Here is a 56,091-nt window from a genome sequence, read left to right as displayed (position 1 = left end):
GATGCATCGGTGGGCGAGTGGGGCCGCACTACCAGTCCTCCTTCACCGCCAGCACCGCATCGCGCGTCGCCGCCGCGCGGCCCGCGAGCCACGCCGTGACCGTGCCGGCCGCGACCACCGCTACGCATAGTCCCAGCAGGCGAGCCCACGGCACCAGCAGGTCCATCGTCCAGTGGAAGCTCTGCGGGTTCACCACGTGCACCAGCACCACCGACACCGCGAGCCCCAGCGCGAGACCGGCGATGGACCCGATGGTCGTCCATACCGCGCCTTCCGCCGCGACCAGCCCGAGCACCTGCCCGCGCGTGAGGCCGAGGTGCGCGAGCAGCCCGAACTCCTTGCGCCGCGCCAGCACCTGCGCGCTGAAGCTCGCCGCGATGCCGAAGAGGCCGATGACGATCGCCACGGCCTGCAGCCAGTACGTGATGGCGAAGCTGCGGTCGAAGATGCGCAGCGACACGGCTCGCAGCTCCTGCGCCGACGAGAACTCGAGCGCGCCGGCTGCGCTGCCTGCGCTTCCCGCCAGCTCGCGCACGCGCGCTTGTACCTCCCCCGCGTCCGCGCCGGGCGCGAGCCACAGCTGCAGGTCGTTGGCGCGTGCATCGCCCGTGAGCCGCCGGTAGTCGGCACCCTCCATCGCGATCGCGCCGGATTGGCGCACGTAGTCGCGCCACACGCCCGCGACGAAGAAGCTCGCGCGTCCGTCGAAGGCTTTCGCCAGGGGCTCGAACGCTGCGCCGGGCCTGGCGCCATACAAGTCCACCATCGCTTCGCTGACGTAGATGGGCACCTGCCCGGCAGGCGCAGGATGCAGCGTGCCGACCAGCGGCAGTGCTTCGGCGGCGGGGCCGATGGTGCGCGCCAGCAGCGACACCGCGGGCCGGCCCGGGTCGAGCAGCAGCGGCCGGATGCGTTGCGACGTCACGCGGCGCACGCCTTCCACGCGCGACACCTGCTGCACGAGTTCGGGGGTGAACCACGCGCTGTCCGCCGATGCGGAGCCCGTCGCCGTGCGAACGTACAGGTCCGCCGGCAGCACGACGTCGAGCCAGTGCGTCACCGAGTCGCGAAAGCTCGCCACCATCACCGTCAGTGCCACCGCGAGGCTGAGCGACGCCACGACGCCGCTCACCGCGACCGCGGCGCTTTCGCGCACGCGGCGTGCGCGCTCGATGGCGAGCATGGGCAGCACGCGATGCGCCAGCGCCGGCGCGAGCCGGTCATAGAGCAGCGACACCGCCCAGGGCAGGGCGGTGATCCCGCCCACGAGCAGGAGCCCGATGGACAGGTAGGCACCCAGCGGGATGCCGGCGACGGGCGGCAGGAATGCCATGGCGGCGCCGGCCGCGACGGTGACGAGACTCGCGAGGTGGTGGTCCGCTCCGCCCGCGCCGCTGCCGAGCCCCTTGAGCGTCTGCGCGAGCGGCAGTCCGCGCGCGGCGCGTGCCGGCAGCCAGCCGCCCACGCCCGCCGCCGCGATGCCGAGCACGCCGTAGACGATCGCCGCCCCGGGGCTCCAGTGCAGCTGCGGCGCCACGCCCGGAAAATAGCCGCCGCCCAGGTCGCCGCCCAGCCGCGCCAGACCGAAGTCGGCCAGCGCGGTGCCCAACGCGATGCCTGCGAGGCTGCCGATGAGCCCGAGCACCAGCGACTCCACCATCACCACGCCCAGCCGTTCCCGCGAGGTGAGCCCGAGCACGCCCAGCAGTGCGAACTGCTGCGCGCGCCGCGCGACGCTGAGCGACAGCACGGAGTACACGAGGAACGCGCCGGTGAAGAGCGCCACGAGCGCGAGCACGGTGAGGTTGACGCGATAGGCGCGCGAGAGATTGTCCACGCGCTGCGCGGCGTCGCCGGGCTCGGTGGCCGTCACGCTGCCCGGCAACGCGAGCGAACGGAGGAAGCGGCCGTGGTCGGTGCCCGGGCGCAGGCGCAAGTCGATGCGCGTGAGCTGGCCCTGGCGCGCAAACAGGTCCTGCACCGCCGCGATGTCCATCACGGCCAGTGCGCCGCCTCCCGCGCCGACGGTCCCGGCAACCTGCGCGTCCACGAGTTGCACGCCGCTTTGCAGGCGCAGCACGGCAGCGGCATCGCCGAACGCCTGTCGAGCCGCCGGGTTCAGGAAGAGCTGCCGCGGCGCGAACAGCGCCATGCGATCGGCCCCCAGGCTTGGGACAGGCATGAGCGAGGGTGCGATGGTCGCCACGACGAGCGCGTCGACACCGACGACGCGCAGCGGCTTGCGCTCGCCGCCGGGAACGGAGGCGAAGGTCGAGAGTTCGAGAATGGGGCTGGCGGCGGCGACATCCGCGTGCGCGGCCGCCTTGGCGTACAGCGCTTCGTCCAGGCTGGCCTGGACGGGCCGAAGTTCGAGATCCGGCTCGCCGCCCGCCGAGCGGACGGCACTGGAAAATTCACTGAGCGCGGATGCGTTGATGAGGTGCACCGCGAAAGCCAGTGCGACCCCCAGCATGACCGCCAGGACGGCTGCGGCGTTGCGCCACGGGTGGTGGCGCAACTCCTGCCAGGAAAACGTGCGAAGCAGCGCGAGCATGGGCGCGATTGTGCGCGCCCCGCTGCGCCGGGGCTCCAGGCCTCAGGCCGTGGCTTCCATCTCGCCCTTCAGCTCCTCCTTGCGTGCTTCCAGCTCCTCGCGCATCGCGACCAAGTCCAGCTTGCGTGCGGCGCGGGCCTTGGGGAACATCTCGTTCTTCTCTTCCTTCACGTGGTGGTCGATGTATTCGCCGAGCACCTTCACCTTGGCGTCGAACATGTCGTCGGCTTCGCCGGCGGCTTCGATCTGCGCGATCAGGTCCTTGGCGCTGGCGTGCTCGACGTCGGCCTCGTCGATGAGGTCGGTTTCCTTGATCGCGCCGCGCAGGGCGGGGTAGAAGATTTCCTCTTCGATCTGGGCGTGCACCTTCAGCTCGTTGCAGATCTGCTGCGCGAGTTCCATCTTCTTCTGGCCGGCGCTGCGGGCGCGGGAGTTGGTGAGCTCTTCGTAGTCCTTGAACATCTTCTTGACGGCGCGGTGGTCGGCGTCGAGCAGGTCGCAGGCGTCTTTTGCGGAACGGGTTGCCATGTATTTTTCTCCTGGGTGGTTTGGGGGGTGTCACCCATCTTGGCGGCAATTGCGCACCGGTCTTGTAGGAATGCGTCAGGCGCCGCGCGGGAATTTATCCTGCGCCGGGCAGCGCATGCGCTACAGTATTTCCATGCTGTCCCTCCCCACCTACGACGATGTTTCCGCCGCGGCCGCGCGGCTCTCGGGCCACGCGCACCGCACGCCCGTCCTGCGCTCCACCACGGCCGACCAATTGCTGGGCTGCGAGCTGTTCTTCAAGTGCGAGAACTTCCAGCGCATGGGCGCCTTCAAGTTCCGCGGCGGTTTCAATGCGCTCTCGAAATTCGACGCGGCGCAGCGCAAGGCGGGCGTGCTGGCGTTCTCCTCCGGCAACCACGCGCAGGCGATCGCGCTCTCGGCGCGCCTGCTGGGAATCCCCGCGACCATCCTCATGCCGCTCGATGCGCCGCGCGCCAAGATGGACGCGACGCGCGGCTACGGCGCCGAGGTGATCACCTTCGACCGCTACAAGGAAGACCGCGAGGCGCTGAGCCGCAAGCTCGCCACGGAGCGCGGCATGACGCTGATCCCGCCCTTCGACCATCCCGATGTGATGGCAGGCCAGGGCACGGCCGCCAAGGAACTGTTCGAGGACGTGGGCGAGCTCGACGTGCTGCTCGTCCCGCTCGGCGGCGGGGGGCTGCTCAGCGGCTCCGCGCTGTCCACGCGCGCGCTGTCGCCGCGCTGCAAGCTGTACGGCGTGGAGCCCGAGGCGGGCGACGATGGCCGCCAGTCCCTGCGCAAGGGCGAGATCGTGAACATCCCCACGCCGCAGACGCTCGCCGATGGCGCGCAGACGCAGCATCTCGGCCAATACACCTTCGAGGTGATCCGCAAGAACGTCGACGACATCCTGGTCGCCTCCGATACGCAGCTGGTGGAGGCGATGCGCTTTTTCGCCGAGCGCATGAAGATGATCGTGGAGCCGACCGGCTGCCTGGGCTTCGCGGCCGCGCGCCACGCCGGGCTGGACCTGGCGGGCAAGCGCGTCGGCGTGATCCTGAGCGGGGGCAATGTGGACGTGGCGCGCTTCGGCGAGTTGGTGCGCTAGCGCTCCCTACAATCGGGGCATGCCTCCGCACGCCATCCAGCTCCCCCGAAACGCCACGGGCGCCCGCTTTCCCGCCATCTGCGCGCCGCTGGTGGGCCGCACCGCGCAGCGCCTGCTCGACGAAGTCGCCGTCGTCGCCGCCAAGAAGCCGGACATCCTCGAGTGGCGCGTCGATTTCTTCGAGGGCATCGCCGATACCGCCTCGATGGCGGACCTGTGCGGGCGCATCAAGGCGGCCAGCGGCGGTATCCCGCTGCTGGTCACGCGCCGCTCGGCGCGCGAGGGCGGCGAGCGGATCGAGCTGACCGAAGCGCAGGTCATCGCGTTGTACGCCGCGGTCTGCCGCACGGGTCACGTGGACCTGCTCGATTACGAAGCGGGCAATGCGCCGGCCGAAGTCGCCGAAGTGCGCGAGATGACGCGCGCGCATCGCGTCCAGCTGCTGCTCTCGTTCCACGACTTCCAGTCCACGCCGGCCGTGGAGGCAATCGCGGACCGCTTCGCGCGCGCCGCGCAGCTCGGCGCGGACATCGCCAAGGTGGCCGTGATGCCGCGGTCCATGGAGGACGTGCTTCGCTTGCTGGAGGCCACGCAGCGCGCGAGCCGCGAACTGGCGATTCCGGTGGTGAGCATGTCGATGGGCCGCCTGGGCGCGATCACGCGCCTGTGCGGCTGGGCGTTCGGCTCCGCGATGACGTTCGCCATCGGCGAGAGCCCTTCGGCGCCGGGACAGATGGCGATCGAGGACGTCGGCGCGGGCCTGGCCCTGCTGCAGAAGGCGTTGCGGCCCGACGACCTCTAGCGCTTCGCCCGCTAGGCGATGCCGCCGCTCGTCAGGCGCAGCGCGCGGTCCGCGCGTGCGGCGGCGGATTCCGAGTGCGTCACCAGCACCAGCGCCGCCCCGTGTTCGCGCGTCTGCGCGGCCAGCACGTCCATCACCTTCGCTGCGGTGCCCGGATCCAGGTTGCCCGTGGGTTCGTCGGCGAGGAGCAGCGCGGGCCGGTGGATCAACGCACGCGCGATGGCGACGCGCTGCAACTGCCCGCCCGACAGCTCCTGGGGCAAACGCCCGCCCAACCCGTCGAGGCCGACCGCGTGCAGCATCTCCTCGACATGCCGGCCCGCGGGTTGCTGCAGCAGCATCAGCGGCAGGCCGACGTTCTGCGCCACGTCGAGGTGCGGCAGCACGTGGAAAGCCTGGAAGACGAAGCCCACGTGCCGGCGGCGCATGAGCGCGCGTTCGTCGCCTGTGAGGGCCTGCAGGTCCCGGCCGTGGAGGATCACCTGGCCTTCGTTCCAGGTGTCCAGGCCCGCCATGCAATTGAGCAGCGTGGATTTGCCGACCCCCGATTCGCCGACGATGGCGACAAATTCGCCGGGGTCGATGTCGAGCGTCACGTTCGAGAAAACGGTTGCCTCGCCATAGCGCTTGGCGAGGCCGCGCAGGGACACGACCGGGCTGGTGCTCGTCACAGCATCTCCCTCGCGGCCTGCAGGAGCTGCGCGGCGGCATCGGGCGCATCGCACGCGATCACGTGCCGCCGCGGCATGCCGCGCAGCCAGGTGAGCTGCCGTTTGGCAAGCTGGCGCGTCGCGGCGATGCCGCGGTCGCGCAAGGTGCCGGGTGCATGGACGCCGTCCAGCATGTCCCACGCCTGCCGATAGCCCACGCAGCGCATGCTCGGCAAATCGGGCGTGAGGTCGCCGCGCGCGCGCAGGCGTTTCACTTCGTCGATGAAGCCCGCGGCCAGCATCAGGTCGAAGCGCTGCGCGATGCGTTCGTGCAACCACGCGCGATCCCGCGGCTCCAGCGACACCAGCGGCGTCTCCCTGAAGGGCGACGTACCCGTCGCCTCGCCCCGTGTGTGGAAACTCGACAGCGGCCGGCCGGAGAGGCGATACACCTCCAGTGCACGCTGCACCCGCTGCGTGTCCCCGGGCGCCAGGCGCGCGGCCGTCGGCGGGTCCACGCGGGAGAGCTCCGCATGGAGCGAAGCCTGGCCATCGCGTGCGGCCTGCGCGTCCAGGCCTGCGCGAACTTGCGCATCGGCGGGGGGCATGTCGTCGATGCCGTCGAACAGCGCCTTGAAGTACAGCATCGTCCCGCCTACCAGCAGCGCGGGCTTGCCGCGTGCGTTGATCTCGCCGACCAGCCGCGCCGCGTCGGCGGCGAATTCCGCCGCGCTGTAGGCCTGCAGCGGATCGCGGATGTCGATGAGGTGGTGCGGCACCGCCGCGAGTTCGGCCGCCGTCGGCTTGGCGGTGCCGATGTCCATGCCGCGGTAGACCAGCGCGGAATCCACGCTGATGATCTCCGCGCCGTGCTCGCGCGCGATCGCGAGCGCCGCGGCGCTTTTGCCCGATGCGGTGGGGCCGGCGAGGGCGATGACGCGCGGATCAGGCATGGCGCGGATCCCCATGACGTTGCACCAGCGTCCAGGAAACCGCGGCGATGACGGCGCTCCAGAACCAAACGCCCGACGTCAGTGCGAACACGGTGCCGTCCAGCCGCCTGCCCACCCAGCCGCCGACCGCGAAGGCGGCCACCATCATCAGGAAACCGTTGAGCGCCGACGCCGCGCCCGCCGCCTGTGGAAAAGGCGCGATCGCGCCGCTCTGACCGCAGGGCTGGTGCACGCCGTGCGCGAACATGAAGATGCAAAAGGGAAGCGCGATCGCCCAGGTGGTGTGCAACCCCGCAAGTGCCATCGCGCCCATGGCCGTGCCCGCGAGCACGCTCACGCCGCCCGCGATGGCGACGGAGCGCCGCACGCCGAACCGCGGCAGCAGGCGCCGGCACCAGAACGTGCCGGCGATGTACACGGCCGCCATGGAGAACATCACGAGGCCGTATTGCGTGCGCGTGAGGCCCAGCACCTGGATGAACACGAAGGACGAGGAGGCGAGGAAGGTGAAGAGGCCGGCATACGACGCGGTCGACAGGGCGGAATAGGTGAGGAAGGTCGGATGCCGCACGATGGCAAGCCAGGTCGACACGAGCGTCGCGGGCTGCAGCGCGTTCGGGTTGGTGCGCGGCGCCGTTTCCTCGAAGCGCAGGGCCACCACGAGGAACGCCAGGGTGCCGAACAGGGCCGGCGCCGCCAGCGCGAAGCGCCAGCCGATCCAGTCCGACAGCAGCCCGCCCACCGGCGCGCAGGCGCACGCGATGAAGCCCAGTCCGGTGAGGCCCCGCGACATCATGCGGGCGCCGGTCTCCGGCGTGTACAGGTCCCGCACGATGGCGCGGGCGCCCATCACCGCCGCGCCCATCGCAGCGCCCTGGATCGTGCGGCAGGCGATCAGCAGCGACATTGACGGCGCGAGCGCGCAGGCGATGGAGGCGAGGGTGTACGCACCCAGCCCGCACAGGAGCACCGGCCGGCGGCCGAAGCGGTCCGACAGCGGCCCCCAGACGAGCTGCGAGGTGCCGAAGGCGAGCAGCAGCATCGTGAGCGTGAGCTGCGCCTGGGAGACCGGGGCGGCGAGGCTTTGCGTGAGCGCCGGCAGGGCGGGCAGGTACAGGTCGGTCGTGACGGGCTGGATGCCCAGCAGCAACGCAAGCACGACGACGACCAGGCGGGGGGACATCGGGCGAGCGTAGCAGAGGCGAAAGCGGTATAAACCGGCCATGTCCCCCGCCATGATCGCCGCGCTGTGCTTCACGGTCGCCCTGCTGGTGACGACTGCGTACTTCATCCTCGGCTCGATCCCGCTGCTCGTCCTGAAGCACGACACGCCGCTGGACGCCCGCTTCGTGCGCGGCTTCTTCAATGTGTACTACGCCGCGGGGCTGGCCACGGCGAGCGCGACGGCGCTCAGCTACCTCTTCGCCGGGCGCTTCGCCCTGGCCTTCGGCGCGGCCGGGCTGGCGGTGCTGGCCGTGGTGCTGCGCAAGAGCATCATCCCGAAGATGGATGCGCTCGGCGAGCAGATCCAGACCAGCGGCGCGGAAGCCATCGCCGGGTTCCGCAGGACGCATTTCACCGCGATCGCGATCAACATCGCGCAGCTCGTGGTGATCGTGTGGAGCCTCACCGCGGCGCGCCTGTAGCGGCCCGCGTCAGAAGGGCTTCTTCACGACCTTCTCGTGCAGCTGGTTCACCATCATCAGCGCGGCCGAGCCGTAGTAGGGGTGGTACTGAGCGACCATCTCGCCCTTGATGATCACGGGGTCCGTCGCGGTGAGTTTCTTCGCCTCCTCGACGTCCGCCACGGCGAAGATGAAGAGCCCGCGCCAGCCGTCGGCGCCATCGAAGGGCCCCGCGAGCGCGAGCTTGCCTTCCTTCGCGAGCCGGCCCATGTTCGCGAAGTGGCCCTTGAACATCTCGTCGCGCTCCGGCCCGGCCGGTACCCTGTTCGGGCCGGTCTGCAGGATGACGAGCACGTAGCTGCGCATCCCGCGCTCGTCCGCGCCCAGGGACCGGGCGAGCTCCGGGTCGAAGGCGGCCGGGGGCGGGGGCGCGGTTTGGGCCTGGGAAGCGGCGCAGGCGAGCAGCAGGGCGGTTGTGGCGAGGAGTGAGGAAAGGGAAGTCACTTGGGGCACCTCGAGTCGGCGGAAGTCCATGATGCCAGCGGGCGGAAGCGATGACAATGCGGGCTGTTGTGTGTCAATGGAAGGTTCAGATGAAGGAAATGGATGCGTCCAAACCCGTGGCGCAGGACTCGCCCGGCTATACCGTCTCCAGCGACCCCGCGCGCATCGACGCGAAAGCGGCGCACGCCTTTCTCTCCCGCTCGTACTGGGCGCAAAGCATCCCCTACGAGACGGTGGAGCGCGCGCTGTCCAACTCCCTGTGCATCGGCGCCTTCCATGAGGGCACGCAGGTCGGCCTTGCACGCCTCGTCACCGACCGCGCGACCTTCGCCTACCTGGCGGACGTCTACGTCCTGGAGGAGCACCGCGGCCGCGGCGTGAGCAAGATGATGATGCAGGCGATGCGCGACCACCCCGAGCTGCAGGGCCTGCGCCGCATGCTGCTCGCCACCCGCGATGCGCACGGCTTGTACGCGCAGTTCGGCTTCAAGCCGCTGATGGCGCCGGACCGCATGATGGAGATCAACCAGCCGGACATCTACACCCGCGGCGGCAGGGCTAGCGCAGGCTGAACAGCTCCGCGAGCGCCTGCCGGTAATTGGCCTGGCCGACCGACATCGTGCTGAAGTGCGAGCCGCCTTCGACCAGCACGAACTTCTTCCTGCCCTGCGCCGCGTCGAAGAGCTTGCGGCCGAGCGCGTTGTCGATGAGGGTGTCGCTGGCGCCGTGCACCACGAGCAGCGGCGAGCCGATCTTCGCGACCTTCTTCACCGATTCGAAACGCTGCGTGATCAGCGGCCCCACCGGGAGCCAGCCCCACTTCATGCTGCTCGCCACATCCGGGATGGAGGTGAAGGTGCCTTCGACAATGGTGCCCTGCTCATCGTCGACTTTCGAGGCGAGGTCGATCGCGACGGCCCCACCCAGCGAGTGGCCGAAGATGAAGCGCGGACGCTGCGGGTACTTCGCGGCGAGCCAGGCCCAGGCCGCACGGGCATCTTCGTAGGCCATGTCTTCGGACGGCAGTCCGGGTGTGCTTTTGCCGAAGCCGCGATAGTCGATCGCGAGCACGGAGAACCCCAGCTCCTGCATGCGTCGGATGCGCGGCGCGGAGCCTTCCACGTTCCAGCGCGCGCCGTGCAGGTAGAGCATCACGGGCGTGCGGGCGGATTCCTTGTCGGCGGGCAGCCACAGGCCGTGCAGGCGCGCCGGCGCCTTCGTCACTTCGGAGCCGAAGTCGATCCAGACGGGGTCCATGTCGCGCGCGAGTTCGGCGGTCGAGCCCCAGCTGCGGTCGCTGGGCTGGAAGATCCAGGCGCGCTGCTTCTCGTCCAGCGTGGCGCAGCCCATGGTGAGCGCAACGGCGGCCGTCGCGGCCAGGCCGGCGAGGAGGGTTCTGCGTTTCATGACCGGTGACTGAGCCATTGCGCGCCGAAAAGTTCAGCGCCCGCGCATGAACAGGGCATCGAGCTCGCGCACCGTCAATTGCCGCCAGGTCGGCCGGCCGTGGTTGCACTGGTCGGAGCGCTCGGTTTCCTCCATCTGGCGCAGCAGGGCGTTCATCTCCTCGATCGTCAGCTTGCGGTTCGCGCGGACCGCCCCGTGGCAGGCCATGGTGCCGAGCAGCTCGTTCTGCGCGCGCTGGATGACGGTGCTGGCGTCGTGCTGGGAGAGTTCGGCGAGCACGCTGCGCGCGAGTTCCACCGCGTCGCCATCGGCCAGCGAGGTCGGCACCGCGCGCACGGCCAGGGTCTTGGGCGAGAAGGGCGTGATCTCGATGCCGAGCGCGAGCAGGGGCTCGGCGCTCGCCTCCGCCGTCGCAACCTCCTGCGGCGTGGCGGCGAAGGTCGCGGGGATCAGCAGCGGCTGGCTCGCGATGCGGTCCGTGTCCATCTGGCGCTTCAGGCGCTCGTACACGATGCGTTCGTGCGCCGCGTGCATGTCGACGATCACGAGGCCCTGCGTGTTCTCCGCGAGGATGTAGATGCCTTGCAGCTGCGCGATGGCGCGGCCCAAGGGCCAGTCGCCGGGAGGCAGGGGATTTGCCGGCGCGGGCGATGCGGTGGACGGCGAGGGCGCTGCACCGGCGGGCCATGGCGCGGCGGACGCCGTCGAAGGCGCGGAGGGTTGCCACAGAAGCGACAGGTCGCTGACGCGATTGCCGACCGGCGAATCGAAATTCATCCCCGGCTGCGCCCAGCCCATGCCGCTGGGCCGCGATTCCTGCGCGGTGAGCGGTACCGCGGCTTGCGTAGCGAACGGCGATGCCAAGGGCGACCCGGCCGCCTGCTGCGCACGCGGCGCAGCGAGGGCGTTCTCCACCGCGTGCCGCACGGCCTGGTGCACTTCGCGGCTGTCGCGAAAGCGCACTTCGATCTTGGTCGGGTGCACGTTCACGTCCACGCGCGCCGGGTCGATTTCCACGTAGAGCGCGTAGACCGGCTGGCGGTTGCCGTGCAGCACGTCCTCGTAGGCGCTGCGCGCCGCGTGCGTGAGCACCTTGTCGCGTACGTAGCGCCCGTTGACGTACGAGAACTGGTGGTCCGAGCGCGAGCGCGAGGCATCCGGAATGCCCGCGCGGCCGGTGACGCGGATGGGGCCGGCGTGATAGTCGACCGCGACGCTTTCGTCGACCATCTCGGGGCCCAGCACATCGGCCAGGCGCTGCTCGCGCGTCGCGGCACGCCATTGGTCGACCAGCTTGCCTTCGTGCCAGATCGCAAAGCCCACGTCGGGCCGCGCCAGCGCGTGCCGGCGCACCGCCTCGATGCAGTGCGCGAGCTCTGTCGCGTCGGTCTTGAGGAACTTGCGGCGCGCGGGGGTCGCGAAGAACAGCTCCTTCACCTCCACGGTGGTGCCGGTCGCGCGGGCCGCGGGGCGCAATTCGCCGGTACGTCCGTCCAGCATGAAGGCGCTGGCCTGGCCGGCCGTGCGGGACAGCAGGTTCAGTTCCGCGATGGATGAAATCGCGGCCAGCGCCTCGCCGCGAAAGCCCATGGTGCCCACCGATTCGAGGTCGCTCAGCGACGCGATCTTGCTGGTGGCGTGCCGCTTCAGGGCGACGCCGAGTTCGTCGTGCGGGATGCCGACGCCGTCGTCTTCGACCGAGATCAGGCGCACGCCGCCGGCCAGCAGGCGCACCGTGACCTGCGTCGCGCCGGCGTCGAGGGCGTTGTCCACGAGCTCGCGCACCACGGACGCGGGCCGCTCGACGACCTCGCCCGCGGCGATCTGGCTCACCAGCTCATCGGGAAGCTCGCGGATCGGGCGGCGCGGGGCGGGGGACAGCACGGCATTCATGAGTTGCGGCCATTCTAGAGCGGGGCAGGCGGGACGGATAATCGGTCGCCATGGACCTGCTCGCATTCTTCATCGACCTCATCCTCCACATCGATACCCACCTGGAAAACCTCGTCACGACCTATGGCGCGGGGGTGTACGTGATCCTCTTCCTCATCATCTTCGTGGAGACGGGCGTGGTGGTGATGCCCTTCCTTCCCGGGGACTCGCTGCTGTTCGTCGTCGGGGCGATGTGCGGCGTCGGGCTGCTGAGCTACCCGGTCGCCGTCGGCGTGATGTTCGCCGCGGCGGTCCTGGGCAACCAGAGCAACTACACCATCGGCAAGTATTTCGGGCCGCGCGTGTTCCAGTGGGAGGACTCCCGGTTCTTCAACAAGAAGGCCTTCGACCAGGCGCATGCGTTCTACGAGAAGCACGGCGGCTTCACGATCGTCGCGGCGCGCTTCATGCCCTTCCTGCGCACCTTCGCGCCCTTCGTCGCGGGCGTCGCGGACATGACGCGCAGCAAGTTCACGCTGTACGACATCACCGGCGGCGCGCTGTGGGTCGGAGGCATCGTCACCGCGGGCTACCTCTTCGGCGGCATTCCGTGGGTGAAGGAGCACCTGGACAAGATCATCTGGGCGATGATCCTCATCCCCGGGGTGCTGATCCTCTTCGGGGCCTGGAAGGCGCGCCGGAAGGCGGCCGCCGCCTGACCATGCGGCGGAATTGATAAGTAAGCGTATTATTTCGGCAGGAGACGCTGCCATGAACGCACCGCAGACACTTTCGCGCTGGAGCACTCCCGGTTCCAGCCGTGTGCCTTTTTGGGCCTACACCGACGCGCAGCTGTACCAGCGGGAGCTCGAGAAGATTTTCTACGGCGCGCACTGGTGCTATGTGGGACTGGAAGTGGAGATCCCCAACCTTGGCGACTTCAAGCTCGCATGGGTGGGCGAGCGGCAAGTGATCATGGTGCGCGACCGCAAGAAGCCCGCCGGGAAATTGGAATCTGACCCCGATTCCGGAATCCGCGTCGTGGAGAACCGGTGTGCGCACCGGGGCGTGCGCTTCTGCCAGAAGCCGCAGGGCAATGCGCGCAGCTTCGTGTGCCCCTACCACCAGTGGACGTACAAGCTCAATGGCGAACTCGCGGGCTTGCCGTTCAAGGACGGGGTGAAGGACGGCGAGTGCGTGAACGGCGGCATGCCGGCCGACTTCGACATCAAGCAGCACGGGCTCACGCAACTGCGTGTCGCGGTGCTGCACGGACTCGTCTTTGCGACTTTCAGCGACGACACGGAGAGCCTCGCCGAGTATCTCGGCCCGCAGGTCATGCCTTGGCTGGACCGCATCTTCAAGGGCCGGCAGCTCACGCTCCTGGGCTACAACCGCCAGCGCATCCCGGGCAACTGGAAGCTGATGATGGAGAACATCAAGGACCCGTACCACCCGGGGCTGCTCCATACCTGGTTCGTCACCTTCGGCCTGTGGCGCGCCGACCAGAAAAGCCGCATGGTGATGGACGCGCAGGGCCGGCACGCGGTGATGATCTCGCGCCGCAACGAGGGCGGACAGAACGCCGCGGTGACCGAAGGCGTGACCTCGTTCAAGGCGAACATGACGCTGCACGATGCACGACTGCTGGACGTGGTGCCGGAGCCCTGGTGGACGATCGACGACCCGTCGAACCCCGGCAGCGACATCACGCCCACGGTGACGATGATCACGCTGTTCCCGAGCCTCATCATCCAGCAACAGGTGAACTCGTTGTCCACGCGCCATATCGTGCCGCGCGGCGAGGGCGAATTCGACTTCATCTGGACGCATTTCGGCTTTGCCGATGACACGCCCGAAATGACGCGACGCCGCTTGCGCCAGGCGAACCTGTTCGGGCCCGCGGGATTCGTCAGCGCCGACGACGGCGAAGTCATCGAGCTCAGCCAGGACGGCTTCCGTCAATGGGGCGAAGAAGGCGCCACGCTGTGCGAGCTGGGCGGCACGGGCACCGGCCCCACGGAGCACATGGTCACGGAAACGCTGATCCGCAGCATGTACGCTTACTGGAAGAGGGTGATGTCCGTATGAGCAGCGAGCGCCTGCTGCTGCAGCTGGAGATCGACCAGCTCAATGCCGACTACGCGGCGGCGCTGGACGAAAAGCGCTTCGACGACTGGCCGCTCTTCTTCACCGCGGACGGCAAGTACACGGTGCAGGGCAGGGAAAACTTCGATCGCGGCCTGCCGCTCGCGCTCATCGCGCTGGAAAGCCAGGGGATGATGAAGGACCGCGTCTACGGCGTGACGCAGACGATCTACCACGCGCCCTACTACACGCGGCACGTGATCAGCCCGGCACGTGTGCTGGCGCAGGAGGGGAGCCTGGTCACGGCTCAATCCAATTACGCCGTGTTCCGCACGCGGCCGGGCGATTCGAGCGAGGTCTATAACGTCGGGCGCTACATCGACGAGATCGTACGCACGGAAGCCGGCCTGCGTTTCGCAAGCCGGCTCTGTGTCTACGACAGCGAGATGATCCTCAACTCGCTGATCTACCCGATATAGACCTTACCTTTTTGCGGCCTGGTTGCCGACGTAGGCGCCGCCAGCGGCACCCAGGACAGCACCGGTCGTGCCGCCGACGGCACCACCCACCACACCACCCACGACGGCGCCGCCAACGGTGCCGGTGGTCTCACGGTCCATGGTGGCGCAGCCACCCAGGGTCAGCAGGGAAGCGGCGACGGCCGCGGCAAGGATCGATTTCATTTGTACACCTCAAGTATTGAACTGCAGGCGCCTCGTGCGTCCTGCACGCTGCTTGTTGGCCTGTGAGGTCAATGTAGGCAGCGCCTCCAGGCACAGGTGTAGGAGAAAGCTGGAGTGCATCGTCGTCTGCGCGCGCGAGCGAAAGGCGGCTGCCGCCCCGCCGGGCCCGGATGGCTCAGCGGTGTCGCGTCACAGCACGCGGTTGCGCGCGAGCGGCGGGTTCTTCGCGAAGTAACGCTGGATGCCCCGCATGATCGCGTCGGCGAGCTGCTCCTGGTATTCGTCGCTGCGCAGCCGCGCTTCCTCTTCGGGGTTGCTGATGAAGGCGGTTTCCACCAGCACGCTCGGGATGTCGGGGGCCTTCAACACCGCGAAGCTCGCCTGCTCCACGCTGCCCTTGTGCAGCTTGCCGACGCGGCCGATTTCGCCGATGAGGTCGCCACCCAACTTGAGGCTGTCGTTGATCTGCGCGGTGGTGCTCATGTCCAGCATCGCGCGCGCGACGTGCACGTCCTGCGACTTCACGTTGACACCGCCGATCAGGTCCGCCTTGTTCTCCTTGTCCGCCATCCAGCGCGCCGCGCTGCTGGACGCGCCGTTCTGGCTGAGCGCAAACACGCTGGCGCCGCGCGCCGCAGGCGTGAGGAAGGCATCGGCATGGATGCTCACGAACAAGTCCGCCTGCACGCGCCTTGCCTTCTGCACGCGCTGGCCGAGCGGCACGAAGAAGTCCGCGTCGCGCGTCATGTACGCGCGCATCGGGTTGCCGTTCACGATGGATGCATTGATGCGCTCGCGCAGGCGGTGCGCGATCTGCAGCACGATGTCCTTCTCGCGCGTGCCGCTCGGCCCGACCGCGCCCGGGTCTTCGCCGCCGTGCCCCGGGTCCAGCGCGATGATGATCAGGCGGTCGGTCTTCTGCGGCGCGGGGAGCCTGGGTGCCGGTTCCTGCTGCGGCGCCTGCGGTGCGGGCCTGGCCTTCTGCGTCTGCTGCTGCGCGATGAGCTCGCCCAGCGGATCGCTCGCCGGCGTCGGCGGCGCCATGGGCTTGTCCTTCATCCGCTCGTTGATCAGCGCCTCCAGCGGGTCCTGCGCCTTCACCGGGTAGAAGTCGATCACCAGGCGGTGCGCATACGCCGCGATGGGCGGGAGCGTGAACACCTGCGGGATCGCGGTCTGCTTCAGGTCGATGACGAGGCGCACCACGCCCGGCGACTGCTGCCCGGCGCGGATGCCCGCGATGTAGGGGTCGTCCGGCTTCACCTTCGCGACCAGCTCGCGCAGCTCGGGGCTCAGGTCCAGCCCCTCGATGTCCACGGCCAGGCGCGGCGGGTTCACCACCACGACCTGCTTGCTGCTGAGCTGTGCGTCGGATTCGATGGTGACGCGCGTGTAGTCGGGCGCGGGCCACACGCGCACGGCCACGATGCTCGCGCCCCGCGCGATCTGCGCGCCCCCGAGCAGCAGCACCAGCGATCCCTGGCGCAGGATGTCTCGTCGCGTGACCGTCATGCGAGGAGCTCCTTGCCCCGGGGCGTCTGGGCGATGAGCGTCACCTGCCGCGATTCGTCGGCCTGCGTCTCGATGCGCATCACGAGGTCCGCGCGAGGCAGCAGGCCCGCGGCCTTCTCGGGCCATTCCGCGAGCTTGAGGCCCGGGCCCGCGAAGATGTCGCGAAATCCCGCGTCTTCCCACTCCTGCGGGTCGTTGAAGCGAAAGAAGTCGAAGTGCCAGGCCGCGAGGCCCGGCGCCTCGTGCGGCTCGGCCACGGTGTAGGTCGGGCTCTTGATGCGGCCCTGCACGCCGAGCGACTGCAGCAGGTGGCGCACGAAGGTCGTCTTGCCCGCGCCGAGGTCGCCGTGCAGTTCGATGAAGGCGTCGGCGATGGCGGGGTGCGCGGCGAGGCGGGCCGCGTAAAGGCGCGTGTCCTCCTCGGTGCGCCAGAGCAGGGCCTGGACGGCGGTTTCTACAATCGGCGGGTGACGTTCGATGGCGGTCAGATCAAGGGTCCTGGTTTCGTGGCGCAACTGCGCGAATGGGCGGCCGCGCTCGGATTTTCCCAAATCGGCATCGCGGGGGTGGATCTTTCTTCGGCGGAGCCCGGTTTGCTCGCATGGCTCTCCAACGGTTGTCACGGCGACATGGCCTACATGCAAAACCATGGCCTGAAGCGCGCGCGCCCCGCGGACCTGGTGCCGGGCACCGCCAGCGTGATCACCGTGCGCATGGATTACCTGCCGCGCGCCACGTTGGAGGGCTGGCAGGCCCTGGAGTTCCAGCGGCTGGAGCGGCCGCAGGAGGGCGTCGTGTCGCTCTATGCGCGCGGACGGGACTATCACAAGGTGCTGCGCTCGCGCCTGCAGAAACTGAGCGAGCGCATCGCGCAGGAGCTCGGCCCCTTCGGCCACCGCGTCTTCACGGATTCCGCGCCTGTGCTGGAGGCCGAGCTCGCGTCGCGCAGCGGCATCGGCTGGCGCGGCAAGCACACGCTCGTCCTGAGCCGCGAGGCAGGCTCGATGTTCTTCCTCGGCGAGATCTACGTGGACCTCGCCTTGCCGCCCACCGAGGCCGCGAGCGACCATTGCGGCACGTGCCAGGCCTGCATCGACGTGTGCCCGACGCGCGCCATCGTCGCGCCGCGCCGGCTCGATGCGCGGCGCTGCATCTCCTACCTCACCATCGAGCACTTCGGCGCCATCCCGCTGGAGCTGCGTCCGCTGATCGGCAACCGCATCTACGGCTGCGACGACTGCCAGCTGGTGTGCCCCTGGAACAAGTTCGCGCAGCGCAACGCCCTGCCGGACTTCGACGAGCGCGAAGGGCTGACGGGCCAGCAGCTCTCCCGTCTCTTCGCGTGGACGGAAGCGGAATTCCTCGCGCACACCGAAGGCAGCCCGATCCGCCGCATCGGGCATGAGCGCTGGCTGCGCAACGTCGCGGTGGCCCTGGGCAATGCCTTGCGAGACTCCGGGGACGCGGGCACGCGCGCGGCGCTGCAGGCGCGGGCGAACGATGCGAGGGCACTCGTTCGGGAACATGTGGCCTGGGCGCTGCAGGCGTGAGCCGGGGGCGCCAGGTATTCTTCCTGAGAGTTTTCTGACGGCAGGATGCGTACCAAAGGCTTCCGGGTATTTCTCAAGGGAAAACCCCTGAGTACCAAAGTGGGCTCGTTCCTAGAATTGCGGGCGGATTTACCCATTCACTGGCCCACAAAGAGGAGCGCATCCATGGATCGTCGATCAGTCATCAAAAATGCCGGCATCGCCGGCATCCTTGCGGCGGGTGTCGCCCCTGCGGTACACGCGCAGGCCGCGGTGCGCTGGCGCATCGCGTCGAGCTTCCCCAAGTCGCTGGACACGATCTACGGCGCGGCCGAAGTGTTCGCGAAGCAGGTGCGTGCCATGTCGGGCGGCAAGTTCGAAGTCTCCGTGCACGCGGCCGGCGAGCTCATGCCCGCTTTCGGCGTGGTGGACGGCGTGCAGCAGGGCTCCATCGAAGGCGCGCACACCGCGCCCTACTACTTCTTCGGCAAGGACGAATGCTTCGCCCTCGGCTGCGCGATTCCCTTCGGCCTGAACAGCCGCCAGATGACCGCGTGGATGGTGGAGGGCAACGGCCTGAAGCTGATGCGCGAGTTCTACGCCAAGTACAACATCGTCAACTTCCCGGGCGGCAACACGGGTGCGCAGATGGGCGGCTGGTTCCGCAAGGAGATCAAGTCGGTCAAGGACATCAAGGGCCTGAAGATGCGCATCGGCGGCTTCGGCGGCAAGGTGCTCGAGCGCATCGGCGGCGTGCCGCAGAACATTCCCGGCGGCGACATCTATCCCGCGCTGGAAAAGGGCACGATCGACGCGGCCGAGTGGGTCGGCCCATACGACGACCAGAAGCTGGGCTTCAACAAGGTCGCCCCGTTCTACTACTACCCCGGCTGGTGGGAGGGCGGCCCGGAGCTGGACTTCTTCTTCAACACCACGGCCTACAACGCGCTGTCGGCCGAGAACAAGGCGATCGTCGACTCCGCATGCGCGTCCGCGCACGTTTACATGCAGGCGCGCTACGACGCCGTGAACCCCGGCGCGCTGCGCCAGCTCGTGGCCAACGGCACGAAGCTGCGCCCCTTCCCGCAGGACATGATGTCGGCCGCGTTCAAGGAGGCCATGGGCCTGTACGAAGAGCTCAACGCCAAGAACGAGAGCTGGAAGAAGATCTACGCGGACTACTCCAAGTTCCGCGGTGAGCAGAACCTCTGGTTCCGCTTCACCGAAATGGGCTTCGACCGCTTCATGCAAGGCCAGAAGCTGTAAGAACCAAAGGCCGCATGCGCGGCCCCGCTGGAGAAGAAAGGCCCCGCAAGGGGCCTTTTTGCTGCGCGGTCGAAAGCCCGCTGCAAGCAAAGGTCTCGCGCGCGCGGCATCATGCGCCGCACCCATACAAGGAGACTCTTCCATGGATCGTCGTTCCATCCTCAAGAATGCGGGCATCGCCGGCGTGCTGGCCGCGGGCATCGCCCCGGCCGTGCATGCGCAGGCCGCCGTGCGCTGGCGTCTGGCTTCCAGCTTTCCCAAGTCGCTGGACACGCTGTTCGGCGGCGCCGAAACCTTCGCGAAGGCCGTGCGCGCGATGTCCGGCGGCAAGTTCGAGATTTCCACGCACGCCGCCGGTGAGTTGATGCCGGCGTTCGGCGTGGTCGATGCCGTGCAGCAGGGCTCGGTGGAGATGGCGCACACCGCGCCGTACTACTTCTTCGGCAAGGACGAGGCCTTCGCGCTCGGCACCGCCATTCCCTTCGGCCTCAACAGCCGCCAGATGACGGCGTGGATGGTGGAAGGCAACGGCCTGAAGCTGATGCGCGAGTTCTACGCCAGGTACAACATCATCAACTTCGCGGCGGGCAACACCGGCGCGCAGATGGGCGGCTGGTTCAGGAAGCCGATCAAGAGCGTGCAGGATCTGAAGGGCCTGAAGTTCCGCATCGCCGGCCTCGCGGGCAAGATCATGGAGCGCATGGGCGCCGTGCCGCAGAACATCCCCGGCGGCGACATCTACCCGTCGCTGGAGAAGGGCACCATCGATGCGGCCGAGTGGGTCGGGCCGTACGACGACCAGAAGCTCGGCTTCGTGAAGGTCGCGCCGTACTATTACTACCCGGGCTTCTGGGAAGGCTCCGCGCAGCTGGACTTCTTCATCAACCAGAAGGCCTTCGACGCGCTGTCGGCGGAGAACAAGGCGATCGTCGAATCCGCCGCCGCGCTGGCCCACGTGGAAGTGCAGGCGAAGTACGACGCACGCAACCCCGGCGCGCTGCGCCAGCTCGTGGCCTCCGGCGCGAAGCTGACGGCTTTCCCGCAGGACATGATGAACCAGGCCTTCAAGGTCGCGGGCACGATCTACGAAGAAACATCGGCGAAGAACGAGAGCTTCCGCAAGATCTACGCGGACATGTCGAAATTCCGCGCCGAGCAGAACCTCTGGTTCCGCTTCACCGAGATGAGCTTCGACCGCTTCATGCAGTCGCAAAAACTTTAACTTCAAAAATGCTGCGCATTTTTGAAGTTGTCTGATCAGATTGAAAAAGCCGGGCAAGCCCGGCTTTTTCAATGGTGTCCGCGCTGCATGTTATTTCGCGCGGACGGTCCCCTGCGGGGTATCACTCTTTCACCGACCCCGTCATCCCCGACACGTAGTACTCGACGAAAAACGAGTAGATGAACGCCACCGGCAGCGAGCCGAAGAGGGCGCCCGCCATAAGCGAGCCCCAGTGGTACACGTCGCCTTCCACGAGCTCCGTCACCACGCCCACGGGCAGTGTCTTGATCTCGCTGGACGACACGAAGGTCAGCGCGTAGATGAACTCGTTCCACGACAGGGTGAAGGCGAAGATGCCGGCGGAGATCAGGCCCGGCACCGCGAGCGGCAGGATGATCTTCACGAGGATCTGCCAGCGCGTCGCGCCGTCGATCAATGCGCACTCCTCCAGCTCGAAGGGGATCGAGCGGAAGTAGCCCATCAGCAGCCAGGTACAGAACGGGATGAGGAAGGTCGGGTAGGTGAGGATCAGCGCGAGCCGCGTGTCGAAGAGGCCGAGCTGGAACACCACCGACGCGAGCGGGATGAAGAGGATCGAGGGCGGCACCAGGTATGCGAGGAAGATCGCGAGGCCCACCTGCTTGGCGCCCGAGAAGCGCAGGCGCTCGATCGCATACGCCGCGAACACGGACGCCGCGAGCGAGAAGAAGGTGGCCACGACCGAGACCAGCACCGTGTTCCACATCCACTGCGGGTACGACGTGTCGAAGAGGAGCTTCCGCACGTGGTCCAGCGTGGGCGCCATCACCCAGAACGGGTTGCCGTCCCGCGAGAGCAATTCGTTGTTCGGCTTGAAGGCGGTGATCGCCATCCAGTAGAACGGGAACAGCAGCACGAACACGAAGATCGCGAGCGGCAGGTACACCACGACCGCCTTGCGCATCGGCGAGTCGAGGTAGTTCATTCCCGCCGTGTCGACGGTGTCTTCCTTGGCGCTCATTGAATCTCCCGTAGGGCCGCCCCAAGGGAGATTCGCACCCCCTCGGGGGGCAGCGCAGACACGAAGTGGCAAGCGTGGGGGCTGATCATTTGTCGGCTCCTCCTTGTTGCCAGGCGCGTCGCTGGAGCCCGAAGTAGCTGAACATGATGGCGGCCAGCAGGAAGGGCACCATCGCGATCGAGATCGCCGCGCCTTCGCCGAGCGCGCCGCCGGAGATCGCGCGCTGGAAGGAGAGCGTCGCCATCAGGTGCGTCGCGTTCAGCGGGCCGCCGCGCGTGATCACGTAGATCAGCTGGAAGTCGGTGAAGGTGAAGAGCACGGAGAAGGTCATCACCACCGCGATGATGGGCGTGAGCAGGGGCAGCGTCACGTGGCGGAACTGCTGCCACGGCGTCGCCCCGTCGATGGCGGAGGCTTCGTAATAGGACGGCGAGATCGTCTGCAGGCCCGCGAGCAGCGTGATCGCCACGAAGGGCACGCCGCGCCAGATGTTGGCGACGATCACCGAGATGCGCGCATTCCAGGGCACGCCCAGGAAGTCGATGTACTGGTGGATCAGCCCCATCTTCATCAGCACCCAGCTGATGATGGAGAACTGGGCGTCGTAGATCCACCAGAAGGCGATGGCCGACAGGGCCGTCGGCACGATGTACGGCAGCAGGATCACCGCGCGGAAGAAGGTCTTGAAGCGGATGTTCTTGTTCAGCAGCACCGCGAGCCAGAGCCCCAGCAGGAACTTGAAGATGCTGGCGACGACCGTGTAGAAGAGCGTGTTGAAGAGGGCAAGCTGCGTCACCGCGTCCTGCGCGATGAAGGAGTAGTTCTCCAGCCCGATCCACTCGCCGGGGCGGCCGATCTTGGCGTCGGTGAAACCGAGCCAGATGCCCAGGCCGAGCGGATAGGTGAGGAAAAGCAGCAGCAACACGGCTGCGGGCAGCAGGAACAGCAGCCCGAGCGCGTTGCGGCTGTTTTGCAGCCGTTCAAGCATGGAAGCCTTAGACCTTGTAGTAGCGCTCGGCGCGCTTCTGTGCGCGCTCCATCGCTTCCTTCGGCGTCTTGGAGCCGCTGATCGCCTCGGCCACCATGTTCACCACGATGAAGTCGGCGCCCGCGCCCGCCGAGGCGTAGCCCAGCTTGCCGGCATAGCCCGCGGGACGCAGGTTCTTCACGGCGTCGCGGTAAGGCAGGTTCTTCGGGTCGGACGTCCAGATCGAGCTCTTTTCGTAGGCCGCCAGCGGCGCGGCCACGTAACCGCCCGCGCCGGTGAGCCACGGGTCGAACTGCTCCCACTCCATCATGAAGCGCAGGAACTCCTTGGCGGCCTGCGGGTACTTCGTGTACTTCATGACCATCTGGTTGAAGAACAGGTGCGACTCGGTCGGCTGGCCGACCGGACCGACCGGGAAGGACGCGTGCTGGATGTCGGCGGCCATCTCCTTGACCTTCGGGTCGGTGGAGTTCTTCGCGGCGTAGTAGATCGAGATGCCGTTGTTGGTGGCGCTGATCTGGCCATCGAGGAACGCCTTGTTGTTGTTCGGGTCCAGCCACGACAGCGTGCCGGGGATGAACGTCGCGTAGAGCTGCTTGCCGTATTCCAGCGCCTTCAGCGTCTCGGGGCTGTCGATCACGACCTTGTTGTTCGCATCGACCAGCTTGCCGCCGAAGGCCCAGATCAGCCAGTTGCACCACAGGCCGTCGCCGGTCGCGTTGCCCAGCGCCAGGCCGATCGGCGTGCCCTTGGCGTGGAGGGCCTGCGCCATCTTCAGGAAGTCGTCGGTGGTCTTTGGGAAGGCGTCGAAGCCCGCGGCCTTCAGCTGGCTCTGGCGATACACCATCATCGAGCCGGCCGAGCCGAGGCCCAGGCCGATCCACTTCTTGCCGTCGGGCTTCAGGTACGCGTGCACCGCCGGGTACCAGCCGCCGTACTTCTTGCCGAGGTATTCGGCGAGGTCCGTGACGTCGAGCAGCTTGTCCGGATAGAGGTTGGCGTCGTCGTTGGTGGACAGGATGATGTCGGGGCCTGCGCCGGTGTTGGCGGCGACGGCCGCCTTCGGGCGCACGTCTTCCCAGCCTTCGTTGTCCACGCGCACTTCGATGCCGGTCTTGGCGGTGAAGGCGGCCACGTTCTTCATGTACTGGTCGATGTCGCCCTGCACGAAGCGGCTCCAGCGCAGCACGCGCAGCTTGGCGCCCTTCTCCGGCTTGAAGGCGATGGTCTGGGCCTGCGCGGCCGGTGCGAACACCGAGGCGCCCGTGCCCAGCGTGGTCGCGGCGGCGACGCTCGCGGATCCTTCGAGGAATTTGCGGCGGTTGAACTGGCTCATGGCTTGTCTCCTTTGATGTGGTCAGCCGGGAAGGCGAGGGACGGGAACTCGGGGGGCGGCGCGGCTCATGCGGCAAGCCGCCGGCCGCTCTGCGCATCGAACAGGTGCGAGCGCTGTGCATCGGGCAGCAGGTGGATCGTGCTGCCGGGCGCGAAGTCGTAGCGCTCGCGGAAGACGGCGGACAGGTCGGTGCCGTGGTGGCGGCAGGCGACGAAAGTGTCCATGCCGGTGGGCTCCATCACGACGACGTCGGCCGGGATGCCGCCGCTGTCGGCGAGCACCAGGTGCTCGGGGCGCGTGCCGAAGACGATGGGCTGGCCGTCGCTGCCGCCCGCGGCGTTCGCCGGGGCGTCCAGGCGCGTGCCGTCCGCGAGTTCGACAAAGGACGCGCCGCTCGCGCGACGCAGCGTGCCGGGCAGGAAATTCATGGCCGGCGAGCCGATGAAGCCCGCGACGAACTGGTTGGCCGGGTGGTCGTAGAGCTCGAGCGGGCTACCCGTCTGCTCGATGCGGCCGTCGCGCATCACCACGATCTGGTCGCCCATGGTCATGGCCTCGATCTGGTCGTGCGTCACGTAGATGGACGTCGTCTTCAGGCGTTGGTGCAATTCCTTGATCTCGCTGCGCATCGCGACGCGCAGCTTGGCGTCGAGGTTGGACAGCGGCTCGTCGAAGAGGAACACCTGCGGGTCGCGCACGATCGCGCGGCCCATCGCCACGCGCTGGCGCTGGCCGCCGGAGAGCTGGCGCGGGTAGCGGTCGAGCAGGGCGCCGAGCGCGAGGATCTCGGCGGCGCGCGCCACCTTCGCGTCGATCGTCGCCTGGTCCTGCTTGGCCATGCGCAGGGCGAACGACATGTTGTCCCGCACCGTCATGTGCGGATAGAGCGCGTAGTTCTGGAACACCATCGCGATGTCGCGCGCCTTGGGCAGGAGGTCGTTGACGACCTTGTCCCCGATGCGGATCTCGCCCGCGGTCACCTGTTCCAGCCCGGCGATCATGCGCAGCAGGGTGGACTTCCCGCAGCCCGAGGGGCCCACGAGGACGGTGAAGGAGCCGTCGGGAATGGCGATGTCGACGCCGTGGAGGATGGGGACTTCGCCGAAGTTCTTCTTGACCGAGTGGATCGTGACGCTGGCCATGTGGCTCGTAATTCCCGGGGTAGGCACGGCTGGCGAGGTGCCGTCCGGTGCGGGTGCAGTGTCGCGATTGGTCAGGCCACTTTCCATCGGGTCAAACCACTACAACTTCTTCTTGCGGAATACGTCAGCGAATGTTTACACATGTTTCAAGTTGCTCTAGACTGCCCGGACACGCGTTTGGTTCTTCAACATCCGCCTCAGGGGGTCATGTGAGTCTCACCATTTCCTACAATCACTTCGTCGGCGACGAATTCGACAACGAGCTCCATGGCACCGGGGGCAACGACAGCATCGAGGGCCTGGGGGGTAACGACACCCTGCTGGGTGATTGGGGCAACGACACCCTCGATGGAGGCGACGGCATCGACACCGCCGTCTACGTGGCGGCGACCGCCGGCGTCACGGTCAACCTCGTGACGGGCGTCTCGCGCGGTGGCGACGGCAACGATTCGCTCATCGCCATCGAAAACCTGTGGGGCTCCTATTACAACGACACCCTGATCGGCGACGCGGGCGCCAACCTCCTGAAGGGTTTGTCCGGCAGCGACTCGATCCTCGGCGGCGACGGCAACGACACGCTGTGGGGCGGCTCCGGAAACGAAAGCGACACCCTCAACGGCGGCGCCGGCTTCGATGCGGTGTCGTATTCAGGTTACTACCAGCTCAATGTCAATCTCGCCACGGGCCAGGTGACCGGCGGCGCCGGCAACGACACGCTCATCAGCATCGAGGTTGTCACCGCCGGCGCATCCGACGACACCCTGACGGGCAACAACAACGCCAACATCCTGGACGGCGGATGGGGCAACGACTCCCTGGACGGCGCGGGCGGCAACGACACCCTCTACGGAGGCAAGGGCCAGGACACGGCGCACGGCGGAAACGGGAACGACGCGATCTATACCGGCAAGGGCAACGACGTCCTGGACGGCGGCGCCGGCAGCGACACCATGAGCGGGGGCACCGGCAGCGATCTCTACTACGTGAACATGACGAGCGATGTGGTGATGGAGTCGTCCAGCAGCAGCGGCGGATTCGACGTCGTCGTCTCCACCGTCTCCTACATCCTGCCCGACTATGTCGAGGAACTCGACCTGTCCGGAACGGCGCTCAGCGCGACTGGCAATGGCTGGGGCAACGTGCTGGTGGGGACCGAATCGGCCAACCGGCTCTACGGCCTCGGCGGCGACGACAGCCTGGTCGGCGCAGGCGGCAACGACACGCTCGCCGGCGGCGAAGGCAACGACACGCTGGACGGAGGCGCGGACTCGGACGCAATGACCGGCGGCACGGGCGATGACACCTACCGCGTCGACAGCCTGGGCGACACCGTCACCGAAGCGGCAGGTGGCGGAACCGACACCGTCGAGGCCTGGATTTCCATCGACCTGCTCGGGCGCAACCTGGAGAACATCGTGTTGCGCGGCTACGGCTCATTGAACGCCACCGGCAATGCCACGGGCAATTACATCACCGGCAACGAGGGCAACAACGCCATCGACGGAGGCGCGGGCGCCGACACCATGGTTGGGGGGACCGGCGACGATTCCTACTTCGTCGATTCGAAGAGCGACGTCGTGCTGGAGTACTCGGGTGGAGGCGGGGACGCGGTGTGGTCTTCGATCTCCTACACGCTCCCGGATTACGTGGAGAACCTGGTGCTGCAAGGCGCGGCGACGGTGGGAACGGGCAATGCCTGGAACAACACGCTCATGGGCAACGCGCTGGACAACCGGCTGTACGGCAACGATGGCGACGACCAGCTCGAGGGAAGCGACGGCAACGACCTGCTCGTCGCCGGCGCGGGCAACGACATCCTGTGGGGCGACGGCGGGGCGGACACCCTGAACGGCGGCACCGGCGACGACTACTACCACATCGACGAATCCGACACGCTCATCGAAGGTACCGGCGGCGGCACGGACACGGTGGAGGCTTATTTCAGTTTCACGCTGGCCAACAACTTCGAAACCCTGATCCTGACCGGCTCGGCCAACATCGATGGGACAGGCAACACCATGGCAAATAGCCTGGTGGGCAATGACGGCAACAACGTCCTGAGCGCAGGCGCCGGCACCGACTTCCTGAACGGCGGCGGCGGCGACGACACGCTGACCGGCGGAACCGGCGTGGATCGCTTCTGGTTCGGCCCCGGATCGGGCGACGACACCATCACCGACTTCCAGACCATCGATCGCATCAGCCTGTACACCAACTTTTTCGACAATGGGGCAGGGGTGCTGGCGGCCACCACCGACGTCGGCGGCAATGCGGTGATCGACCTGGGCGACGGCAATTCGGTCACCCTTGTCGGGGTTCTGAAGGCTTCGCTGACCGCCGGGTCGTTCGAGGTCCAGGCGATTCCGCTCGGCTCAATCACCTGAACTGTCACGAACTGCGCGTCGCGCGCAGCCCCGTTAGGGCTGCCGGAACGCGCGCAGTTCCGCCACCATCCGAGCGAGCTCGTCGATCATCCGCGGGTCCGCCGCGTGGAACACGCCCAGCTTGCCCGAGAGCGTGCGGGTCAGCAGCCGCGGCGCCACCAGCCATTCGAGCCCCCGCACGCGAATGAGCTGGGCGGACGCCAGTTCGCGCAGCTCCACCTTCTTCTCCCACACCCATGTCTGGCGCAGCTGCTGCGCATCGAGCGTGGTCACGCTGCGGACGACGTGCCACGCGGTGTAGAGCACCATCGCGAGCGCGGCGAGGAACCAGGTGAAGATGGAGACGGTGCCGCCGGGGGTCCTTCCGCCCAGCCAGAGCCGCACGAACCAGGCTGCGAGGCCCAGCACCAGCACCGCCGCCAGCAGCTTGAAGTACGGCGAAAAAGCAGGCCCCTGCATCGAGGGGCCCTGCGACGGGACGAAGCGAAAGGGCGGCGGCCCCAGCGCCTCGGTGGGCGACTCGTTCACGTCACTTCTTGAACAGCTCGTCGATCTTCTTCTGCTCGTCGGCGGCGGCCTTGTCGGAGGCCGTGTCGGCCGCGGCCGACTCGCTCGCGGTGGGCATCGCGCCGCTCGCGGCGGGCAGGCCCGGCGCCGGCGTGTTGCCCGGCATCGTCGCCTCACCGGACACGGGCTCATCCACCGGCATTTCGATCTTCACCTTGTCGATGTCGACCTTCTCGGCCTTCTCCAGGAACATGGTGACGGTCTGCGGAACGAAGATCACGATCGCGACCAGCAGCACCTGCATCAGCACCCACGGGATGGCGCCGAGGTAGATGTCGTTGGACAGCACGGGTTTCTCGATGCGCCGCTCCTTGTAGAGCGTGTCGGCGATGCCGCGCAGGTAGAAGAGCGCGAAGCCGAAGGGCGGGTGCATGAAGGAGGTCTGCATGTTCACGCACAGCAGCACGCCGAACCACACGAGGTCGATGCCCATCTTGTCGGCGACGGGGCCGAGCATGGGCAGGATGATGAAGGCGATCTCGAAGAAGTCCAGGAAGAACGCCAGGAAGAAGATGAAGACGTTCACGACGATCAGGAAGCCGACCTGTCCGCCCGGCAGGCCCGTCAGCATGTGCTCGACCCACTTGGCGCCGTCCACGCCCTGGAACACCATGGAGAACACGCGCGAGCCGATCAGGATGAAGACCACCATCGCCGTGAGGCGCATGGTGCCCACCATGGCCTGCCAGCACAGGTCCCAGGTGAGCCTGCGGTGGATGGCGGCGAGTACCAGCGCGCCTACGCAACCCATGGCGCCGGCCTCGGTCGGCGTGGCGATGGCGGAGTCCATGAAGGGCAGGCCGCCCATGGAGCCCAGCACCGCGAAGATCAGCACGGCCGAGGGAATGATGCCGCGCAGGCACTGCATCCAGAGCTGGAAGCCGGTCTTGGTGCGCGCGGACTTCGGCACGCCGGGCACGTGGTGGGGCTTCACGATGCCGAGCGCGAAGGTGTAGAGCGCGAAGATCAGCACCTGCAGGATCGACGGGCCCCAGGCGCCCTTGTACATGTCGCCCACCGAGCGGCCGAGCTGGTCGGCCATCACCACCAGCACGAGCGAGGGCGGCACGAGCTGCGTGATGGTGCCCGAGGCCGCGAGCACGCCGGTGGTGTAGCGCATGTTGTAGCCGTAGCGGATCATCACCGGCATGGAGATGAGCGCCATCGCGATCACCTGGCCGGCCACGGTGCCCGTGATGGCGCCCAGGATGAAGCCCACGATGATCACGGAATAGCCGAGGCCCCCGCGCACCGGGCCGAAGAGCTGGCCCATGGAGTCGAGCATGTCCTCGGCGAGGCCGCACTTCTCCAGGATCGCGCCCATGAAGGTGAAGAAGGGGATGGCGAGCAGCAGGTCGTTGGACAGGATGCCGAACACGTTGAGCGGCAGGTTCGCCATGAAGCTCGCGGGGAACCAGCCCATCTCGATCGCGAAGAAGCCCGAGGCCAGGCCCAGCGCGGCCAGCGAGAACGCGACCGGGAAGCCGATCAGCATGATGAACACGAGCGCGCCGAACATGAATGGCGCAAAGTTTTCCATTTGCATGGTGTGAGTCCCGCTAATTAGTTATTCGTTGTGCACACGCAGTGGCAAGCGTGGGGGCCAGATTTCACTGGACGGGCTTTTCGTAGTGGGTGTCCATCTGATAAGTGCCTTGGAGGTAGCAGACACGCTTGACGATCTCCGACAGGCCCTGCAGCACGATCAGGCCGAAGCCGAGCGGCAGCATCAGCATCGCGGGCCAGCGGATCAGGCCGCCCGCGTTGCTCGACATCTCGTGCGTGAGGTACATCTTCACGAGCAGCGGCCAGGCGAGGTAGGCCATGAGCGACATCACCGGCAGCAGGAAGAAGATGAGCCCGAAGAGGTCCACGTACACGGGCCAGTTGCCCTTCAGCTTGCCGTAGATGAGGTCGACGCGCACGTGTTCGTTCAGCCGCAGCACCGCGGGCGCGCCGAGCATCACGATGCCCGCGAAGAGGTACCACTGGATCTCGAGCCAGCCGTTGGAGCTGATGTCCAGGAGGTAGCGCACGAAGGCGTTGCCCGCGGAGATGAGCGCGGTGAGGAGCACCGCGAGCGAGGCGACGCGCCCCAGCCTTTCGCTGATCCAGTCGACGCCGAAGGAAAGTTTGAGCAGGGCGGACACGGCTTGTCTCCGGTGGGTGGTTGTCGGGCTGTGCGGAGCTTACGCGCATCGGCACATAAGCCCTAAATACTAGCTCCGTGCCACTGAAGAAACGCTGACACTTCCTTTTCGGGTTTTCCCGTAGCGAATACGCACTAATGGATGCGCGCGAGGGGAGGCGGGTGAATAATGAGGCATGCCCTCCCTGACCCCCGAGCGCGTGACGGCCTCGATCGATGCGACAGACATGCGGCGCGCCGGCCGCGAGCTGCTGTCGCTGGCGCTCATGGATGCGCGCAACCACAGCCTGCACCTGCTGTCGCACTTCCAGCCCGGCGACGAAGCCGCGCAGGCCGGCGCGCCCCGCCGGCACGAGATCGAGCGGCCCTGGTGGATCGCGGGACACCTCGCCTGGCTCGCCGAATACTGGATCGGGCGCAATCCGCAGCGCTACCTGGGTCCCGCATGCCCGACCGATTCCGTGCGGCTCGCCTCGATCGAGCCGATGGCCGACCGATGGTTCAACCCGGCGGTGGTTCCGGCCTCCGCGCGCTGGGGCATGGAACTGCCCGGGCACGAGGCGATCAAGGCTTACCTGCTGGAGACGCTGGAGAGCACGCTGGAGCTCCTGGACAAGACCTCCGACGACGACGATGCGCTGCACTTTTTCCGCGCGGCGCTCTTCCACGAGGACCTGCGCGGCGAGCAGCTGCTCATGGTGGCGCAGGCGCTGGGCGTGCCGGTGAAGCTCGACATCCCCGGCGGCATGCAGCAGCGCGACCCCCTGCTCGTCCCCTCGGCCCGCTGGATGCTGGGCTCCCAGCCCGGGGGCTTCGTGTTCGACGTGGAGAAGTGGGCGCACGAAGTGGAGGTGCCCGAATTCGAGATCGACGCGCAGCCGGTGAGCTGGGGGCAGTACGTGGAGTTCGTCGACGACGGCGGCTACGACCGGCCCGAATTCTGGCTCCCGCGCGGCTGGGAATGGCTGGAGCGCGAGGCCGGCGCGGAAGGCCGCCGCGGCCCGAGGCACGTGGAGCAGATCGGCTCGGCGAGCGGCGCGGTGATGCAGACGCACTTCGGCCGCGCGGCCCGCATGGCCGCGACCCAGAGCGCGATGCACCTGAGCTGGTGGGAGGCCGATGCCTGGGCGCGATGGGCCGGACGGCGACTGCCCACCGAGGTCGAATGGGAGATGGCCGCGCACGTGGCCGCGCGCCGCGGGTTCCGCTGGGGCGACGTGCGCGAGTGGACGGCGAGCACGCTGCGGCCCTGGCCGGGCTTCACGACCGACGCCTGGACGATCCACACCGACTTCGAGGCGCACTGGTACTTCGGCCGTGCGCGCGTGCAGCGCGGCGCGTCCTTCGCGACGCGCGCGCGGATGAAGCACCCGAAATTCCGCAGCTACGCGCTGCCGGAGCGCGACGGCGCCTTCGTGGGCTTTCGCACCTGCGCGCTGTGAGCGCGGGCGGGTTTCGGCGCCATGTCCCACCAGGGCAGCTGACGGCGCAGCGACAACACCTCGCCCGACTGTGAAGGCTCGTAGCCCGGCACGGCGGCGAGCTCGCGCTTCCACGCAGGCGTGCGAAGCAGGGCGCGCAACGCCGCGACGGGCGGCTGCTCCAGCGCCGATTTGAGGCACACGAGGAAGTAGTCCTCCCGCACCAGCGGCACGAACCCGAGTCCGCGCGAGCGCGCCGCCGCCTCGATCCCCAGGCCCGCGTCCACCGCGCCGGAGGCGACGGCCTGCGCCACGGCTTCGTGCGAAGGCTCGGAGCGCCCGTAGCCCTCGATGGCGCCGGCGGCGATGCCGTCCCGGGCGAGCAGCTCGTCCAGCAGCACGCGCGTGCCGGTGCCGAGCGCGCGGTTGACGAAGCGCGCCCCCTTGGCCCGGATGTCGTCCAGGGAGGCGAGCGCCATCGGGTTGCCCGGCGCCACGATGAGCCCCTGCGTGCGCTGCGCGAAGCCGATCAGCTTGTGCAGGCCGGGCTGCAGCAGCGGCTGGTAGGCGCGGCGCGCGAGTTCGCCGCCGCCGGGCAGCCGCGGGGTGTGGAAGCCCGCCATCACGCAGCGGCCCTCGTTGAGCGCGGCGATCGCGTCCACGCTGCCGCAAAAGCGCACGTCCAGGTGCAGGCGCGCGAATCGCGCCGCATGCTCGCGCAGCAGCGGCAACGCGTCGTCGTGGCTCGCGAAGAGGGTCAGCACCTGCGCGGCGTCGTCGAAGGCGACGGCGAAGGCGCGCTCCAGGTCCGCGTGCAGCGCCTCCACCTGCGGCGCGAGCCGCGCCTGCGCCTGGCGCTCGGCCCACAGCAGCTTGTCGCCGAATCCGGAAAGGACGGCGGGCTGCCCCTTCTCCCAGATGACGAGCGGCCTGCCGAGCTCGGCCTCCCAGCGCTTGAGTTCGCCCCACACATGCCGGTAGGAAAACCCGAGCGCCTTCGCCGCGGCGGAGATCGACCCGTGGTCGCGCACCGCATGCAGGAGGTCCATGAGCGGATTGCGGATGCGGGCCCCGCCCTCGCGGCGCGTGGCGAGGCTGTAGGAGATCTCGACGGTGCGCATGGCCGGGAGTATGCGCGACCCCGCTATGCACCCGGCTTCATAGCTCGCGAATCCCGATGCGCCCGTTGGCATGCACACGTACCATCCGGTCCAGGCATGAACACGTTTTCCGACAGCATCGCCACCGCGATGGGTCTCATCGCGGGCGCGGACCCCGACCTCTTTTCCATCGTCCTGCGCTCCCTGGCCGTGAGCGCGGCGGCCTGCGCCATCGCGTGCGGCGTCGGCCTGCTCCTGGGCGCATGGCTCGCGGTGGCGCGGTTCCCGGGGCGCGGCGCGCTGCTCACCGTGCTCAACACGACGCTCGCACTGCCGTCCGTGGTCGTGGGACTGGTGGTCTACCTGCTGCTGTCGCGCTCGGGGCCGCTCGGGTTCCTCGGCTGGCTGTTTTCCTTCAAGGCGATGGTGCTCGCGCAGACCGTGCTCGTGCTGCCCGTGGTCACCGCACTCACGCGGCAGGTGGTGGAAGACGTGGACCGCGCGCAGGGCGAGCAGCTCCGCTCGATGGGCGCGGGCACGATGCTGCGCGGCATCCTGCTCGCGTGGGACGAGCGGTACGCGCTGCTCACGGTGACGATCGCGTCCTTCGGCCGCGCCATCTCGGAAGTCGGCGCCGTGATGATCGTCGGCGGCAACATTGACGGCTTCACGCGGGTGATGACGACCGCGATCGCGCTCGAGACGAGCAAGGGCGACCTGCCGCTCGCGCTCGCGCTGGGCATCGTGCTGCTGGCGGTGGTGCTGGCGCTCAACGCGCTGATCGCGCTGCTGCGCCGCTGGCGCGTGGGGCACGGCGGCAGGCCCGCGGTGCTCGAAGGCGCCCCCGTATGAGCCTCATCCAGCTCGAGGCGGTGGACCTGCACTTCGGCAGCGTGCAGGCGCTGCACGGCATCGACCTGCGCGTGGCGCGCGGCGAGCGCCTCGCGCTCATCGGCGCCAACGGCAGCGGCAAGAGCACGCTGCTGCGCCTCCTGCACGGCCTGCTCGCGCCCACGCGCGGCTCGGTGCTGCACGACAGCGGCACGCCCCAGGCCATGCTGTTCCAGCGGCCCTACATGCTGCGCACCACCGCCGTGAACAACGTCGCGCTGGGGTTGTGGATTCGCGGCACGCCGTGGAAGAAGGCGCGGGAGGCCGCCTTGCTCGCGCTCGGCCGGGTCGGGCTGTTCGAGGTGGCGCTGCGCGGCGCGCGCGAACTGTCGGGCGGGCAGCAGCAGCGCCTCGCGCTCGCGCGCGCCTGGGCACTGAAGCCGGGCGTCCTGTTCCTCGACGAGCCGACTTCCAGCCTCGATCCGCATGCCAAGCGCGAGGTCGAGGCGCTGATGGCGGATTTCGCGCAGGGCGGCATGACGCTCGTGTTCGCGAGCCACAACCTGGGCCAGGTCAAGCGCCTGGCCACGCGCGTGGTGTACCTGGAGCAGGGCCGCATCCTCGCGGACCTGCCGGTGCAGGATTTTTTCGATCGCACGCGCCTGCGCGAGAGCTCCCGCGCGGCCGATCTGTTCCTCAAGGGAGAGCTGGCGTGAAGTACCCCCTGGCCTGGATGGCCGCAGCCCTGTGGTTCGCCGCCGCGGCGCGCGCGGAGACGATCACCGTGGCGTCCACCACGTCCACCGAACAGTCGGGCCTGTTCGGGCACCTGATTCCCGAGGCGAAGAAGGCGACCGGCCTGGACATCAAGGTGGTCTCCGTCGGAACCGGGCAGGCCATCGACATCGCGAGGCGCGGCGATGCGGACGTGCTCTTCGTGCACGACCAGGCGGCGGAGGAGAAGTTCGTCGCGGAGGGAGGCTCGCGCAAGCGCTACCCGGTCATGTATAACGATTTCGTCGTGGTCGGCCCGAAACCCGACCCGGCCGGCGTGCGCGGCAGGGACATCCTCGCGGCGCTGAAGAAGATCGCCGCCGCCAACGCGCCCTTCATCTCCCGCGGCGACAAGAGCGGCACCCATGCCGCCGAGCTGCGCTACTGGTCGCAGGCGGGAGCGGCCGGCAAGGGCGCGGGCTACCGGGAATGCGGCTGCGGCATGGGGCCGGCCCTGAACATCGGAAGTTCCTCGAACGCCTATGTGCTCACGGACCGCGGCACCTGGCTGAGCTTCGGCAATCGCGGCGACCTCGCGGTGCTCGTCGAAGGCGACAAGCGGCTCTTCAACCAGTACGGCGTGATGGTGGTGAATCCCGCGAAGTACCCGAAACTGAACGCGGCCGGGGCGCAGAAGTTCGTCGACTGGATCACCTCGCCGGCGGGGCAGGGCGTGATCGCGAACTACCGCATCGGCGGCGAGCAGCTGTTCTTCCCGAACGCCGCGAAACTCACTGCACCAGCGCCACCGACTTGACCTGCGCCCACACGGGCATGCCCGTGGCGAGGCCCAGCGAATCGGCCGCGCGCGCGGTGATCCGCGCGAGCAGCGTCGTCTCGCCGCACGCGAGGCGCACGAGCAGCTGCGAAGGATGTGCATCCGCCGCGATGTGCTGTACGGTGCAGGGCAGCAGGTTCTGGATCGACGTGCCCTCCGGCTCCCGTGTCGCAATGCTCACGTCGCGCGCGAGCACGCGAAGGCGGGCGCGCTGGCCGGCGGCGACGCCGTCGTCGCGCAGCCAGAGGCTGCCGCCCGGGAAGTCGACGCGCGCCAGGTGCCAGCGCCCGTCCCGCAGGGCGAGCGTGCCGTCGATCAGCGCGCCCGGGTCGTCGCCCCACAGCGCCGCGTCGTCGGTGCGCGCCAGCACGCGCGCCGCGGGGCCCGTGGAAGCGACACGTCCGCGCTCCAGCACGACGAGCGTGTCCGCGAGCCGCGCGACCTCGTCGGCCGAGTGCGTGACGTAGACCATCGGCAGCGCGAGCTCGTCGCGCAGGCGCTCCAGCCACGGAAGGATGTCCTGCTTGCGCGCGATGTCGATCGATGCCAGCGGCTCGTCCAGCAGGAGCACGCGCGGCTGCGCGGCGAGGGCGCGCGCGATCGCGACGCGCTGGCGCTCGCCGCCCGAGAGTTCGTGCGTGGGCCGCGCGAGCAGGTCGCCGATGCCCAGGAGCTCGATCGCCGCGGCGAGCGCGATCCGGCGCTCCGCGGCGCCCGCGCGTTGCGCGCCGTAGTCGAGGTTGCCGCGCACATCGAGGTGGTCGAAGAGGCTCGCCTCCTGGAACACATAGCCCAGCGGGCGCTTCCACGTGGGCACGAAGACCCCTTGCGCGTCGTCCTGCCAGACCGCATCGGCGATGCGAACGGTGCCGGCGGCGCGCTCCAGCCCGGCGATGCACCGCAGCAGGCTGGTCTTGCCGGACCCGGACGGGCCGAACACGCAGGTGATGCCGTGCGCCGGCAGCGCGCAATCCACGTCGAGGCGGAACGTCTTTCGCGCGAGCGCGAGGCGCAGCAGCATGTCCTGCGCGCTCATCCGAGCACCCGCAGGCTGCGCCGGCTCGTGAGGGACAGCGCCAGCAGCACCGCGAACGAGAACAGCACCATGCCGCCCGCGAGCCAGTGCGCCTGCGTGTACTCCAGCGCCTCGACGTGCCCGTAGATCTGCGTGGACACGACGCGCGTCTGCTGCGGGATGTTGCCGCCGATCATGAGCACGACGCCGAATTCGCCGACCGTGTGCGCAAAGCTGAGGATCGCGGCGGTCACGAACCCGGGCCGTGCGAGCGGGACGGCCACGGAAAGGAAGGCATCCAGGGGACGCGCACGCAGGGTCGCCGCCACTTCCATCGGCCGGCGGCCCACGGCCTCGAAGGCATGCTGCAGCGGCTGCACGGCAAAGGGCAGCGAATAGATCACCGAGCCCACGAGGAGGCCGGCGAAGGTGAAGGGCAGGGTGCCCAGGCCGAGCATCTGCGTGGCCTGCCCCACGGGTCCGTGGGGGCCCATGGTGACCAGGAGGTAGAAGCCCAAAACCGTGGGCGGCAGCACGAGCGGCAAGGCCACGACGGCGGCGACGGGCGCGCGCCAGCCCGACGCGGTTCGCGCGAGCCACCACGCGAGCGGCGTCGCGAGCAGCAGCAGGAGGGCGGTGGTGAGGGTCGCCAGCTTCAGCGTCAGCCAGATCGCATCGAAGTCGGCGGCGCTGAAGGCGGGCATGCGGATCAGAGCTCGTAGCCGAAGCTGCGGATGATCGCGCGGGCCTTGTCGCCGCGCAAGTACGCGGCCAGCGCCGAGGCGGCCGCACTGCCCTTGCCCGCGGCGAGGATGACGGCATCCTGGCGGATCGGCGCGTGCAGCGAGGAGGGTACGACCCAGGCCGAGCCCCGCGCGATGCGCCCGTCCACCATCACCTGCGAAAGGGCGACGAAGCCGAGTGGCGCGTTGCCCGTCGCCACGAACTGCAGGGCCTGCGCGATGTTTTCGCCCTGCACGAAGCGCGGCTGCAGGCGCGCCAGCACCTGCAGCCGGGCCATCGCTTCGACCGCGGCGGCGCCATAGGGCGCGAGTTTCGGGTTGGCCAGTGCGATGCGCTCGAAGCCGCCCCGGGCGAGCACCTCGCCCTTGCCGTCCACCAGGCCGGGTTGCGCGCTCCACAGCGCGAGCCGGCCGGTGGCGTAGGCGAAGCGCGTGCCGGCGGCGGCGAGGCCTTCCTGCTCCAGCCGCGCGGGCGTTTCGTCGTCGGCGGCGAGCAGCATCTGGAACGGCGCGCCGTTGCGGATCTGCGCGTAGAAGGCGCCCGTGGCCCCGAAGGCCGGCGCGACGGTGTGGCCGGTGTCCGCCGCGAACGCGGCCGCGATCTTCTGCATGGGCGCGGTGAAGTTGGAGGCCACGGCGACGCTCACCTGGCCGGCAGCCGCGGCGGCGTGCACCAGCAGCCAGGCCAGGCACGGGAGGACACGCCGGAGGGCCGCGACGCGCATGGACGGGTCAGCGGCTCGCGAGCTTGCGGTAGATCGTCGCCCGGCTGATGCCCAGCACCTGCGCCGCCTGCTGCACGTTGCCGCGTGCCTGCGCAACGGCCTCGCGGATCATCGCGATCTCCGCCTCCCGCAGGGGCACGCGCGGCGCGGCGGCGGCGGTTTCCCGGCCGGGCAGCAGCGCGAGCGCCTGCAGCCGCAGGCCCGACCAGAGCGGCACCTCGGTGGGGCGCTCGCCGGCGCTCCCGCGCGCCTGGTCGAAGAGGATTTCCCAGGGCTGGGCGAAGAGCTCGGTGCAGTGCACCGGCGCGCCGCCCGGGGCAAGGGGCGGCGCCATCTGGCGGGCCACGTGGTTGCTGCCGGTGATCCAGCCGTCCGCGTCCAGGCAGAGCAGGCCGTCGTCGTCGCCGCCCAGGGAGCGGCCGGGCCAGTTCAAGCGCAGCAGCAGGCGGTGCGGCCGGGCCAGGGTGAGCGCGTTCTCGATGGTGCGCGCGGACTGCGCGACCAGGTGCTTGAGCTCGGGCCGCTCGGCCGCATCGATGCCGGTCAGGTCCAGCATGCCGACGCAACGGCCGTCCGGCCCGAACAGCGGCGCGCCCGCGCAGCTGTAGGCGGAGGTGTCGTTGAAGAAGTGTTCGCCGCGGTGCAGCCACACGGGCTGCAGTTCGCCCAGCGCGGCGCCGATGGCCGTCGTGCCCACGGCGCGTTCGGACAGGTCCACGCCGACGCGCGTGATGAGGTCGGCCCGGCGGTCGCTGCGGTCGATCGGGCCGTGCGCGTCGATCACGATGCCCTGGTGGTCGGTGAGGATGGCGAAGTAGCGGGTGCTGGCGAGGGCCCGGGCGAGGCGGTCGAGCACCGGGCGGGCGGCCTGCAGGAGGGGCTGGTTGGCATCGAGCACGCGCCTGCGCGCCTGAGCCGCCACCATGTCGAAGCCCAGCCGTTCGTCGGGGCGGTGGCCGGCCGCGAGGCAGCGCCGCCACGAGCGCGCGATCCACGATTCCACCGCCGATTCCCGTGCCGGCGGGCCGCCGCCGAGGACGGCCCGGCGCGCACCTTCGATCAGGGCCAGCCGGCCCTGGGATGTGGGGGTCACCGCGCGCTCCATGCCCTCATTGTGTGCGATCCCGCGCGATCCCGCAGAGCTGCACCGCGCTAATCCTGCTGAAAGCATTCGACATCCAGTCGCGGCATACTCTGTGGTTCCCGAAATCCGTCGTCACGCCGCGCCCACCCCGCCCGGCGGCGCCGATCCCGTTCCCACAAGGATTGCAATGCCCGCCTTGCGCCAGCGTTTCGCGTCAAGACCTCTTTCCCTGATCTCCCTCCTCGCCGCCACGCTGCTGGCGGCTTGCGGCCCCGGCGGCAACGCCCAGCCCGCAGGCGGCCCCGGCGGCGGGATGCCGCCACCGGAAGTCGGTGTCGTCACCGTCGCCCCCGGCGAGGTGGGCCTCGTCACCGAACTGCCCGGCCGCCTGGAGCCTTCGCGCGTCGCCCAGGTGCGCGCGCGCGCCGCCGGCATCGTGCAAAGGCGCCTATTCACCGAAGGCTCGGACGTCCGCGCCGGCCAGCCGCTCTTTTCCATCGACGCCGCGCCCTATGCCGCGCAGCTGGCGAGCGCGCAGGCCACCATGGCGCGCGCCCAGGCCAATCTCGGGCAGGCCACGGCGCTCGCGGAACGCTACAAGCCGCTGGTGGAAGCCAACGCGATCAGCAAGCAGGACTACGCGAACGCCGTGGCGGCGCAGCAGCAGGCGCAGGCCGATGTCGCGGCCGGCAAGGCCGCGGTGCAGACCGCGCAGATCAACGTGGGATACGCCTCCGTCACGGCGCCGATCTCCGGACGCATCGGCCGCGCCCTCGTGACCGAAGGCGCGCTCGTCGGCCAGGGCGAGGCGACGCCGCTCGCGGTGATCCAGCAGATCAACCCGATGTACGTCAACTTCACGCAGTCCGCCGCCGAAGTGCTCAAGATGCGCAAGGCGCTGGCGGAGGGCAAGCTCAGGCGTGCCGCGGGCGCGGAAGGCGCGTTGGTGCGCGTGGTGCTGGAAGACGGCAGCGAACACCCGAACCCGGGTCGCCTGCTCTTCTCCGACCTCACGGTGGACGCGACCAGCGGGCAGATCACGCTGCGCGCGGAAGTGCCCAACCCGAACGGGACGCTGCTGCCGGGCCTGTACGTGCGCGTGCGGCTGGAGCAGGCCAAGGCCGGCAATGCCGTGCTGCTGCCGCAGCAGGCGGTCACCCGTGCGACCCAGGGCGACACGGTCATGGTCGTCGACAAGGAAGGCAAGGTCGCCCCGCGCACCATCAAGGTGAGCGGCGAGCAGAACGGCCAGTGGGTCGTCACCGACGGCCTGAAGGCCGGCGAGCAGGTGATGGTCGACGGCTTCCAGAAGCTGCGCCCGGGCTCCCCGGTCAAGCCCGTGCCGTGGTCCGCCACGCCGCCAGGCGGCGCGCCCTCCGCATCGCCCGCATCCCGTCCCGCATCCGCGAAGTCCTGAAGGCAGCAGCATGGCCAAGTTTTTCATCGACCGGCCGGTCTTCGCCTGGGTGATCGCGCTCTTCGTGCTGGTGCTCGGCGCTGTGGCGGTCGTCAAGCTGCCGGTCGCGCAGTACCCCTCGGTCGCGCCGCCCAGCATCGTCATCCAGGCGGTGTACCCCGGCGCCTCCGCGCAGACGCTGGAAGACAGCGTCCTGTCCATCATCGAGCAGGAGATGAACGGCTCGCCCGGCCTCATCTACATGGAGTCGGTGGCGCAGGCCAACGGCAGCGGCTCGATCACGCTCAGCTTCGAGTCGGGCACGAACCCCGACCTCGCGCAGGTGGACGTGCAGAACCGACTTTCGCGCGCCGGCCCGCGGCTGCCCGCGGCGGTGACGCAGCAAGGCGTGCGCGTGGACAAGTCGCGCTCGAATTTCCTGCTCTTCACGATCCTCTCCTCGGACGACCCCGCGTGGGACCCGGTGGCGCTCGGCGACTACGCGTCGCGCGCGGTGCTGCCGGAAATCCAGCGCATTCCCGGCGTCGGCCAGGCGCAGCTCTTCGGCACGGAACGCGCGATGCGCATCTGGATCGACCAGGCCAAGCTGGAGAGCTTCAACCTGTCGAGTGCCGAAGTGAATGCCGCGATCCGCGCGCAGAACGCGCAGGTGTCCGCGGGCGCCATCGGCGACATGCCCAACGTGCCGGGGCAGGGCACATTCGCCACGGTCGTCGTCAACGGGCAGCTCACCACGGTGGAACAGTTCGGCAACATCGTGCTGCGCGCGAACACGGACGGTTCGGCCGTGCGCCTGCGCGACGTCGCGCGGCTGGAGCTCGGCGCGCAGGGCTACGCGGTCTCCGCGCGCCTGAACGGCAAGCCGTCCACCGGCATCGGCGTGCAGCTCGCGCCCAGCGGCAATGCGCTGGCCACCGCCACCGCGATCCGCAAGCGCATGGAGGAGCTCTCGAAGTTCTTCCCGCAGGGCATGAAGTGGGCGATCCCCTACGACAGCTCGCGCTTCGTCAACATCTCCATCAAGCAGGTGGTGGAGACGCTGGTCGAGGCGATGGTGCTGGTGTTCCTCGTGATGTACCTCTTCCTGCAGAACCTTCGCTACACCGCGATCCCCGCCATCGTGGTGCCGGTGTCGCTGCTGGGCACCTTCGCCGTGCTGCTCGCGCTCGGCTTCTCCATCAACGTGCTCACGATGTTCGGCATGGTGCTGGTGATCGGCATCGTCGTGGACGACGCGATCGTCGTGGTGGAGAACGTCGAACGGATCATGAGCGAGGAGGGCCTGCCGCCGCGCGAAGCGACCGTGAAGGCGATGAGCCAGATCCAGGGCGCGATCGTCGGGGTGACGGTGGTGCTGGTGTCGGTGTTCGTGCCGCTCGCGTTCTTCGGCGGCGCGGTGGGCAACATCTACAAGCAGTTCTCCGCGGTGATGCTCGCGTCGATCTGCTTTTCCGCGTTCATGGCGCTGTCGCTCACGCCCGCGCTGTGCGCGACGCTCCTCAAGCCCATGGAGGCGGGCCACCACCTGGAAAAGCGCGGCTTCTTCGGGCGCTTCAACCGCGGCTTCTCGCGCACGGCCAAGGGCTACGAAGGCTTCGTCGCGCGCATCCTGCGCCGCACCGGCCGCGCCTTGATCGTGTACCTCGCCGTGATCGCGGCGGTGGCGGTGCTGTTCATGCGCCTGCCCACGTCCTTCCTGCCGAGCGAGGACCAGGGCTACATGCTCGTGAACGTGCAACTGCCGCCGGGCGCCACGATCGAGCGCACGACCAAGGTCATGGAAGGCGTGGAGAACTTCATCCTCAAGCAGCCGGAAGTGCAGAGCATGGTGGGCGTGCTGGGCTTCTCGTTCTCGGGCCAGGGGCAGAACGCGGGCCTCGCCTTCGTGACGCTCAAGGACTGGTCCGAGCGCAAGGGCGCGGAGCATTCGGCATCCGCGATCGCCGGGCGCGCGTTCGGCGCGCTGTCGGGCATCCGCGATGCGTTCATCTTCGCGCTCAGCCCGCCGGCCATTCCGGAGCTGGGTACCGCGACAGGCTTCAACTTCCGCCTGCAGGACCGCGGCGGCAACGGGCACGAAGCGCTGGTCGCCGCGCGCAACCAGTTGCTCGGGCTCGCGGGGCAAAGCAAGATCGTCGCAGGCGTCCGGCCGGACGGCCTGGAGGATGCGCCGCAGTTGCAGGTCGACATCGACCGCGACAAGGCCAACGCCCTGGGCGTGACCTTCGATTCCATCAACAGTGCCATGTCGACGGCGCTCGGCTCGTCCTACATCAACGACTTCCCGAACCGCGGGCGCCTGCAGCGCGTGGTCGTGCAGGCCGACGCGACGGGCCGCATGCAGCCGGGCGACCTGCTGCGCATCACCGCAACCAACAACAAGGGCGTTGCCGTGCCGCTGTCCGCGTTCGCGACAACGCGCTGGGTGACGGGCCCGATGCAGACGGTGCGCTACAACGGCTACCCGTCGATGCGCATCTCCGGCGACGCCGCGCCGGGCAAGAGCACGGGCGATGCGATGGACGAGATGGAGCGGCTCGCGGCGCAGCTGCCCGCCGGCTTCGCCTACGAATGGACGGGCCAGTCGCGCGAGGAAAAGCTCTCGGGCGCGCAGGCCACCATCCTGCTGGGCTTCTCGCTGCTGGCGGTGTTCCTGTGCCTGGCGGCGCTGTACGAGAGCTGGTCGATCCCGATGTCGGTGATCCTGGTGGTGCCGCTGGGCATCGTCGGCGCGCTGCTGGGCGCCACGCTGCGCGACTTCCCGAACGACGTGTACTTCAAGGTCGGCCTGATCACGATCATCGGCCTGTCCGCGAAGAACGCGGTGCTGATCATCGAGTACGCGAAGGACCTGCAGGCGCAGGGCAAGAGCCTCGTGGAGGCGGCGCTGATGGCCTGCCACCTGCGGTTCCGCCCCATCATCATGACCTCGCTGGCCTTCATTCTTGGAGTATTGCCGCTGGTCGTCGCGAGCGGCGCGGGCTCGGCCAGCCAGCGCGCGATCGGCACCGGCGTGATGGGCGGCATGATCACCGCGACCAGCCTCGCGGTGCTCTTCGTGCCCGTCTTCTTCGTCGTCGTGCGCGGCTTCTTCAAGGACAGCGAGCGCCAGCGCAAGCTGTATGCGCACGAGCTGGAACACGAGTTGCCCCCGGGCGCGAAGGCGGGGGACCAGGTATGAACGCCCGCCTCTTGAAGACATCGCTGTCCGTCGTCGCGGCGGCCTCACTGTTGGCCGCCTGCTCGATGGCGCCCAAGTACGAGCGCCCCGTGGCGCCGGTGGCGGGCGCCTTCGCCTACCCGGGCGCCACCTCGGGTACCGCGGCTGCCGACCTCGACTGGCAGAACTTCTTCGCCGATGCGCGGCTGAAGGAGCTGATCGCCTCGGCGCTGCGCAACAACCGCGACCTGCGCATCGCGGTGCTGAACATCGAAGCGGCGCGCGCGCAGTACGACATCCGCCGCGCCGACCGCGTGCCCAATGTCGGCCTGTCGGTGGCGGGTTCGCGCACGCCGGGCGCCAATGGTTCGACGTCCTCGGTGTACACGGCGGGCCTCGCCGCGACAGCATGGGAGATCGACCTTTTCGGCCGCATCGCGAGCCTGAGCGACGCCGCGCTGGCGCAGTACTTCGCGAGCGAAGAAGGCCGCAAGGCGGCACAGACCTCGCTCATCGCGAGTGTCGCGACGACCTGGCTGTCGCTGATCGCCGACGAGGAATTGCTGGAGCTGACGCGCCAGACGCTCATCACGCGCGAGGATTCGCTGCGTCTCACCAAGCTGCGCTTCGACAACGGCGCGGCGTCCGAGCTGGACTTCCGCCAGGCGCAGTCGCTCTATGAAGGCGCGCGTGTGGCGAACGCACAAACGCAGCGCCAGCGCGCGATCGACCTCGACACCCTGGCGCTGCTGGTGGGCGAGCCGGTCGCACCGGACTTCCGCGCAGGTGTGACGAGCGAATCCATCGCGTTGCCGGACCTGCCGGCTGCGACGCCATCCGACGTCCTCGTGCGTCGCCCGGACGTGCGTCAGGCCGAGCAGCAGTTGATCGCGGCCAACGCCAACATCGGCGCCGCACGCGCCGCGTTCTTCCCGCGCATTTCCCTCACGGCGGGCATCGGCACCGCGAGCACGGAACTGTCGGGCCTTTTCAAGGGGGGCTCCTGGGGCTTCACCGTCGCGCCTTCGCTGTTGCTGCCGATCTTCGATGCGGGCCGCAACGCGGCGGGCTTGCGCTCGGCCAACGTGGCGCGCGACATCGCGTTGGCGCAATACGAAAAGGCGATCCAGTCGGCCTTCCGCGAAGTGTCGGACGCGCTCGCGGGCCGCGCCCTGCTCGGCGAGCAGCTGCAGGCGCAGCGCAACGTGGTGGAAGCGGAGTCGGTGCGGATGCGGCTGTCGAAGCTGCGTTACGACAACGGCGTGTCGAGCTACCTCGACCTGCTGGATGCGCAGCGCTCGCTCTTCGCGGCGCAGCAGGCGCTGATCCAGACGCGGGCGGCGCAGTTGCAGAACCAAGTGCAGCTGTACAAGGCGCTGGGCGGCGGGTGGGTGGAGCCTTCGGGGAGGTGACGGGCTTGCCTGCGGCTTCCTGAGTCAAGGACGCAGAATTCGCAGAGGTTACGCAGAAGGAAGCCAGAAAAAATCCAGCAGGAATTTCTTTGGATTTCTTCCGCGAAATTCTGCGTCACTTCCGCGAATTCTGCGTCCCTGGATTCAAAGCCGACTCAATCGTCACCTACAGGCCGAGGCAACGGCTCCCCCGCCCCGGTGCGCTCCGTGATGAGCCCGTAATGCTCCGGCCGCCGGTGCTTCGCGAAGTTGAACACGTGCTGGCGGAAGAGCTCCCCGATCCCCAGATCCGCCACCGTCGCGATCACCTCGTCCGCTTCGGTCAGCGTGCGCGCCACGATCTCCCCCGTCGGCGCGACGATCACCGAATTGCCGATCATGTGGAAGCCGTCCTCGCGTCCGCACTTCGCGGCGGCCGCGACCCACAGCCCGTTCTGGTACGCATTCGCCTGCAGCGAAATCAAGTGCGTGCTGGTGCGCAGGTGCGCCGGCTCGTCCCAGTGGATGTTGTGCGACGGCGTGTTGTAGCCCAGCACCACGATCTCCGCGCTTTGCAGCGCCATCACGCGGTAGGTCTCGGGCCAGCGCCTGTCGTTGCAGATGCACATGCCCATCTTGACGCCCGTCGTGTCCCACACGCCGAAGCCGAGGTTGCCGACCTCGAAGAATTTCTTTTCCAGGTGCTGGAAAGGCGCGTCGGGCTTGTGGTCGCTGTGGCCGGGAAGGTGCACCTTGCGGTACTTGCCCACGATGTTGGCGGACGGGTCGACGAGGATCGCCGTGTTGAAGCGGCGGCCCTTGGGCGTGAGTTCCGCATAGCCCAGGTAGAAGCCGATGCCGAGTTTCTTCGCTTCGTCGAAGAGCGGCTGCGTCGCGGGGCCGGGCATGGTCTTTTCGAAGAAACGGTCCACTGCTTCGGCTTCTTCCATCCAGTAGCGCGGAAAGAAGGTGGTGAGCGCGAGCTCGGGGAAGACGACGAAGTCCGCCTGGCGCGCCTTCGCCTCGCGCATCATCGCCAGCAGCCGCTGCACCACGGACTCTCGCGAATCGGCGAGGTGAATGGGCCCCAGCTGGGCGACGGCGAGTCCGATTTTGCGGGTACTGCTCATGAATTTTTCCTGTGCGATGCGAGAGAGAAGATCGACCGCATCCATTGTGCGCGCTCGCTGGGCGCGCGCCGCTCCAGCACCGGGGCGGGCGCGCCGCGCGGAATGAATCGTCCTGCGCCGCTGCCGGCGTGAAGCGCGCCGTTCTCCACCACGACGCGGCCGCGATTGATCACCACGCCAGGCCAGCCCGTCACCTCGCGTCCCTCATAGGGCGTGTAGCCGGCGGCATCGTGCAGCATCGAATACGTGACGCGGCGCGTGCGGTCCGCGTCCCAGATCACGAGGTCCGCGTCGCTGCCCGGCTGGATCGCGCCCTTGCGCGGGTACATGCCGTAGGTCTTCGCGTGGTTCGTGGACGTGAGCGCGACGAATTGCCGCATGTCGATGCGGCCCTTGCGCACGCCTTCGGAATACAGCAGCGGCATGCGCAACTCGAGCCCGGGCAAGCCGTTGGCGACCTGCTTGAACGTGGTGGCGTCCCCATGCGGCAGCTTGCCGCTCGCGTCGTAGCGATAGGGGGCGTGGTCGGAGGAGTACAGCTTGAGGACGCCACGCCGGATGGCGTCCCACAGGGCTTCCTGGGACGCGGCATCGCGCGGCGGCGGGCTGCAGCAGTACTTCGCGCCTTCCGTGCCCGGCAGGTCGAGGTCGTCCGCGGTGAGCAGCAGGTAGTGCGGGCAGGTTTCGCCGAGCACGGGCGCGCCGAGCATCTGCGCGGAGGCGATCGCGGAGGCGGCGCCCGCGGTGGACACGTGGACGATCAGCACCGGCGCGTCGCACACGGACGCGAGCTGGATCGCGCGATGCGCGGCCTCGATTTCCGCAGCGGGCGCGTGCGCCACCGCGTGGAACTTCGGGGCAACGTGGCCCGCGGCGATGAGGTGCCGCGCGATCCACGAGATCACGTCGTTGTTCTCCGCGTGCACCATCGTCAGCGCGCCTTCCCGCGCGGCCACGGCGAAGACGTCGAGCAGCTGCGCGTCGTCGAGTTTCAGCCTGTCGTAGGTCATGAAGACCTTGAACGAGGTGATGCCCTCGCGGATCAACGCGGGCAGGTCCTCGCCCAGCGTCTGCGCATCGGTCTCCGACAGGATGAGGTGCGGGCTGTAGTCGATGACGGCTTGCCGCGCGGCGCTCGCGAGGTAGTCGCGCGTGACCGTGCGCAGCGAATCGCCACGGTGCTGCGCCGCGAACGGCATCACCGTGGTGGTGCCGCCGAACGCGGCGGACTGCGTCGCGGTGAGCCAGTTGTCCGCGCACATCACGCCCATGCTGGAGAGCTGCTCGATGTGGCAGTGGCTGTCGATGCCGCCGGGGATGACGAAGCCGCCTTGCGCGTCGATGTCGATCCTTCCGGGGGCGAGTCCTTGGCCGACCTGCGCGATCGTCTCGCCGCGCACGCCGATGTCGCCGGTGACTTCGCTGTCGGCGGTGACGATGCGCGCGTTGCGCACGGTGAGGTCGAAGTCGCTCATGTCCCCACTCTACCGCCTCGCGCCAGTTGCCTATTTGTCCTTGCCCATCACCACGTCCGGCAGGATGGTGACGATCTGCGGAAAGACCGTGATGAGCACGATGCACAGCACCAGGCAGCCGAAGAAGGGCAGGGCGGCGCGCGCGATGGTGTTGCTGTCCTTGCCGGTCATGTTCTGCAGCACGAAGAGGTTGAAGCCCACGGGCGGCGTGACCTCCGCGATTTCCACGAGCAGCACGATGAAGATGCCGAACCAGATGAGGTCGAACCCGGCCTTCTGGATCATCGGCAGCACCACCGCGCTCGTGAGCACGATCATGCTGATCCCGTCCAGCGCCGTGCCCAGGATCAGGTACACGACGGTGAGGACGGTGATCAGCATGTAGGGGGACAGGTGCATGGCGTCGACCCACTGCGCGAGTTCGCGCGGGATGCCGGTGAAGGCCATGGTCTTGGTGAGGAAGGACGCCCCCGCCAGGATGAACATGATCATGCAGCTGGTGCGCGTGGTGCCCATCAGGCCCTCGCAGAAGGTCTTCCAGGTGAGCGACTTGCTCCACCACGCGAGGCCCAGCGAACCGGCGACGCCGTAGGCCGCGCATTCGGTGGCGGTGGCGTAGCCCGCGATCAGCACCCAGACGATGAAGATGATGAGCGCCGCGCAGGGGATGAGGTTGCCCGAGAGGCGGATCTTCTCCATGAAGGTGGTCGGCGGGTCGGCCGGCGGCACTTGGTCGGGGTTGCGCAGGCTCCACCAGATGATGTAGCCCGAGAAAAGCGCCATGAGCAGGAAGCCCGGCAGGAAGCCGGCGAGGAAGATGCGGATGATCGATGCGTCCGCCGCCACGGCGTACACCACCATGGTGATCGAGGGCGGGATCAGGATGCCGAGCGTGCCGGCGGTCGCGAGCGAGCCGAGCGTGATCTTCTCGCTGTAGCCGCGCTTGAGGAGTTCGGGCAGGGCGACCTTGGAGATCGTCGCGCAGGTCGCGGCCGACGAGCCGGACACCGAACCGAAGATGCCGCAGCCCAGGATGGTCGTGTGCATCAGCCGGCCGGGCACCTTGTTGAGCCACGGGCGCAGGCCTTCGAACATCTCCTCGGACAGCTTGCTGCGAAACAGGATCTCGCCCATCCAGATGAAGAGCGGCAGCGCGGCGAGCTCCCAGGAGGCATTCGACTCCCAGAAGGAAGAGAAGAGGTTGTTGCCCGTCGCGGTGGTCGTGAAGAACGCCTGGCCGACCCAGCCGCAGATCGCGAGCGTCATCGCGATCCACACGCCGCCCGAGAGCAGCACCATCATGATCAGCAGCAACAGGCCGCCGACGAGCAGGATATCCATGGAAATTCTTCTTCTTGTGGGAGGTGGCTACACGTCGGAGGAGAAGTCGCCCTTGGCGTGGCGCTCCTCGACCGCCGCCACGTAGGTGGGTGTGGCGCCCCGGATGACGATGACCAGTTCGTCCACCACCGCCACCAGCAGCAGGATGGAGCCGAGCGCGAAGCTCGCCTGCGGGATCCAGATCGGGATCGGCAGCAGCCCCTGCGCCACCTCGTGGAAGCGCCAGCTGTCGTAGGTGAACTTGTTGGCCCAGAAGGCCAGGTAGCCGACCGACAGGGCCGCGATCGCCAGGCAGATGATCTCCATCACGCGGCGCACCGGCGGCGACATCTTCTCCAGCAGCAGCGTCACCCGCACGAAGTCGCCGTGCTTGAAGGCATGCGCCATCGCGAAGAAGGACGCGGCGGCGCAGGACCACGCCACCACGTCGTTGGCCGCGCCCGTGCGCACCCCGAATTCGCGCAGGATGCTCTGCGCGATCATCACGATGCAGATGAAGGCGATGAAGGCGGCGCCGACCGCGCCGGAGGCCAGGTAGAGCCGGTCGAGGAAGCGGCGCATGCTCCCGCGCTTACTTGCGGAAGTTGGTGATGACGGCGGTGCCGTCCGGGCCGGCCTTGGCTTCCCACTCCGTCAGCATCACGGCGCCCACCTTCTTCAGGTCGGCCATCAGCTGCGGCGAGGGCTTCATGATCTTCATGCCCTTTTCCTGCAGCGCGTTCACGTACCACTGGTTTTTTTCCTCGCTGAGCTTCCAGCCGCGGGTTTCCGCGTCGGCGGCGGCCTTGAGGACGGCGTCCTGCGTGGGCTTGTCCAGCGCATTGAAGGCGGCGGTGTTCACGATGACCGCGTTCTTCGGCAGCCAGGCCTGCGTGTCGTACCACATCTTGATGCTCTCGTAGGTCTTCGAGTCGTAGCCGGTGGAGCCCGAGCTCATGTAGCTGTTGACCACGCCGGTGGCGAGCGCCTGCGAGAGTTCGGCGGCCTGGATGGTGACGGGCACCGCGCCGACCAGTTCCGCGATCTTGGCCGTGGCCGGGCTGTAGGCGCGCCACTTCAGGCCCTTCATGTCGCCGACGTTGTTCAGTTCCTTGTTGGTGTAGATGCCCTGGGGCGGCCACGCCACCGTGTAGAGCAGCTTCATGCCTTGGGCGCCGAGCAGCTTGTCGAGTACGGGCTTTTGCGCCGCGGCGAGCTTCTTCGCGTCGCCGTACCCGGTGGCCAGGAAGGGGATGCCGTCGGCGCCGTAGATCGGGTTTTCGTTTTCGAAGTTGACGAGAAGCACCTCGCCGATCGGGGCCTGCCCGCCCTGCACGGCGCGCTTGATCTCGTTGGCCTTGAAGAGCGACGCGTTGGCGTGCACGGTGATCTTGAGCTTGCCACCGGAAGCCTTGTCCACGTCGCTCGCGAACTGCACGAGGTTTTCGGTATGGAAATTCGTCGCGGGGTAGGCGGCGGGCAGGTCCCACTTGGTCTGGGCGAAGGCGGAGCCGGACGCGATCAGCGCGGCGGCGATCAGGGCGGGTTTGAAATTCATGGTCGCTCCGTGAGAATGCGGGGGATGGACGAGTTGTCGAGAGCAGCCAGCATAAATGCAAGTATTGCGCCAGCATCTCGGGTGTTTCCCCCGGACCCCGCCCGGCGCCTGGGCATCCTGATGCTGTCCACGCGCTTTCCCCGCCCGCCGGGCGACGTGGGCCACCCGGGCAGCTGGCGCGGCGACACCGAGTTCCGGGTGGTGGAGGGCGCGGGGCCACGAGACGCCGTGCGCGATGCCGCGGGCCTGCGGGAAGGGCCGGTGCTGGCGGCGTTCAGTGCGGCGGCACGCGAGCTCGAGGCGAACGGGGTGGGTGCGATCACCACGAGCTGCGGATTTCTGGTGCTGCTGCAGGAGGCCCTGCAGGACGCCGTGAAGGTGCCCGTGGTGACGTCCAGCCTGCTGCTCCTCCCGGCCCTGCTCGCGCGCGAGCCGCAGGTGGGCGTGCTCACCATCGACGCCCGGCACCTGGGCGATGCCCACCTGCGGCAGGCGGGCGTGCCGCCGGGCCAGCTGGCGGACGTGATGGTCGAGGGCGTCGACCCGGGAGGCGAGTTCGCCCGCGCGATCCTCGGCAACGACGCGGCGATGGACCTCGCCCGTGCCGGGCGGGACGTCGTCGCGGCGGCGCGGGCGTTGCGCGGCAGGGCGCCGCGGCTGCGCACTGTCGTGCTCGAATGCACCAACATGCCGCCTTACGCGCAAGCCATCCGTGACGCGACGGGATTCGAAGTGCTGAGCCTGGCCGACGTCCCGGCACTGAAATCCTGGGCCGCTGAACCTATGATTCGCGGATGAAGGACAAAGCACCCCCCGCATCGCGCTGGCAGTTCTGGATCGACCGCGGCGGCACATTCACCGACGTGGTCGGCAAGCGCCCCGATGGAAGTCTCGTCACCCACAAGCTCCTCTCGGAGAATCCAGAGCAATACAGGGACGCGGCCGTCGCGGGCATCCGCCACCTGCTGGGGCTGAAACCCGGAGAGCCCGTCACGCCCGAGGTGGTGGAGTGCGTGAAGATGGGCACCACCGTCGCCACGAACGCACTGCTGGAGCGCAAGGGCGAGCCCACGCTGCTCGTGACGACGCGCGGGTTCCGCGACGCGCTGCGCATCGCCTACCAGAACCGGCCGCGCCTTTTCGACCGGCACATCGTGTTGCCGGAGCTGCTGTACAGCCAGGTGATCGAGGCGCACGAGCGCGTCGGTGCGCGCGGCGAGATGCTGGAGCCGCTGGATGAAGCACACCTGCGCGTGCAGCTGCAGGCCGCATTCGCGGCGGGCTTGCGCAGCGCCGCCGTGGTGTTCATGCACGGGTACCGCTACACGGAGCACGAGGCTGCGGCGGCCCGCATCGCAAAGGAGGTGGGCTTCGCGCAGGTGAGCACCTCGCACCAGACCAGCCCCATGATGAAGTTCGTGAGCCGTGGCGACACGACGGTGGTGGACGCCTACCTGTCGCCGATCCTTCGCCGCTACGTGGAACAGGTGGCCGGCGAAATGCCCGGCGTGCAGCTCTTTTTCATGCAGTCCTCGGGCGGCCTCACCGACGCACATGCCTTCCAGGGCAAGGACGCGATCCTCTCGGGCCCCGCGGGCGGCATCGTCGGCATGGCGCGCACCGCGCAACTCGGCGGCCATGCGAAGGTGATCGGCTTCGACATGGGCGGAACGTCTACGGACGTGTCGCACTTCGCGGGCGAGTTCGAGCGCGAGTTCGAGACGCAGGTGGCCGGCGTGCGCATGCGCGCGCCGATGATGAGCATCCACACCGTGGCGGCCGGTGGCGGGTCGATCCTCGAATTCGACGGCTCGCGCTTTCGCGTGGGACCGCGGAGCGCGGGCGCGAACCCGGGCCCGGCGAGTTATCGCCGCGGCGGGCCGCTCGCCGTGACGGATGCGAACGTGATGGTGGGCAAGATCCAGCCGCGCTACTTCCCGAAGGTGTTCGGCCCCAAGGCGGATGAAGCCTTGAGCTACGAGGCCGTCGAGACCCGCTTCAAGGAGCTGGCCGCGCGCACCGGCCGCGGCGCGGAGGTGGTGGCCGAAGGTTTCATCGACATCGCCGTGCAGCAGATGGCCAATGCGATCAAGAAGATTTCGGTGGCGCGCGGGTACGACGTCACGCGCTACACCCTGCAGTGCTTCGGCGGCGCGGGCGGCCAGCACGCGTGCCTGGTCGCGGATGCGCTCGGAATGACGCGCGTGTTCGTGCATCCACTCGCAGGCGTCTTGTCCGCGTACGGCATGGGCCTTGCCGACCAGAACGTGATCCGCGAACAGGCGGTGGAACTCCCGCTCGTGCCCGATTCCCTGTCGCAAGTGGCGCAGAAGCTCGATGCGCTGGCGGAGACCGCACGCGGGGAGTTGCAGCAGCAGCAGGTGAATGCCGGGACAGTGACGGTGCACAAGCGCGTGCACGTGCGCTACCAGGGCAGCGATTCGGCGCTGGTCGTTCCCTTCGGCGATCTCGCCACGATCGTCGCGGGCTTCGAGTCGGCGTACCGCCAGCGCTTCGCCTTCCTCATGCAGGGCAAGGCGATGATCGTCGAGGCGGTGTCGGTGGAGGCCGTGGTCGCGGGCGATGCGCCGGGCGAGCCTCGTCATGCCATGCACCCGGTGCGGGAGGTTCCCACGCGCGAAACCGTGCGCATGTTCTCCGGCGGCCGCTGGCATGACGCCGCGCTCGTGGTTCGCGAAGACCTGCGGTCCGGGGACGTCATCGCGGGGCCGGCGATCATCGCGGAGCAGAACGCGACGACGGTGGTCGAGCCGGGCTGGGAGGCGAAGCTCACCGAGCTCGATCACCTCGTACTGGATCGCAAGGAGGCGCGCGCCGTGAAGTTCGCCGCCGGCACCACGGTGGACCCGGTGCTGCTCGAGGTCTTCAACAACCTCTTCATGAACATCGCCGAGCAGATGGGGCTGCAGCTGCAGAACACGGCGTACTCCGTGAACATCAAGGAGCGGCTGGATTTCTCCTGCGCGCTGTTCGATGCGCAAGGCAACCTCATCGCCAACGCACCGCACATGCCTGTGCACCTGGGCTCCATGGGCGAGAGCATCAAGACCGTCATCCGCGAGAACGAGGGCGCGATGTCGCCGGGCGACGTGTACGTGCTCAACGACCCCTACCACGGCGGCACGCACCTGCCCGACGTCACCGTCATCACCCCCGTCTATCTGGGGTCGGATTCCAGTTCCGGCTCCAGTTCCGGCCGCCCGATCTTCTATGTCGGCTCGCGCGGCCACCACGCGGACATCGGCGGCACGACGCCGGGCTCGATGCCGCCTTTCTCGACGCGCATCGAGGAGGAGGGCGTGCAGATCGACAACGTGAAGCTCGTCGACCGGGGGACTTTGCGCGAGCAGGAGATGCTTGCGCTGCTGCGAAGCGGCCAGTACCCGAGCCGCAACCCCGAGCAGAACATGGCGGACCTGAAGGCGCAGATCGCCGCGAACGAGAAGGGCGTGCAGGAGCTGCGCAAGATGGCCGACCAGTTCGGGCTGGACGTCGTGCAGGCGTACATGCGGCACGTGCAGGACAACGCGGAGGAGTCCGTGCGCCGGGTGATCACGCGCCTGAAGGATGGTGCATTCACGCTGCCGCTGGACAACGGCGCGCAGATCCAGGTGGCGATCCGCGTCGATGCGGCGAACCGCAGCGCGGAGATCGACTTCACCGGCACGTCCCCGCAGCAGACCAACAACTTCAACGCGCCGACCGCCGTGTGCATGGCGGCCGTGCTGTACGTCTTCCGCACGCTGGTGGACGACGACATTCCCCTGAACGCAGGTTGCCTGAAGCCGCTGAAGGTCATCATCCCGGCGGGATCCATGCTCAACCCGAATCCGCCGGCGTCGGTGGTGGCGGGCAACGTCGAGACGTCCACCTGCATCACGAACACGCTTTATGGCGCTCTCGGCGTGATGGCGGCGAGCCAGTGCACGATGAACAATTTCACCTTCGGCAACGCGCGCCACCAGTACTACGAGACGATCTCCGGCGGCAGCGGCGCGGGCGAGGGATTCAACGGGACCAGCGTGGTGCAGACGCACATGACGAATTCGCGGCTCACCGACCCGGAAGTGCTGGAGTTCCGCTTTCCGGTGCGGCTCGAAAGCTACGAGATCCGGCGGGGATCGGGCGGTGCGGGCCAGTGGAAGGGCGGCGATGGCGGCGTGCGCCGCGTGCGCTTCCTGGAAGACATGACCGCCAGCATCCTGTCCAATGGCCGCAAGCACGGCGCCTTCGGCATGGCCGGGGGTGAAGCGGGGGCGGTGGGGATCAACCGGGTCGTGCGAACGAGTGGCGCGGTGGAGCCGCTGGAACACATCGGATCGGCGCAGATGGAGCCGGGCGACATCTTCGAGATCCACACGCCCGGCGGCGGGGGTTACGGGCGCGGCTGATCGCCCGCGCGAAATCCATGCAATAAAAAAACCCGCCGAGGCGGGTTTTTTTTGTCCGCTGGCGAGTTGCTTACTTCTTCGCGCTGGCGGCGCTGGCAGCAGGCTTGGCAGCGCTCGCGGCGGGCTTGGCCGCGTCGGCCTTTTGGGCCTTTGCTTCTGCCTTGGCCTCCGCCTTGGCCTTCTTGTCGGCTTCCTTCTTCGCCTTGGCTTGCGCCTTCGCATCGGCCTTGGCGTCTTTCTTCTCTTCCTTCATCGCCGCGGAGGCTGCGGCCTTCTTCTCCTCGGCCTTGGCGGCGGGCTTGTCGTCCTTCTTCGCGGTGGGCGAAGCGGCCACACCCTTGAAGGTGGCGCCATTGACCGTCAGGCCCTCGGCGGAGAATTTCGCCGCGTTGTTCTCTCCCACGCCCTTCACGCGGTCGATGAAGTCCTGCCAGTCCTTGAAGGCGCCCTTCTTGCGCTCGTCCAGGATCTTGGTGGAGATGCCCGGGCCGATGCCCTTGATGCCGTCCAGCTCGGCGGCGGAGGCCTTGTTCACGTCGGTGGCTGCAAAGGCGGCGAAGGCGTAGAGCATGGCCAGCACGGCCAGGATTTTCTTGAGCATGAGGAACTCCTCGGGGTGAATGGATGAGCGGGCAAAGGACCCGGACGCCCCTCTAACGCCCTGCGGCGCGGGAGGTTGACCGGGTCAGCCTGCGCTCAGCGGGCGAGCGAGGCCATATAGCTGGCGACACCCGTGGCTACATCGGCGAACGCGTGGTCGCAGCCGGCGGCGCGCAAGGCCGTGAGGTCGGCCTGCGTGAAGCACTGGTACTTGCCGCGCAGCGCATCGGGGAATTGCACGTATTCAATCAATCCCTTCGCGGCCGCGCCTGCGGCGTCGAGCGGCTGGGCCGGCGACGCCAGTGCGTTGACGACCGCCACCGCCACGTCGTTGAAGGGCTGCGCGCGACCGGTGCCGAGGTTGAAGATGCCGGACTTGTCCGGATGGTCGAAGAACCACAGGTTCACCGCGACCACGTCGTCGACGAAGACGAAGTCCCGCATCTGCTCGCCGGGGCCGTAACCCCCGTACTCACCGAAGAGCTTCACCTTGCCCTCGGCCCTGAACTGGTTGAACTGGTGGAAGGCCACGCTCGCCATCCGGCCCTTGTGCTGCTCGCGCGGGCCGTAGACGTTGAAGTACCGGAAGCCCGCGACCTGGCGCTGGGTCTTCCTGAAATCCTCGCCGCACTCGCGCCGCATGCGCTGGTCGAACAGGAGCTTGGAGTAGCCGTAGACGTTGAGCGGGAGCTCGAACTCCGGCGATTCCCGGAACGTCTCGGAGCCGCCGTAGGTCGCCGCCGACGACGCGTAGAGCAGGCGCGTGCCGCGTTCCCGGCATGCGTTGAACAAGCCCACCGACAAGGTGTAGTTGTTGTCCATCATGTACTTGCCGTCGGTCTCCATCGTGTCGCTGCACGCGCCCTCGTGGAAGACGGCTTCGACCTTGCCGAAGTAGCCTTCGGCGAAGAGGTCGTAGAAGAGGTCGGCATCGGCGTAATCGGCGATGCGCAGGTCCGCGAGGTTGCGGAACTTGTCGCCCTGCGTCAGGTCGTCCACGGCGATGATGTCGTCGATCCCGCGCGCGTTGAGCCCCTTGACGATGTTGCTGCCGATGAAGCCCGCGGCTCCGGTGACGACGACACGGGTCATTCGTTTGCCCCCACGCCCGATAAAACCGGGCTGCCCCCCGAGGGGGTGCTCGCTTGCTTGAAGCGGTTCTGCGCTGCGCTCATGAGAAGAGCTCCTCGTAGGAAACGGTGGCGGTGCCGAACTTGCCCACCACGATGCCGCCGGCCTTGTTGGCGAGCGGCATGGCGTCGCGCGGCGCCATGCCCGTCGCGACCAGGGCGGCGAAGGTGGC

The 56,091-nt window shown here is 68.3% G+C and carries 52 protein-coding genes (2 of these 52 cut by a window edge); 20 read left to right on the top strand and 32 right to left on the bottom strand.

Translation table 11 applies throughout. The annotated features are described in order from the left end of the window. The 3 genes in view from I5803_RS06675 to I5803_RS06665 are tightly spaced (at most 42 nt apart) and all read right to left on the bottom strand, a layout consistent with a single transcriptional unit that may run on beyond the window. Positions 1–29, bottom strand: partial view of a lipocalin-like domain-containing protein gene (locus tag I5803_RS06675; RefSeq protein ID WP_494337215.1) — the 5' portion only. It extends 1,066 nt beyond the left edge of the window; the window shows 29 of its 1,095 coding nt (coding positions 1–29); it begins with the start codon at positions 27–29; the stop codon falls past the left edge of the window. Then, positions 29–2,554, bottom strand: a complete 2,526-nt coding sequence (locus tag I5803_RS06670; RefSeq protein ID WP_196985597.1) for an ABC transporter permease — start codon at positions 2,552–2,554, stop codon at positions 29–31. Before I5803_RS06670 ends, I5803_RS06675 begins: the two co-directional genes overlap by 1 nt. Before the next feature lie 42 nt (positions 2,555–2,596). Next, positions 2,597–3,082 carry a hemerythrin domain-containing protein gene (locus tag I5803_RS06665; protein ID WP_196985596.1) on the bottom strand — a complete coding sequence of 162 codons (486 nt, stop codon included), beginning with the start codon at positions 3,080–3,082 and terminating at the stop codon, positions 2,597–2,599. Positions 3,083–3,215: 133 nt separating this feature from the next. Between I5803_RS06665 and I5803_RS06660 the strand changes: the two genes are divergently transcribed. Then, entirely contained in the window at positions 3,216–4,175 is a 960-nt protein-coding gene (locus I5803_RS06660) for a threo-3-hydroxy-L-aspartate ammonia-lyase (RefSeq protein WP_196985595.1), read from the top strand. A gap of 19 nt (positions 4,176–4,194) precedes the next feature. After that, positions 4,195–4,977 (top strand): type I 3-dehydroquinate dehydratase, encoded by a 783-nt coding sequence (gene aroD, locus I5803_RS06655; protein ID WP_196985594.1) that lies wholly within the window; start codon positions 4,195–4,197, stop codon positions 4,975–4,977. Positions 4,978–4,988: 11 nt separating this feature from the next. On the opposite strand, the gene I5803_RS06650 is transcribed toward aroD, so the two are convergent. The 3 genes from I5803_RS06650 to I5803_RS06640 are packed head-to-tail and all read right to left on the bottom strand — an operon-like array spanning position 4,989 to position 7,763. Further along, complete coding sequence (locus tag I5803_RS06650) at positions 4,989–5,648, bottom strand: ABC transporter ATP-binding protein (RefSeq protein ID WP_196985593.1); 660 nt, start codon at positions 5,646–5,648, stop codon at positions 4,989–4,991. Next, positions 5,645–6,580, bottom strand: a complete 936-nt coding sequence (gene miaA / locus I5803_RS06645) for a tRNA (adenosine(37)-N6)-dimethylallyltransferase MiaA (protein ID WP_196985592.1) — start codon at positions 6,578–6,580, stop codon at positions 5,645–5,647. The genes I5803_RS06650 and miaA overlap by 4 nt, the downstream gene beginning before the upstream one ends. Next, a complete protein-coding gene (locus I5803_RS06640) occupies positions 6,573–7,763 on the bottom strand; it encodes a multidrug effflux MFS transporter (protein WP_231402357.1) in 1,191 nt (396 codons plus the stop codon). The genes miaA and I5803_RS06640 overlap by 8 nt, the downstream gene beginning before the upstream one ends. A 40-nt stretch (positions 7,764–7,803) precedes the next feature. On the opposite strand from I5803_RS06640, the gene I5803_RS06635 reads away from it, so the two are divergent. Next, positions 7,804–8,226, top strand: coding sequence for a hypothetical protein (locus I5803_RS06635; RefSeq protein ID WP_196985590.1), 423 nt, complete (start codon positions 7,804–7,806; stop codon positions 8,224–8,226). A 9-nt stretch (positions 8,227–8,235) separates the two neighbouring features. On the opposite strand, the gene I5803_RS21985 is transcribed toward I5803_RS06635, so the two are convergent. Further along, positions 8,236–8,709: a YciI family protein gene (locus I5803_RS21985; protein ID WP_196985589.1), complete on the bottom strand. Its 474-nt coding sequence runs from the start codon at positions 8,707–8,709 to the stop codon at positions 8,236–8,238. Positions 8,710–8,798: 89 nt separating this feature from the next. Here I5803_RS21985 and I5803_RS06625 point away from each other — a divergent pair, with 89 nt between their 5' ends. Then, a complete protein-coding gene (locus I5803_RS06625; protein WP_231402356.1) occupies positions 8,799–9,281 on the top strand; it encodes a GNAT family N-acetyltransferase in 483 nt (160 codons plus the stop codon). Here I5803_RS06625 and I5803_RS06620 read toward each other — a convergent pair. After that, positions 9,268–10,116 (bottom strand): alpha/beta hydrolase, encoded by an 849-nt coding sequence (locus I5803_RS06620; RefSeq protein WP_196985588.1) that lies wholly within the window; start codon positions 10,114–10,116, stop codon positions 9,268–9,270. The genes I5803_RS06625 and I5803_RS06620 overlap by 14 nt on opposite strands. Before the next feature lie 33 nt (positions 10,117–10,149). After that, complete coding sequence (gene mutL, locus I5803_RS06615) at positions 10,150–12,009, bottom strand: DNA mismatch repair endonuclease MutL (RefSeq protein ID WP_196985587.1); 1,860 nt, start codon at positions 12,007–12,009, stop codon at positions 10,150–10,152. A gap of 50 nt (positions 12,010–12,059) precedes the next feature. Between mutL and I5803_RS06610 the strand changes: the two genes are divergently transcribed. The 3 genes from I5803_RS06610 to I5803_RS06600 are packed head-to-tail and all read left to right on the top strand — an operon-like array spanning position 12,060 to position 14,555. Then, complete coding sequence (locus tag I5803_RS06610; protein ID WP_196985586.1) at positions 12,060–12,707, top strand: VTT domain-containing protein; 648 nt, start codon at positions 12,060–12,062, stop codon at positions 12,705–12,707. Between the two features lie 52 nt (positions 12,708–12,759). Next, positions 12,760–14,079 (top strand): aromatic ring-hydroxylating dioxygenase subunit alpha, encoded by a 1,320-nt coding sequence (locus tag I5803_RS06605; RefSeq protein WP_196985585.1) that lies wholly within the window; start codon positions 12,760–12,762, stop codon positions 14,077–14,079. Further along, positions 14,076–14,555: an aromatic-ring-hydroxylating dioxygenase subunit beta gene (locus I5803_RS06600; RefSeq protein WP_196985584.1), complete on the top strand. Its 480-nt coding sequence runs from the start codon at positions 14,076–14,078 to the stop codon at positions 14,553–14,555. The genes I5803_RS06605 and I5803_RS06600 overlap by 4 nt, the downstream gene beginning before the upstream one ends. A 3-nt stretch (positions 14,556–14,558) precedes the next feature. Here the strand turns inward: I5803_RS06600 and I5803_RS06595 are convergent, their stop codons facing one another. The 3 genes from I5803_RS06595 to tsaE all read right to left on the bottom strand — a co-directional run bounded on the left by I5803_RS06595 (position 14,559) and on the right by tsaE (position 16,759). Next, positions 14,559–14,759, bottom strand: coding sequence for a YMGG-like glycine zipper-containing protein (locus I5803_RS06595; RefSeq protein ID WP_196985583.1), 201 nt, complete (start codon positions 14,757–14,759; stop codon positions 14,559–14,561). A gap of 189 nt (positions 14,760–14,948) precedes the next feature. Beyond that, complete coding sequence (locus tag I5803_RS06590; RefSeq protein WP_196985582.1) at positions 14,949–16,271, bottom strand: N-acetylmuramoyl-L-alanine amidase; 1,323 nt, start codon at positions 16,269–16,271, stop codon at positions 14,949–14,951. Next, a complete protein-coding gene (tsaE, locus tag I5803_RS06585) occupies positions 16,268–16,759 on the bottom strand; it encodes a tRNA (adenosine(37)-N6)-threonylcarbamoyltransferase complex ATPase subunit type 1 TsaE (protein WP_231402599.1) in 492 nt (163 codons plus the stop codon). The genes I5803_RS06590 and tsaE overlap by 4 nt, the downstream gene beginning before the upstream one ends. Before the next feature lie 27 nt (positions 16,760–16,786). Here tsaE and queG point away from each other — a divergent pair, with 27 nt between their 5' ends. The 3 genes from queG (at position 16,787) to I5803_RS06570 (ending at position 20,288) form a co-directional block, all read left to right on the top strand. Further along, on the top strand, positions 16,787–17,821 hold the full coding sequence (gene queG, locus I5803_RS06580) for a tRNA epoxyqueuosine(34) reductase QueG (RefSeq protein ID WP_231402598.1): 1,035 nt from the start codon (positions 16,787–16,789) through the stop codon (positions 17,819–17,821). A gap of 165 nt (positions 17,822–17,986) precedes the next feature. Beyond that, positions 17,987–19,066 (top strand): TRAP transporter substrate-binding protein, encoded by a 1,080-nt coding sequence (locus tag I5803_RS06575; RefSeq protein WP_196985579.1) that lies wholly within the window; start codon positions 17,987–17,989, stop codon positions 19,064–19,066. Between the two features lie 142 nt (positions 19,067–19,208). Next, on the top strand, positions 19,209–20,288 hold the full coding sequence (locus I5803_RS06570) for a TRAP transporter substrate-binding protein (protein ID WP_196985578.1): 1,080 nt from the start codon (positions 19,209–19,211) through the stop codon (positions 20,286–20,288). Between the two features lie 121 nt (positions 20,289–20,409). Here the strand turns inward: I5803_RS06570 and I5803_RS06565 are convergent, their stop codons facing one another. The 4 genes from I5803_RS06565 to I5803_RS06550 all read right to left on the bottom strand — a co-directional run bounded on the left by I5803_RS06565 (position 20,410) and on the right by I5803_RS06550 (position 24,754). Beyond that, positions 20,410–21,288, bottom strand: coding sequence for a carbohydrate ABC transporter permease (locus tag I5803_RS06565; RefSeq protein ID WP_196985577.1), 879 nt, complete (start codon positions 21,286–21,288; stop codon positions 20,410–20,412). Between the two features lie 85 nt (positions 21,289–21,373). Next, positions 21,374–22,276 (bottom strand): carbohydrate ABC transporter permease, encoded by a 903-nt coding sequence (locus I5803_RS06560; RefSeq protein ID WP_196985576.1) that lies wholly within the window; start codon positions 22,274–22,276, stop codon positions 21,374–21,376. Positions 22,277–22,283: 7 nt separating this feature from the next. Further along, positions 22,284–23,612, bottom strand: a complete 1,329-nt coding sequence (locus I5803_RS06555; protein ID WP_196985575.1) for an ABC transporter substrate-binding protein — start codon at positions 23,610–23,612, stop codon at positions 22,284–22,286. 65 nt (positions 23,613–23,677) lie between these two features. Beyond that, positions 23,678–24,754 carry an ABC transporter ATP-binding protein gene (locus I5803_RS06550; RefSeq protein WP_196985574.1) on the bottom strand — a complete coding sequence of 359 codons (1,077 nt, stop codon included), beginning with the start codon at positions 24,752–24,754 and terminating at the stop codon, positions 23,678–23,680. Between the two features lie 209 nt (positions 24,755–24,963). Here I5803_RS06550 and I5803_RS06545 point away from each other — a divergent pair, with 209 nt between their 5' ends. Beyond that, a complete protein-coding gene (locus I5803_RS06545; protein WP_196985573.1) occupies positions 24,964–27,138 on the top strand; it encodes a calcium-binding protein in 2,175 nt (724 codons plus the stop codon). Positions 27,139–27,171: 33 nt separating this feature from the next. On the opposite strand, the gene I5803_RS06540 is transcribed toward I5803_RS06545, so the two are convergent. The 3 genes from I5803_RS06540 to I5803_RS06530 form a co-directional block, all read right to left on the bottom strand. Beyond that, on the bottom strand, positions 27,172–27,666 hold the full coding sequence (locus I5803_RS06540; RefSeq protein WP_196985572.1) for a hypothetical protein: 495 nt from the start codon (positions 27,664–27,666) through the stop codon (positions 27,172–27,174). Position 27,667: 1 nt separating this feature from the next. Beyond that, positions 27,668–29,251, bottom strand: coding sequence for a TRAP transporter large permease (locus I5803_RS06535; protein WP_196985571.1), 1,584 nt, complete (start codon positions 29,249–29,251; stop codon positions 27,668–27,670). Between the two features lie 64 nt (positions 29,252–29,315). Further along, complete coding sequence (locus I5803_RS06530) at positions 29,316–29,855, bottom strand: TRAP transporter small permease subunit (RefSeq protein ID WP_196985570.1); 540 nt, start codon at positions 29,853–29,855, stop codon at positions 29,316–29,318. Between the two features lie 175 nt (positions 29,856–30,030). Between I5803_RS06530 and I5803_RS06525 the strand changes: the two genes are divergently transcribed. Further along, the gene (locus tag I5803_RS06525; RefSeq protein WP_196985569.1) at positions 30,031–31,296 is read left to right on the top strand and encodes an SUMF1/EgtB/PvdO family nonheme iron enzyme; all 1,266 of its coding nucleotides are present in this window, start codon (positions 30,031–30,033) and stop codon (positions 31,294–31,296) included. Here the strand turns inward: I5803_RS06525 and I5803_RS06520 are convergent. Further along, positions 31,239–32,396, bottom strand: coding sequence for a substrate-binding domain-containing protein (locus I5803_RS06520; RefSeq protein WP_196985568.1), 1,158 nt, complete (start codon positions 32,394–32,396; stop codon positions 31,239–31,241). The genes I5803_RS06525 and I5803_RS06520 overlap by 58 nt on opposite strands. Before the next feature lie 96 nt (positions 32,397–32,492). Between I5803_RS06520 and I5803_RS06515 the strand changes: the two genes are divergently transcribed. Genes I5803_RS06515 through I5803_RS06505 form a run of 3 tightly spaced genes read left to right on the top strand, consistent with a single transcriptional unit; the run spans position 32,493 to position 34,737 of the window. Next, positions 32,493–33,227 (top strand): ABC transporter permease, encoded by a 735-nt coding sequence (locus I5803_RS06515; protein WP_196985567.1) that lies wholly within the window; start codon positions 32,493–32,495, stop codon positions 33,225–33,227. After that, on the top strand, positions 33,224–33,922 hold the full coding sequence (locus I5803_RS06510) for an ATP-binding cassette domain-containing protein (RefSeq protein WP_196985566.1): 699 nt from the start codon (positions 33,224–33,226) through the stop codon (positions 33,920–33,922). The genes I5803_RS06515 and I5803_RS06510 overlap by 4 nt, the downstream gene beginning before the upstream one ends. A gap of 17 nt (positions 33,923–33,939) precedes the next feature. After that, positions 33,940–34,737: an ABC transporter substrate-binding protein gene (locus tag I5803_RS06505; RefSeq protein ID WP_196988483.1), complete on the top strand. Its 798-nt coding sequence runs from the start codon at positions 33,940–33,942 to the stop codon at positions 34,735–34,737. Here the strand turns inward: I5803_RS06505 and modC are convergent. Genes modC through I5803_RS06485 form a run of 4 tightly spaced genes read right to left on the bottom strand, consistent with a single transcriptional unit; the run spans position 34,712 to position 38,346 of the window. Beyond that, on the bottom strand, positions 34,712–35,794 hold the full coding sequence (gene modC / locus I5803_RS06500) for a molybdenum ABC transporter ATP-binding protein (protein WP_196985565.1): 1,083 nt from the start codon (positions 35,792–35,794) through the stop codon (positions 34,712–34,714). The two genes, I5803_RS06505 and modC, sit on opposite strands and share 26 nt — an antisense overlap. Beyond that, positions 35,791–36,477, bottom strand: a complete 687-nt coding sequence (modB, locus tag I5803_RS06495) for a molybdate ABC transporter permease subunit (protein WP_196985564.1) — start codon at positions 36,475–36,477, stop codon at positions 35,791–35,793. Before modB ends, modC begins: the two co-directional genes overlap by 4 nt. A gap of 5 nt (positions 36,478–36,482) precedes the next feature. Beyond that, the gene (gene modA, locus I5803_RS06490; protein ID WP_196985563.1) at positions 36,483–37,241 is read right to left on the bottom strand and encodes a molybdate ABC transporter substrate-binding protein; all 759 of its coding nucleotides are present in this window, start codon (positions 37,239–37,241) and stop codon (positions 36,483–36,485) included. Between the two features lie 7 nt (positions 37,242–37,248). Continuing rightward, positions 37,249–38,346 (bottom strand): sigma-54-dependent Fis family transcriptional regulator, encoded by a 1,098-nt coding sequence (locus tag I5803_RS06485; protein WP_196985562.1) that lies wholly within the window; start codon positions 38,344–38,346, stop codon positions 37,249–37,251. A gap of 166 nt (positions 38,347–38,512) precedes the next feature. Here I5803_RS06485 and I5803_RS06480 point away from each other — a divergent pair, with 166 nt between their 5' ends. From I5803_RS06480 to I5803_RS06470, 3 genes are read left to right on the top strand one after another with little or no spacing between them, the layout of a single operon-like run. Further along, positions 38,513–39,742, top strand: coding sequence for an efflux RND transporter periplasmic adaptor subunit (locus I5803_RS06480; RefSeq protein ID WP_196985561.1), 1,230 nt, complete (start codon positions 38,513–38,515; stop codon positions 39,740–39,742). A 10-nt stretch (positions 39,743–39,752) separates the two neighbouring features. After that, positions 39,753–42,923, top strand: a complete 3,171-nt coding sequence (locus tag I5803_RS06475) for an efflux RND transporter permease subunit (protein WP_196985560.1) — start codon at positions 39,753–39,755, stop codon at positions 42,921–42,923. After that, complete coding sequence (locus I5803_RS06470) at positions 42,920–44,314, top strand: efflux transporter outer membrane subunit (RefSeq protein WP_196985559.1); 1,395 nt, start codon at positions 42,920–42,922, stop codon at positions 44,312–44,314. Before I5803_RS06475 ends, I5803_RS06470 begins: the two co-directional genes overlap by 4 nt. Before the next feature lie 155 nt (positions 44,315–44,469). On the opposite strand, the gene I5803_RS06465 is transcribed toward I5803_RS06470, so the two are convergent. The 5 genes from I5803_RS06465 to I5803_RS06445 are packed head-to-tail and all read right to left on the bottom strand — an operon-like array spanning position 44,470 to position 49,776. After that, the gene (locus tag I5803_RS06465) at positions 44,470–45,423 is read right to left on the bottom strand and encodes an N-carbamoyl-D-amino-acid hydrolase (protein WP_196985558.1); all 954 of its coding nucleotides are present in this window, start codon (positions 45,421–45,423) and stop codon (positions 44,470–44,472) included. Beyond that, a complete protein-coding gene (gene hydA, locus I5803_RS06460) occupies positions 45,420–46,898 on the bottom strand; it encodes a dihydropyrimidinase (RefSeq protein ID WP_196985557.1) in 1,479 nt (492 codons plus the stop codon). Before hydA ends, I5803_RS06465 begins: the two co-directional genes overlap by 4 nt. 30 nt (positions 46,899–46,928) lie before the next feature. Beyond that, positions 46,929–48,239, bottom strand: a complete 1,311-nt coding sequence (locus I5803_RS06455; protein ID WP_196985556.1) for a TRAP transporter large permease — start codon at positions 48,237–48,239, stop codon at positions 46,929–46,931. 27 nt (positions 48,240–48,266) lie between these two features. Further along, positions 48,267–48,800 (bottom strand): TRAP transporter small permease, encoded by a 534-nt coding sequence (locus I5803_RS06450; RefSeq protein ID WP_196985555.1) that lies wholly within the window; start codon positions 48,798–48,800, stop codon positions 48,267–48,269. 10 nt (positions 48,801–48,810) lie between these two features. Then, a complete protein-coding gene (locus tag I5803_RS06445) occupies positions 48,811–49,776 on the bottom strand; it encodes a TRAP transporter substrate-binding protein (protein WP_196985554.1) in 966 nt (321 codons plus the stop codon). 81 nt (positions 49,777–49,857) lie between these two features. Here I5803_RS06445 and I5803_RS06440 point away from each other — a divergent pair, with 81 nt between their 5' ends. Together I5803_RS06440 and I5803_RS06435 are read left to right on the top strand one after the other, a co-directional pair. Further along, entirely contained in the window at positions 49,858–50,574 is a 717-nt protein-coding gene (locus I5803_RS06440; protein WP_354001629.1) for an aspartate/glutamate racemase family protein, read from the top strand. Continuing rightward, on the top strand, positions 50,571–54,188 hold the full coding sequence (locus I5803_RS06435; RefSeq protein ID WP_196985553.1) for a hydantoinase B/oxoprolinase family protein: 3,618 nt from the start codon (positions 50,571–50,573) through the stop codon (positions 54,186–54,188). The genes I5803_RS06440 and I5803_RS06435 overlap by 4 nt, the downstream gene beginning before the upstream one ends. Before the next feature lie 70 nt (positions 54,189–54,258). Here the strand turns inward: I5803_RS06435 and I5803_RS06430 are convergent, their stop codons facing one another. The 3 genes from I5803_RS06430 to rfaE1 form a co-directional block, all read right to left on the bottom strand. Continuing rightward, positions 54,259–54,789, bottom strand: a complete 531-nt coding sequence (locus I5803_RS06430) for a ComEA family DNA-binding protein (protein ID WP_196985552.1) — start codon at positions 54,787–54,789, stop codon at positions 54,259–54,261. Between the two features lie 95 nt (positions 54,790–54,884). After that, positions 54,885–55,880, bottom strand: a complete 996-nt coding sequence (rfaD, locus tag I5803_RS06425) for an ADP-glyceromanno-heptose 6-epimerase (RefSeq protein ID WP_196985551.1) — start codon at positions 55,878–55,880, stop codon at positions 54,885–54,887. 79 nt (positions 55,881–55,959) lie between these two features. Beyond that, a protein-coding gene (rfaE1, locus tag I5803_RS06420) for a D-glycero-beta-D-manno-heptose-7-phosphate kinase (protein WP_196985550.1) crosses the window boundary here: on the bottom strand, positions 55,960–56,091 show its end. Its footprint extends 798 nt past the window's final position; only the last 132 of its 930 coding nucleotides appear in the window; the start codon falls outside the window, past its right edge; it ends in the stop codon at positions 55,960–55,962.

This window comes from Caenimonas aquaedulcis, assembly GCF_015831345.1.
In the GTDB taxonomy this organism is placed as follows: Bacteria; Pseudomonadota; Gammaproteobacteria; order Burkholderiales; family Burkholderiaceae_C; genus Ramlibacter; species Ramlibacter aquaedulcis.
This window is presented reverse-complemented; position numbering and strand designations above follow the sequence as displayed.

Bases quoted from the DNA above. Each gene is read 5' to 3' on its own strand.
- I5803_RS06510 (WP_196985566.1), top strand. From the start codon at position 33,224: ATGAGCCTCATCCAGCTCGAGGCGGTGGACCTGCACTTCGGCAGCGTG.
- I5803_RS06625 (WP_231402356.1), top strand. From the start codon at position 8,799: ATGAAGGAAATGGATGCGTCCAAACCCGTGGCGCAGGACTCGCCCGGC.
- modB (WP_196985564.1), bottom strand. From the start codon at position 36,477: ATGCCCGCCTTCAGCGCCGCCGACTTCGATGCGATCTGGCTGACGCTG.
- I5803_RS06620 (WP_196985588.1), bottom strand. From the start codon at position 10,116: ATGAAACGCAGAACCCTCCTCGCCGGCCTGGCCGCGACGGCCGCCGTT.
- I5803_RS06555 (WP_196985575.1), bottom strand. From the start codon at position 23,612: ATGAGCCAGTTCAACCGCCGCAAATTCCTCGAAGGATCCGCGAGCGTC.
- rfaD (WP_196985551.1), bottom strand. From the start codon at position 55,880: ATGACCCGTGTCGTCGTCACCGGAGCCGCGGGCTTCATCGGCAGCAAC.
- I5803_RS06535 (WP_196985571.1), bottom strand. From the start codon at position 29,251: ATGCAAATGGAAAACTTTGCGCCATTCATGTTCGGCGCGCTCGTGTTC.
- I5803_RS06525 (WP_196985569.1), top strand. From the start codon at position 30,031: ATGCCCTCCCTGACCCCCGAGCGCGTGACGGCCTCGATCGATGCGACA.
- miaA (WP_196985592.1), bottom strand. From the start codon at position 6,580: ATGCCTGATCCGCGCGTCATCGCCCTCGCCGGCCCCACCGCATCGGGC.
- I5803_RS06635 (WP_196985590.1), top strand. From the start codon at position 7,804: ATGTCCCCCGCCATGATCGCCGCGCTGTGCTTCACGGTCGCCCTGCTG.
- I5803_RS06610 (WP_196985586.1), top strand. From the start codon at position 12,060: ATGGACCTGCTCGCATTCTTCATCGACCTCATCCTCCACATCGATACC.
- modC (WP_196985565.1), bottom strand. From the start codon at position 35,794: ATGAGCGCGCAGGACATGCTGCTGCGCCTCGCGCTCGCGCGAAAGACG.
- I5803_RS06470 (WP_196985559.1), top strand. From the start codon at position 42,920: ATGAACGCCCGCCTCTTGAAGACATCGCTGTCCGTCGTCGCGGCGGCC.
- I5803_RS06465 (WP_196985558.1), bottom strand. From the start codon at position 45,423: ATGAGCAGTACCCGCAAAATCGGACTCGCCGTCGCCCAGCTGGGGCCC.
- I5803_RS06520 (WP_196985568.1), bottom strand. From the start codon at position 32,396: ATGCGCACCGTCGAGATCTCCTACAGCCTCGCCACGCGCCGCGAGGGC.
- I5803_RS06480 (WP_196985561.1), top strand. From the start codon at position 38,513: ATGCCCGCCTTGCGCCAGCGTTTCGCGTCAAGACCTCTTTCCCTGATC.
- I5803_RS06560 (WP_196985576.1), bottom strand. From the start codon at position 22,276: ATGCTTGAACGGCTGCAAAACAGCCGCAACGCGCTCGGGCTGCTGTTC.
- I5803_RS06475 (WP_196985560.1), top strand. From the start codon at position 39,753: ATGGCCAAGTTTTTCATCGACCGGCCGGTCTTCGCCTGGGTGATCGCG.
- I5803_RS06565 (WP_196985577.1), bottom strand. From the start codon at position 21,288: ATGAGCGCCAAGGAAGACACCGTCGACACGGCGGGAATGAACTACCTC.
- I5803_RS06665 (WP_196985596.1), bottom strand. From the start codon at position 3,082: ATGGCAACCCGTTCCGCAAAAGACGCCTGCGACCTGCTCGACGCCGAC.
- I5803_RS06595 (WP_196985583.1), bottom strand. From the start codon at position 14,759: ATGAAATCGATCCTTGCCGCGGCCGTCGCCGCTTCCCTGCTGACCCTG.
- I5803_RS06590 (WP_196985582.1), bottom strand. From the start codon at position 16,271: ATGACGGTCACGCGACGAGACATCCTGCGCCAGGGATCGCTGGTGCTG.
- I5803_RS06505 (WP_196988483.1), top strand. From the start codon at position 33,940: ATGGCCGCAGCCCTGTGGTTCGCCGCCGCGGCGCGCGCGGAGACGATC.
- I5803_RS06435 (WP_196985553.1), top strand. From the start codon at position 50,571: ATGAAGGACAAAGCACCCCCCGCATCGCGCTGGCAGTTCTGGATCGAC.
- I5803_RS06455 (WP_196985556.1), bottom strand. From the start codon at position 48,239: ATGGATATCCTGCTCGTCGGCGGCCTGTTGCTGCTGATCATGATGGTG.
- I5803_RS06640 (WP_231402357.1), bottom strand. From the start codon at position 7,763: ATGTCCCCCCGCCTGGTCGTCGTCGTGCTTGCGTTGCTGCTGGGCATC.
- modA (WP_196985563.1), bottom strand. From the start codon at position 37,241: ATGCGCGTCGCGGCCCTCCGGCGTGTCCTCCCGTGCCTGGCCTGGCTG.
- I5803_RS06445 (WP_196985554.1), bottom strand. From the start codon at position 49,776: ATGAATTTCAAACCCGCCCTGATCGCCGCCGCGCTGATCGCGTCCGGC.
- mutL (WP_196985587.1), bottom strand. From the start codon at position 12,009: ATGAATGCCGTGCTGTCCCCCGCCCCGCGCCGCCCGATCCGCGAGCTT.
- I5803_RS06605 (WP_196985585.1), top strand. From the start codon at position 12,760: ATGAACGCACCGCAGACACTTTCGCGCTGGAGCACTCCCGGTTCCAGC.
- I5803_RS06660 (WP_196985595.1), top strand. From the start codon at position 3,216: ATGCTGTCCCTCCCCACCTACGACGATGTTTCCGCCGCGGCCGCGCGG.
- I5803_RS06450 (WP_196985555.1), bottom strand. From the start codon at position 48,800: ATGCGCCGCTTCCTCGACCGGCTCTACCTGGCCTCCGGCGCGGTCGGC.
- I5803_RS06670 (WP_196985597.1), bottom strand. From the start codon at position 2,554: ATGCTCGCGCTGCTTCGCACGTTTTCCTGGCAGGAGTTGCGCCACCAC.
- hydA (WP_196985557.1), bottom strand. From the start codon at position 46,898: ATGAGCGACTTCGACCTCACCGTGCGCAACGCGCGCATCGTCACCGCC.
- I5803_RS06570 (WP_196985578.1), top strand. From the start codon at position 19,209: ATGGATCGTCGTTCCATCCTCAAGAATGCGGGCATCGCCGGCGTGCTG.
- I5803_RS06430 (WP_196985552.1), bottom strand. From the start codon at position 54,789: ATGCTCAAGAAAATCCTGGCCGTGCTGGCCATGCTCTACGCCTTCGCC.
- I5803_RS06515 (WP_196985567.1), top strand. From the start codon at position 32,493: ATGAACACGTTTTCCGACAGCATCGCCACCGCGATGGGTCTCATCGCG.
- I5803_RS06485 (WP_196985562.1), bottom strand. From the start codon at position 38,346: ATGGAGCGCGCGGTGACCCCCACATCCCAGGGCCGGCTGGCCCTGATC.
- I5803_RS06550 (WP_196985574.1), bottom strand. From the start codon at position 24,754: ATGGCCAGCGTCACGATCCACTCGGTCAAGAAGAACTTCGGCGAAGTC.
- aroD (WP_196985594.1), top strand. From the start codon at position 4,195: ATGCCTCCGCACGCCATCCAGCTCCCCCGAAACGCCACGGGCGCCCGC.
- I5803_RS06600 (WP_196985584.1), top strand. From the start codon at position 14,076: ATGAGCAGCGAGCGCCTGCTGCTGCAGCTGGAGATCGACCAGCTCAAT.
- I5803_RS06575 (WP_196985579.1), top strand. From the start codon at position 17,987: ATGGATCGTCGATCAGTCATCAAAAATGCCGGCATCGCCGGCATCCTT.